The sequence below is a fragment of the Photobacterium sp. WH24 genome (assembly GCF_019204055.1).
Classification (GTDB): Bacteria; Pseudomonadota; Gammaproteobacteria; order Enterobacterales; family Vibrionaceae; genus Photobacterium; species Photobacterium arenosum.
In genome coordinates this window covers 169,780-227,027 of record NZ_JAGSOZ010000006.1, presented here as the reverse complement: position 1 = coordinate 227,027, position 57,248 = coordinate 169,780, and the positions used below count along the sequence as shown (strand labels likewise).

Annotated in this window: 56 protein-coding genes and 2 pseudogenes (2 of these 58 only partly in view); 36 read left to right on the top strand and 22 right to left on the bottom strand. The window is 49.7% G+C overall.

All coding sequences use genetic code 11. The features are described 5' to 3' along the window. The 4 genes and pseudogenes from KCG43_RS09900 to KCG43_RS09885 form a co-directional block, all read left to right on the top strand. Positions 1–672, top strand: partial view of an MFS transporter gene (locus tag KCG43_RS09900; protein ID WP_218384577.1) — the 3' portion only. 570 nt of this gene lie to the left of the window's left edge; the window shows 672 of its 1,242 coding nt (coding positions 571–1,242); its start codon lies off the left edge, out of view; it ends in the stop codon at positions 670–672. A 61-nt stretch (positions 673–733) separates the two neighbouring features. After that, the gene (locus KCG43_RS09895) at positions 734–1,405 is read left to right on the top strand and encodes a hypothetical protein (protein WP_218384574.1); all 672 of its coding nucleotides are present in this window, start codon (positions 734–736) and stop codon (positions 1,403–1,405) included. Positions 1,406–1,413: 8 nt separating this feature from the next. Next, the gene (locus tag KCG43_RS09890; RefSeq protein ID WP_218384572.1) at positions 1,414–2,460 is read left to right on the top strand and encodes a hypothetical protein; all 1,047 of its coding nucleotides are present in this window, start codon (positions 1,414–1,416) and stop codon (positions 2,458–2,460) included. Positions 2,461–2,578: 118 nt separating this feature from the next. Next, a pseudogene (locus tag KCG43_RS09885) lies at positions 2,579–3,989 on the top strand (IS66 family transposase). A gap of 43 nt (positions 3,990–4,032) precedes the next feature. Here the strand turns inward: KCG43_RS09885 and KCG43_RS09880 are convergent. The 3 genes and pseudogenes from KCG43_RS09880 to KCG43_RS09870 form a co-directional block, all read right to left on the bottom strand. Then, positions 4,033–4,146, bottom strand: a pseudogene (locus KCG43_RS09880) (ligand-binding protein SH3); the annotation flags it as partial. Beyond that, a complete protein-coding gene (locus KCG43_RS09875) occupies positions 4,143–4,535 on the bottom strand; it encodes an SMR family transporter (protein WP_218384620.1) in 393 nt (130 codons plus the stop codon). The gene KCG43_RS09875 and the pseudogene KCG43_RS09880, both read right to left, overlap by 4 nt. Positions 4,536–4,729: 194 nt before the next feature. After that, positions 4,730–5,659: a LysR family transcriptional regulator gene (locus KCG43_RS09870; RefSeq protein ID WP_218384570.1), complete on the bottom strand. Its 930-nt coding sequence runs from the start codon at positions 5,657–5,659 to the stop codon at positions 4,730–4,732. A 266-nt stretch (positions 5,660–5,925) separates the two neighbouring features. On the opposite strand from KCG43_RS09870, the gene KCG43_RS09865 reads away from it, so the two are divergent. The 3 genes from KCG43_RS09865 to KCG43_RS09855 are packed head-to-tail and all read left to right on the top strand — an operon-like array spanning position 5,926 to position 11,585. After that, positions 5,926–10,137 carry a toxin VasX gene (locus KCG43_RS09865; RefSeq protein WP_218384567.1) on the top strand — a complete coding sequence of 1,404 codons (4,212 nt, stop codon included), beginning with the start codon at positions 5,926–5,928 and terminating at the stop codon, positions 10,135–10,137. Continuing rightward, positions 10,134–10,859: a hypothetical protein gene (locus tag KCG43_RS09860; RefSeq protein WP_218384565.1), complete on the top strand. Its 726-nt coding sequence runs from the start codon at positions 10,134–10,136 to the stop codon at positions 10,857–10,859. Before KCG43_RS09865 ends, KCG43_RS09860 begins: the two co-directional genes overlap by 4 nt. 12 nt (positions 10,860–10,871) lie before the next feature. After that, the gene (locus KCG43_RS09855) at positions 10,872–11,585 is read left to right on the top strand and encodes a hypothetical protein (protein ID WP_218384563.1); all 714 of its coding nucleotides are present in this window, start codon (positions 10,872–10,874) and stop codon (positions 11,583–11,585) included. A gap of 166 nt (positions 11,586–11,751) precedes the next feature. Here the strand turns inward: KCG43_RS09855 and gorA are convergent, their stop codons facing one another. Further along, positions 11,752–13,107 (bottom strand): glutathione-disulfide reductase, encoded by a 1,356-nt coding sequence (gorA, locus tag KCG43_RS09850; protein WP_218384561.1) that lies wholly within the window; start codon positions 13,105–13,107, stop codon positions 11,752–11,754. Positions 13,108–13,303: 196 nt separating this feature from the next. After that, entirely contained in the window at positions 13,304–14,143 is an 840-nt protein-coding gene (locus KCG43_RS09845) for a 23S rRNA (adenine(2030)-N(6))-methyltransferase RlmJ (RefSeq protein ID WP_192016069.1), read from the bottom strand. Between the two features lie 191 nt (positions 14,144–14,334). Here KCG43_RS09845 and prlC point away from each other — a divergent pair, with 191 nt between their 5' ends. Then, positions 14,335–16,377, top strand: coding sequence for an oligopeptidase A (gene prlC / locus KCG43_RS09840; protein WP_218384559.1), 2,043 nt, complete (start codon positions 14,335–14,337; stop codon positions 16,375–16,377). A gap of 89 nt (positions 16,378–16,466) precedes the next feature. Here the strand turns inward: prlC and gppA are convergent, their stop codons facing one another. Next, complete coding sequence (gene gppA / locus KCG43_RS09835) at positions 16,467–17,960, bottom strand: guanosine-5'-triphosphate,3'-diphosphate diphosphatase (protein ID WP_218384557.1); 1,494 nt, start codon at positions 17,958–17,960, stop codon at positions 16,467–16,469. 14 nt (positions 17,961–17,974) lie between these two features. Then, complete coding sequence (gene rhlB / locus KCG43_RS09830) at positions 17,975–19,285, bottom strand: ATP-dependent RNA helicase RhlB (protein ID WP_027250484.1); 1,311 nt, start codon at positions 19,283–19,285, stop codon at positions 17,975–17,977. 113 nt (positions 19,286–19,398) lie between these two features. On the opposite strand from rhlB, the gene trxA reads away from it, so the two are divergent. The 6 genes from trxA (at position 19,399) to fre (ending at position 25,075) form a co-directional block, all read left to right on the top strand. Further along, a complete protein-coding gene (gene trxA / locus KCG43_RS09825; RefSeq protein ID WP_046220469.1) occupies positions 19,399–19,725 on the top strand; it encodes a thioredoxin TrxA in 327 nt (108 codons plus the stop codon). A 203-nt stretch (positions 19,726–19,928) separates the two neighbouring features. Beyond that, complete coding sequence (gene rho, locus KCG43_RS09820) at positions 19,929–21,194, top strand: transcription termination factor Rho (protein WP_046220468.1); 1,266 nt, start codon at positions 19,929–19,931, stop codon at positions 21,192–21,194. 225 nt (positions 21,195–21,419) lie between these two features. After that, positions 21,420–22,415: a hypothetical protein gene (locus tag KCG43_RS09815; protein WP_218384556.1), complete on the top strand. Its 996-nt coding sequence runs from the start codon at positions 21,420–21,422 to the stop codon at positions 22,413–22,415. A 171-nt stretch (positions 22,416–22,586) separates the two neighbouring features. Further along, a complete protein-coding gene (gene ubiD, locus KCG43_RS09810; RefSeq protein WP_192016065.1) occupies positions 22,587–24,059 on the top strand; it encodes a 4-hydroxy-3-polyprenylbenzoate decarboxylase in 1,473 nt (490 codons plus the stop codon). A gap of 32 nt (positions 24,060–24,091) precedes the next feature. Beyond that, positions 24,092–24,355, top strand: a complete 264-nt coding sequence (locus KCG43_RS09805; RefSeq protein WP_218384555.1) for a 2Fe-2S iron-sulfur cluster-binding protein — start codon at positions 24,092–24,094, stop codon at positions 24,353–24,355. A gap of 9 nt (positions 24,356–24,364) precedes the next feature. Next, positions 24,365–25,075, top strand: coding sequence for an NAD(P)H-flavin reductase (gene fre, locus KCG43_RS09800; RefSeq protein WP_218384554.1), 711 nt, complete (start codon positions 24,365–24,367; stop codon positions 25,073–25,075). A gap of 74 nt (positions 25,076–25,149) precedes the next feature. On the opposite strand, the gene KCG43_RS09795 is transcribed toward fre, so the two are convergent. Next, positions 25,150–26,022, bottom strand: a complete 873-nt coding sequence (locus KCG43_RS09795; protein WP_192016062.1) for a carboxylate/amino acid/amine transporter — start codon at positions 26,020–26,022, stop codon at positions 25,150–25,152. A 137-nt stretch (positions 26,023–26,159) separates the two neighbouring features. Next, entirely contained in the window at positions 26,160–26,582 is a 423-nt protein-coding gene (locus KCG43_RS09790; protein WP_027250492.1) for a universal stress protein, read from the bottom strand. A 241-nt stretch (positions 26,583–26,823) separates the two neighbouring features. Between KCG43_RS09790 and ftnA the strand changes: the two genes are divergently transcribed. The 16 genes from ftnA (at position 26,824) to KCG43_RS09710 (ending at position 41,888) form a co-directional block, all read left to right on the top strand. Continuing rightward, positions 26,824–27,351, top strand: coding sequence for a non-heme ferritin (gene ftnA / locus KCG43_RS09785; protein WP_027250494.1), 528 nt, complete (start codon positions 26,824–26,826; stop codon positions 27,349–27,351). Between the two features lie 114 nt (positions 27,352–27,465). Further along, complete coding sequence (gene uspB, locus KCG43_RS09780; RefSeq protein WP_046220460.1) at positions 27,466–27,804, top strand: universal stress protein UspB; 339 nt, start codon at positions 27,466–27,468, stop codon at positions 27,802–27,804. A 134-nt stretch (positions 27,805–27,938) separates the two neighbouring features. Next, positions 27,939–29,126, top strand: coding sequence for an NAD(P)/FAD-dependent oxidoreductase (locus KCG43_RS09775; RefSeq protein ID WP_192016061.1), 1,188 nt, complete (start codon positions 27,939–27,941; stop codon positions 29,124–29,126). A 659-nt stretch (positions 29,127–29,785) separates the two neighbouring features. Then, positions 29,786–30,217, top strand: a complete 432-nt coding sequence (locus tag KCG43_RS09770) for a hypothetical protein (protein ID WP_192016060.1) — start codon at positions 29,786–29,788, stop codon at positions 30,215–30,217. 25 nt (positions 30,218–30,242) lie between these two features. Next, on the top strand, positions 30,243–37,499 hold the full coding sequence (locus KCG43_RS09765) for an RHS repeat-associated core domain-containing protein (protein WP_218384553.1): 7,257 nt from the start codon (positions 30,243–30,245) through the stop codon (positions 37,497–37,499). Then, positions 37,496–37,726 carry a hypothetical protein gene (locus tag KCG43_RS09760; RefSeq protein ID WP_218384552.1) on the top strand — a complete coding sequence of 77 codons (231 nt, stop codon included), beginning with the start codon at positions 37,496–37,498 and terminating at the stop codon, positions 37,724–37,726. Before KCG43_RS09765 ends, KCG43_RS09760 begins: the two co-directional genes overlap by 4 nt. Positions 37,727–37,988: 262 nt before the next feature. After that, the gene (locus tag KCG43_RS09755) at positions 37,989–38,198 is read left to right on the top strand and encodes a hypothetical protein (protein WP_218384551.1); all 210 of its coding nucleotides are present in this window, start codon (positions 37,989–37,991) and stop codon (positions 38,196–38,198) included. Between the two features lie 30 nt (positions 38,199–38,228). Then, on the top strand, positions 38,229–38,474 hold the full coding sequence (locus KCG43_RS09750) for a hypothetical protein (RefSeq protein WP_218384548.1): 246 nt from the start codon (positions 38,229–38,231) through the stop codon (positions 38,472–38,474). A gap of 221 nt (positions 38,475–38,695) precedes the next feature. Beyond that, positions 38,696–39,028 (top strand): hypothetical protein, encoded by a 333-nt coding sequence (locus KCG43_RS09745; protein WP_218384546.1) that lies wholly within the window; start codon positions 38,696–38,698, stop codon positions 39,026–39,028. 15 nt (positions 39,029–39,043) lie between these two features. Then, positions 39,044–39,376: a hypothetical protein gene (locus tag KCG43_RS09740; RefSeq protein ID WP_218384544.1), complete on the top strand. Its 333-nt coding sequence runs from the start codon at positions 39,044–39,046 to the stop codon at positions 39,374–39,376. A gap of 11 nt (positions 39,377–39,387) precedes the next feature. After that, on the top strand, positions 39,388–39,717 hold the full coding sequence (locus KCG43_RS09735; protein WP_218384542.1) for a hypothetical protein: 330 nt from the start codon (positions 39,388–39,390) through the stop codon (positions 39,715–39,717). Next, a complete protein-coding gene (locus KCG43_RS09730) occupies positions 39,718–40,047 on the top strand; it encodes a hypothetical protein (protein WP_218384540.1) in 330 nt (109 codons plus the stop codon). A gap of 34 nt (positions 40,048–40,081) precedes the next feature. Further along, positions 40,082–40,432 carry a hypothetical protein gene (locus KCG43_RS09725; RefSeq protein WP_255557916.1) on the top strand — a complete coding sequence of 117 codons (351 nt, stop codon included), beginning with the start codon at positions 40,082–40,084 and terminating at the stop codon, positions 40,430–40,432. 83 nt (positions 40,433–40,515) lie between these two features. Further along, the gene (locus KCG43_RS09720) at positions 40,516–40,839 is read left to right on the top strand and encodes a hypothetical protein (RefSeq protein WP_218384538.1); all 324 of its coding nucleotides are present in this window, start codon (positions 40,516–40,518) and stop codon (positions 40,837–40,839) included. Positions 40,840–41,208: 369 nt separating this feature from the next. Continuing rightward, a complete protein-coding gene (locus KCG43_RS09715; protein WP_218384536.1) occupies positions 41,209–41,547 on the top strand; it encodes a hypothetical protein in 339 nt (112 codons plus the stop codon). Further along, a complete protein-coding gene (locus tag KCG43_RS09710; RefSeq protein WP_225445192.1) occupies positions 41,547–41,888 on the top strand; it encodes a hypothetical protein in 342 nt (113 codons plus the stop codon). Before KCG43_RS09715 ends, KCG43_RS09710 begins: the two co-directional genes overlap by 1 nt. 46 nt (positions 41,889–41,934) lie before the next feature. Here KCG43_RS09710 and KCG43_RS09705 read toward each other — a convergent pair whose 3' ends face one another. The 7 genes from KCG43_RS09705 to KCG43_RS09675 all read right to left on the bottom strand — a co-directional run bounded on the left by KCG43_RS09705 (position 41,935) and on the right by KCG43_RS09675 (position 46,616). Continuing rightward, positions 41,935–42,264 (bottom strand): hypothetical protein, encoded by a 330-nt coding sequence (locus KCG43_RS09705; protein ID WP_218384534.1) that lies wholly within the window; start codon positions 42,262–42,264, stop codon positions 41,935–41,937. 32 nt (positions 42,265–42,296) lie between these two features. After that, complete coding sequence (locus tag KCG43_RS09700; protein WP_218384532.1) at positions 42,297–42,599, bottom strand: hypothetical protein; 303 nt, start codon at positions 42,597–42,599, stop codon at positions 42,297–42,299. A 17-nt stretch (positions 42,600–42,616) separates the two neighbouring features. Further along, positions 42,617–42,970, bottom strand: a complete 354-nt coding sequence (locus KCG43_RS09695; RefSeq protein ID WP_218384530.1) for a hypothetical protein — start codon at positions 42,968–42,970, stop codon at positions 42,617–42,619. Positions 42,971–43,177: 207 nt separating this feature from the next. After that, positions 43,178–43,558, bottom strand: a complete 381-nt coding sequence (locus KCG43_RS09690; protein WP_255557915.1) for a NirD/YgiW/YdeI family stress tolerance protein — start codon at positions 43,556–43,558, stop codon at positions 43,178–43,180. Positions 43,559–43,731: 173 nt separating this feature from the next. Then, positions 43,732–44,304 (bottom strand): TetR/AcrR family transcriptional regulator, encoded by a 573-nt coding sequence (locus KCG43_RS09685; RefSeq protein ID WP_218384528.1) that lies wholly within the window; start codon positions 44,302–44,304, stop codon positions 43,732–43,734. 55 nt (positions 44,305–44,359) lie between these two features. Further along, a complete protein-coding gene (locus KCG43_RS09680; RefSeq protein ID WP_218384526.1) occupies positions 44,360–45,802 on the bottom strand; it encodes a coniferyl aldehyde dehydrogenase in 1,443 nt (480 codons plus the stop codon). Between the two features lie 184 nt (positions 45,803–45,986). Continuing rightward, positions 45,987–46,616 (bottom strand): tRNA-uridine aminocarboxypropyltransferase, encoded by a 630-nt coding sequence (locus KCG43_RS09675; protein WP_255557914.1) that lies wholly within the window; start codon positions 46,614–46,616, stop codon positions 45,987–45,989. Between the two features lie 77 nt (positions 46,617–46,693). Here KCG43_RS09675 and KCG43_RS09670 point away from each other — a divergent pair, with 77 nt between their 5' ends. Beyond that, positions 46,694–47,152, top strand: a complete 459-nt coding sequence (locus KCG43_RS09670; RefSeq protein ID WP_218384524.1) for an EVE domain-containing protein — start codon at positions 46,694–46,696, stop codon at positions 47,150–47,152. Between the two features lie 119 nt (positions 47,153–47,271). On the opposite strand, the gene KCG43_RS09665 is transcribed toward KCG43_RS09670, so the two are convergent. Next, positions 47,272–48,069, bottom strand: coding sequence for a Cof-type HAD-IIB family hydrolase (locus KCG43_RS09665; RefSeq protein WP_192016043.1), 798 nt, complete (start codon positions 48,067–48,069; stop codon positions 47,272–47,274). Between the two features lie 141 nt (positions 48,070–48,210). Continuing rightward, positions 48,211–49,275, bottom strand: a complete 1,065-nt coding sequence (locus KCG43_RS09660) for an alpha/beta fold hydrolase (protein WP_370630679.1) — start codon at positions 49,273–49,275, stop codon at positions 48,211–48,213. Positions 49,276–49,423: 148 nt separating this feature from the next. Between KCG43_RS09660 and KCG43_RS09655 the strand changes: the two genes are divergently transcribed. Beyond that, a complete protein-coding gene (locus tag KCG43_RS09655; protein ID WP_192016108.1) occupies positions 49,424–50,644 on the top strand; it encodes an EAL and HDOD domain-containing protein in 1,221 nt (406 codons plus the stop codon). 78 nt (positions 50,645–50,722) lie between these two features. Here KCG43_RS09655 and KCG43_RS09650 read toward each other — a convergent pair whose 3' ends face one another. Beyond that, complete coding sequence (locus tag KCG43_RS09650) at positions 50,723–52,318, bottom strand: AbgT family transporter (protein WP_192016042.1); 1,596 nt, start codon at positions 52,316–52,318, stop codon at positions 50,723–50,725. Between the two features lie 476 nt (positions 52,319–52,794). On the opposite strand from KCG43_RS09650, the gene KCG43_RS09645 reads away from it, so the two are divergent. Continuing rightward, positions 52,795–53,799 carry an acyltransferase gene (locus KCG43_RS09645; protein WP_218384522.1) on the top strand — a complete coding sequence of 335 codons (1,005 nt, stop codon included), beginning with the start codon at positions 52,795–52,797 and terminating at the stop codon, positions 53,797–53,799. 31 nt (positions 53,800–53,830) lie between these two features. Here the strand turns inward: KCG43_RS09645 and KCG43_RS09640 are convergent, their stop codons facing one another. Further along, positions 53,831–54,160 (bottom strand): DUF2500 domain-containing protein, encoded by a 330-nt coding sequence (locus KCG43_RS09640; protein WP_218384520.1) that lies wholly within the window; start codon positions 54,158–54,160, stop codon positions 53,831–53,833. Between the two features lie 156 nt (positions 54,161–54,316). Here KCG43_RS09640 and KCG43_RS09635 point away from each other — a divergent pair, with 156 nt between their 5' ends. The 3 genes from KCG43_RS09635 to KCG43_RS09625 all read left to right on the top strand — a co-directional run bounded on the left by KCG43_RS09635 (position 54,317) and on the right by KCG43_RS09625 (position 56,624). Beyond that, on the top strand, positions 54,317–54,682 hold the full coding sequence (locus KCG43_RS09635) for a DUF4145 domain-containing protein (protein ID WP_192016107.1): 366 nt from the start codon (positions 54,317–54,319) through the stop codon (positions 54,680–54,682). Positions 54,683–55,651: 969 nt separating this feature from the next. Next, complete coding sequence (locus KCG43_RS09630; RefSeq protein WP_192016039.1) at positions 55,652–56,278, top strand: lysoplasmalogenase; 627 nt, start codon at positions 55,652–55,654, stop codon at positions 56,276–56,278. Positions 56,279–56,300: 22 nt separating this feature from the next. After that, positions 56,301–56,624, top strand: coding sequence for a DUF2007 domain-containing protein (locus tag KCG43_RS09625; protein ID WP_218384518.1), 324 nt, complete (start codon positions 56,301–56,303; stop codon positions 56,622–56,624). A 50-nt stretch (positions 56,625–56,674) separates the two neighbouring features. Here the strand turns inward: KCG43_RS09625 and KCG43_RS09620 are convergent, their stop codons facing one another. Together KCG43_RS09620 and rsmD are read right to left on the bottom strand one after the other, a co-directional pair. Next, positions 56,675–56,941, bottom strand: a complete 267-nt coding sequence (locus KCG43_RS09620; RefSeq protein ID WP_027250511.1) for a DUF1145 domain-containing protein — start codon at positions 56,939–56,941, stop codon at positions 56,675–56,677. Beyond that, positions 56,938–57,248: the 3' portion of a 16S rRNA (guanine(966)-N(2))-methyltransferase RsmD gene (gene rsmD / locus KCG43_RS09615; protein ID WP_192016037.1), read on the bottom strand. Its footprint extends 295 nt past the window's final position; the window shows 311 of its 606 coding nt (coding positions 296–606); the start codon falls outside the window, past its right edge — the gene reads right to left on this strand; it ends in the stop codon at positions 56,938–56,940. Before rsmD ends, KCG43_RS09620 begins: the two co-directional genes overlap by 4 nt.

Here is a 57,248-nt window from a genome sequence, read left to right as displayed (position 1 = left end):
GATTATTATTCTGAAAATAAAGAAGATGAAGTAAAACATTCCAAAAGTGAATATATGGGTTTTCTGTTTGATAAAAACTTTATATTTATATTGTTTTTTAATGCCGTTTTAGGTTTTGTATACAGTGGTTATGCAGTGATATGGATGCCGATATTTGAAATTTACATTAATTTAGAATTTGGAGAAGGATTAGTAAATAATACAGTGGTGTATGGCTTATCATATTTAGTTAGTGGTCTATCCTTGATTTACATAATAAATATTTCAGTAAGTATAATTCCAGATTTAACAAAAAGAATATTTTATCTCAGAGCGTTGTTTTCTATTAGTTTTTTGTTGATGGGTATATTTGTTGATAATACATTTCTTTTGGTTTTATTTACTTTTTGTATGTTTATATTTGGTGATTTGGAATATGGTTCACTTAGTGAAATGAATAATTCTTTTTTTAGTGATTCAAATAGAGTGTTTGGGTTATCTGTACTATCAAGTTTTGAAAGATTGCTTTCCAGTATGGGAGCATTTGTTATTACTATTATTTATGAATCATATTCAGCAACTCCTACGTTAATGATAATGGGAATTGTAGCATTTTTTCCATTGTTTTTATTACCTATATTCAGGAAATCAAATAACCAAAACTTAGAGTCTATTGTTAATGAAAAACATTAATTCATTATATTTACAGAATGCCGATCTGTACAATGCAATTTCAAACGATAGGGATTTTTGTTTGCAAACTGAAACGTTAATTAAAACTACGTCGAGTAATTGTAAGAGGGTGGTAGAGTTATTTTCTGGTCAGGGAATGCATGGTTTAGAGCTTAGAAAAATGGGTTTTGATTGTGTTGCTGTTGATAGTTCATTAGATATGAAGCGCAGTGCTATAGATGCTGGAAACTATGATGATAACTCTTATATTATTGGCACTCTACCATTCTTCCAAGTACCCCAGAATTTTAGTAATTTTGATGCTTTCTTTTTACTTCGTTATTCGTGTGGATATTTGAATATACTCGAGTTCAATGAATTAATTTTGCAGTGCAAATCAGCTGCTAATAAAGGTGCATCACTTTTTATTGAGTCTCACTCAATGGATACAATTTACCAGGGGTTTCAGAATTTATCGATAGTGACAAGAACTACGTCTTTGGGTAATGATGATGTTTCTTGCAGTTGGCCAAGTGAGCAACCCGTGTTTGATCCCTATTCACATACAGCAAACTTAAAAGTCAGTATACGTGTTAATAATGACATTGTAAATTACATATCTAGAGAAAACTTTCATTCGTTCGAGTTGATTCAATTTTTGGCTATTAAAAACGGTTTGAAAATTACACACCATAGTTCCCCTGATTATAGTAAAGCTTTCCCTGGCTCTATTATTTCACAAATATTTTTTTAGGAGTTTGTATGCATGATTTTAGTAAGCCGATCTTTGGAAGCACAGTAACCGTTTGTCTTGTTGATGAGTTTCGAGATGAGTTTCTTTTATCTGGCGCTAAAAATGTTGCTGATAAATATGATATTACTTTATTGATATTGGATAGCGTAAATGATATTGATACTGTGTCTATTAATACAGAGATAGTGCATTTTATATTTAGACTAAAGAGTTCTTTTAGCCCAGATATCATTTCTAGTATTTTGTTCACTTTGCCTACAGCGTATAAATCGATTTCTGTAGCCTTTTCTTATGAGGATGAAAGTCATGCTGCTTGCTATCAAGATCTAATTGAGAAAGAGAAAGTAATGCGAGAAGCTAGTTTAGACTGCTTTAATATTATGCGACCTGACACCTATTATCAGGGCCATTTCACTGTCTCGCCGCTTAAGCTGGTGGATAATATAATATGTGACACGATTAGAGTAAAATATACGCCAGTTTGCATTTCATCTGAATCGGTTGCTGACACTTTACCTGATGAAGTTAAGAAGTTTTTTTATAGAGCAGCTGAATTATATGATTCATATAATATGTTTCACAGGTCTTATACTGATGGGTATTTTTCTATAAAGTTTGAAGGGGTTGTTTATATCACGGCTACAAAAACGCGAAAAGATAAGAATCTTTCTTTAGACAGGGTCTCAGTCATCCATAGTTATTGTCAACGGGATAATTTACTTCATTATTCGGGTGCGTTTGTTCCATCATCTGATTCTGTTGAGGCTATGATTGTATATCAAAACTCTAATGCTGTTGAGTTAATTCATACACATGACAGTCGTAGATTTACAAGAAACCCTAATGCAACTATGTTTCCCAGAATTGAGCCAATTGAATATGGAACTGTAGAGCTTGGGTATAAAATAGTCGAATCTATTAGTGACAATGAATCCAATCTTATCATCATGGAAGAGCATGGAGAGGTGTTTATCGGATTTAACCATTCAGATTGTACTTCTGCACAAGCCATTGTAGAGGCAATATCTGTTCTAGAGTTACCTCTTGTAGTCTAGCTAGACAGGGATCGTAACCGTTCACCAGTCCCCCATTGACAGCCTCTGAAGTGTGACCAATAGCACTGGATCTACAATTTTCTGTTGAGTGATCCTTTTGAGGCTTCATGCTGAAAGCATGAAAAAGAAAAAATCCAAATTTGCAGCGCACCCGCCCGTTGCCTCAGATGTCCATGAAGCGAATGCAATCATTAAAGAGTTGTGGGCGCAGCTTCGTGAATATGAAGATAAACTCAAAACCAGTTGCTCTAACTCATCAAAGCCGCCTTCAGCCGATGGACCCAAAGAGCGAGCTGAACGAAAAAAGCTCAAAGCTCTGGTGGTCGCAATCCGAGAGGAGCTAAACCGGGTCACACAGGGCATCAACGACAACGCTCCACACTAAAGGAAACAGACGCAGTTGCGGAGTGCTGGCCTGAGGCGCACTGCCCTTGTAGTGGTGAATCGGAGATGGTTTATCACAAAAGGCCCTTTTATCGTCATCAGGTCCATGAAATACCCAAGCCCAGCGTAGAGATTACGTAATACCAGCTTTACTCAGGGCAGTGCCTACATTGCAAAGAAGTGAGCAGGGCCCGCTTACCTGAAGGAACGCCGCAAGGCATCATGGGCCCAAACCTGCTCAGCTACACCGCCGTTCTGGCCGGGCAGTCTCACCTGAGTGTCCGTAAAATCCAATCGCTGCTCAAAGACCAATTGGGCACCACATTTTCCATCGGAACCATCAGCGAAGCACAAACTAAAGTGGCTTCAATGCTGACACCTCTGCATCAGGCTGTTCGGGACAGTATCCAAAAAGCGCCTCTGGTACATATCGATGAAACCTCTCACCCGAGAAACGATGAGTCCAGCCTGCGTTGGTGTTGATTGGCGACCAGTGATGACCTAGTTTACGAGAAAATCCTGTACTCACGTTCAAGCCACTCAGCATAAGTTATCCTGGGCGATGAATACTCCGGCGTTGTCGTCAGTGACCAGTGCCCGAGTTATAACTGGATACCACAGAGCCGACGCCAGCTCTGCTGGTCTCATATCAAGCGAAACCTGCAGCAAATCGCAGATTACAGTGGCGGTGGGTATACCGCCAGAGTTGGGCGTCATCTGACTCTTGTCACCAGCGCTATCTTTAGAACTCGTCATCACTTCGAACAGAATGCGCTACGTTATGAGCAATACATCCGCCGGATGTAGCGGCTTCAAAAAGGGTGCGACTACTGGCTAGAGAAAGGTCGGTCGATTGTTGTTCAAAGGTATAAAGGTCGCTGCGAAAAACTGGAGCAGTATCGGCAAAGCTTGTGGCTGTTCCTAAAACATGAATCCATCCCGCTTACCAATAATGAAGCTGAACGGCGAATACGTGGCAGCGTTATTCAACGCAAAATCAGCTTTGGTACCACCTCAGATGCCGGTGATAAGTTCAGAGGCCGAATGCACACGTTGGTAGAAACCTGCAAGAAACGTGGGCTATCAAGCCTGTCGTACAGGCGGTCTCGGCTCGTCAACCATACCCAAACGCTCTTGGTCTGTAGGCAAAAGTCAATTACCTACTGGTGAACGGTTACTGGACAAGCCTCCCCAGAGTTTGTGCTTGAAGCCGTTCGAACGGGTCAGTGCCATGTTGGCGGCAATGTCGACCAAAGCCGCGAGCACCACAAAGCCGAAGGACAGGGTAAAGAACTGACTCATGATCGGCTCCTTGCTGAGGTTGAGTGCGGTATTGAAGACTTAGCCTGGGTGGCACGGCAGTCTGGCTGCGCTTCACCCAACGTCACCATTACAATACCTGCCACGGCTAAACCCAGGCCAAGCAGTTCCTGACTGTTCAAATCGGCCTTGAACACCAGCAGTGACACCAGAGTGATCAGGGTAATACCCAGCCCCTCCCATATCGCATACGCTACACCTATGGCAATTCTCTTCGCCGCCAGCGACAGGAAGTAATAAGACACAGTGATCAATAGATACATGACCGCATAACCCCAGAGTGCGTCTTGCTGGCCGAGCAGATTCATGGTGCTGGTACCGGCGACTTCAGAAGCGATAGCCAGTAGCAGAAAGATTCGTGCAAGAAACATCATTCACCTTTAAATGAACTTAATTAAATGCATAACATTGAAGGACATGAAATCCCGCCAGCAGGGAGAAAAACGCTGAAACCGTACTTTTGTTGACTGTGCAGTAAAATGTTATGGAGTAAGGCTAGAGTAGCCCGCGATATTCGGCCTGGACAGGTAATTGAGATATTCATTTTTGAATATCTCTTGGTCGTTCAGAGCGGGTGTTTGAACAGGTTCTTTACAATACGATGTAAATGCTGGTGCATCGGGTGATTTCTGTTGGTCTGCAAAAAACCGCCTGAGATAACAAAGTCGCTGAATTCCCGGTTGACGGCAGGCATAGGGTAAGCCACCAGATCCGGAAAAAGCCGGATGGAGCTTTTGCTGGCGTACATGATGGCATCGGTATTGAGCAGCATCTCGGCTGCGACGCGTAAACTGTAGGTTTTGAGCAGTACGTTCGGCTGATAGCCCATGCGCTGATATTCAGACTCCACGGTACACAAAGGATTGTACGAAGCGGGGGACGGCAGAGACACAATCGGCAATTGCGCGACCGCCTCCCAGTCGTTGCTGTCTTTATCCAGCGACAGGCTCGGGTGGTTATGCCGGGCCAGTATCATCCGCTTTTCCGTAAACAGTGGGCGCATATAGATGTCGTTCGACAGCTCGGTTTCCTGATCCAGAATGCAGTAATCATGCATGCCTTCGAGCATTTCACCCTGGCTGTTATTGTTCCAGCTGGAAAAGGAAAACGTCGCGCGGGGAAAGGCCTGGTAACAGCCGCTCAGCAGGCGCGCTCCCTGCTCGTCGAGCAGATACGGATCGATGACCAGCGAGAGCTGGCCGTCATACGCCAGGGCACTGAAATCCTCAAACTCGTGCAACACCTTGGCAATGGGCGCCAGGATGTTGTCGAACTCTTCGGCTAAGCGCAGCGCCATCGGAGAGGGCTCCACACCGTGCGGCTTGCGCACGAACAGCGGGTCGTTGAACGTGGTCTTTAATCTGGCCACACCACGGCTGGCACTGGGCTGAGAGATCCCGAGCTGTGCCGCCGCGACTTTAATACTCTTATGATCAACCACCGCCTTGAGCAAGCGCATAAGATTGAGATCCAGTGTATCGAGCTGATGGGCCATGCAGACACCTGATAGATCAACAGAAAAAGTGATTTGATGATTGTAATGGGTTGCGGCGTTCTGGTCACGGTGACAATCCGGCTGGCGTTATTTTGGCACCAGAAAGTGCGGTGAGTGGCTGTGATATTGAGCGCAAAACAAGATAAATAGTTGTATTGCCAGCAGCAACTGTGAATTTGCCGGCTGTTTACGACATAATGCCAAATGCGCATAACCGGCGTACTGCTTAAAATAGGGCCATTTTTGATCCCAACGGTGCTTTCTTCATGTCGTCCGATATCAAACCGACCAAACGTTTTGTCAAAGCCGCTTATCAGCCACTGGATGAGCGAATTTACAGCTCTAAACCTGAACCGGTTCCAGAGACAGAGCCTGTACCTGAATATGCCTATTCTGTGGCATTTGCTTGCCGGCCGGCGCTGTACCGACAATACGTCAAACCTTATCTGTCGCTGCAATTAAATCAGTCTGAGCAAGAAGGCCCGCTCACGCAATGGTCAGAGAAAGCGCAGGGCCAGCATACTCATGTGTCGTGCGAAGTCAGGAAGGATGAAGAGAAGTCACTCAGGGTGAAGTGGCGAACCAGTCCTTCGGTAACTCTGGGAGTGGATGCTGTCCTGCCGCACGACAAGTCTGCCGCAGTGATTCAGGAAGCCTTTGTGCCTGTTCGCCCGGCGATTCAGATGGGAGAGCAACTGGGCCTGCCGACCAAAGGCTACCTCTATCACTTTCTGGCAGGCAAACTGATCAGCGAATACCGTTGTATGGGGGAAACCTATCCGCGTTTTCAGGTTACCCAGAGCCGTGCGGAGGCCATGTATCCTGAGCCCGCGATTGATCAACCGCTCGAATTCATCCTTGCCCTCTGGCAGCGAAACGGCCAGACGGTTCAGGATCAATACCTGCTCTATAGTCAGGAAGCACTGACTGACGATGCCATTAACAGTGTCGATACCGCCTTTCTGGATCAACATGGTGTGAAGCTGGACATGCAGCAGATTATCCCGCTGACAGAAAATGGCGGGCAACGTAAAAAGCACACCGTGGTTGAGGGAGAGACCTTATCCGGTATCGCAGACCATTATCAGATGACGCTGGAATCATTGTTGTCACTCAATCCATTCTGGCGTGATAACAAAACACACCTGAGCATTGGCAGTCAGGTTTACCTTGAGTCGGTGGGGATTTACACCCATGGTCAGGACACACGTTACCCGGCTTCTGCAATGATGCTGGGAGACGGCGTTTTCGCCATCAGCAATCAGTCGCAGGGCTGGGTCGACTTTCCTGTGGTGAAAGTGGCTGAAGCGGAAGCAGGTCAGTTTACGGCCCTTTCCCCGGTGCGTTACGCCATTGATGCACGTAACGAAAAAGGACAGGGCTTGCACCCCGTTCAGGACACAGAGGTGTTTTCCGGGGGGATTTTTCAGTCAGCAGAGATACCCTACACCCTGCGTCAGATCCGTGACGGCTGGCTGTATGCGCTGCATCCGCTGCCAGAATCGGAAGCGTGGCAGCTGGAAGAATACAAGATTGAGCAGGGGGAGTTTCGCCGGGTAGAAGGCCACACGGCGCAAGCACGCGCAAAGGCGGAGCCTCAGCAGCCGAAAAGCGATATTCTCTGCGCCACGGCGAGTCCGTATTACCTGGCCTATTCCGTGAAGCGCTGGACAGATCGTATCTGCGATTTTTATCTCACCGATGCACAGGCCCGCGACAACTGGCTGCGCAAAGTCGATCTGAATGAATCGGGTCAGCATACTCATCGCGCTGATGTCGCCACGGTGGAATGTGCTGTTGCCGATGTGAACGTCGAAGGGCTGGATCCTTTTGCCGGAACCTGCGCGCCGCTGACAGGTGAGCCCGGCAAACCGAACGATTTTATTCATGTCCCGCCGAAAAAGACACTGGCCAGTTACACCTATCAGGCACCGTCAGCACACGGACAGCAGATAGTGGCTCTGGACGATCCGCTGGCCGACCTGAGCGATCTCTATCTTGCCCTGCTGGAGCCGGTACTGACCACCACGCCCGATGAGCAAACCCACCGCAAAGTGGTGCTGGCAGAAGCCATTCGCTCCATGGTTCGGGTGTCGATCCCGCAAGATAAAATGCCGGTAATCCAGCCGGAACAGTGGCTTGATTTTGAAAGCGCACTGGATACCTGTCTGGAATATCAGTATCAGATACCCGTACTGCATACGGGACCAGATAATACTTTGTCAGCCAGGCTTGAGCTGCTTAACCAATACAAACAGGCCAGTCTCAAGGCGCAGGCCAAGCTGGAAGCCATGGGCTTTTTCGGGGTTGAAGACTATGTGCAGGAATATACCGAACGTCGAAAAGCCCACTCACAGGTAAACTGGGACGGGCTGGATACCTTTTATAAAGCCTATCTGGCGTCGCAGGCGGGCGCGTATGCGGCGATCCCCGGCGCCTTTGACCGGCTGTTAGCCGCCTTGCCCACACTGGGTACTGAGCCGATGCGTCTCGGGCTGGACATGCTGTACAGCGATCACATGGCTTATCTGATGGAACTCTTCGGGGAGATCCTGCCTGCACTCAACAGCAGCGCCAGCGATGACGCCATGCAGCAGAAGCTGGCCGAGGCGCTGGTGCAGGAGACACCGGATAACCTGATGGCACTGGCCACCTCATTTTTCTCGGCGGAGTTCTATACCAAAGCCGATGAACTGGTGAAAGAAAGCGATGTGCTTGATCTGCAGCGTGAGTCTGTCCCTGTGACAGGTGTGGTCGCCGGTCTTAACAGCGTGCTGGGTTTTGGGCTGGGGACAGAATCGGCACTTTACCAAAAAACCTTATCCATGACGGTGCCGCTGGGCGGTTTGATTGACAGTGCCATTGAAGCGGTGAAAAAAACGGCAGGCATGGGATTCCAGAAGGGGTATTTTACCTATTTAGGGATCACCATGAAAAAAGGCGGCTTTCGCGGTGGCTTCAATGTCGCGGCGATGACCTGGAGTCTGGAACAGATCTCTCAGGGCAAAATCGGTCTGAATCCGGCGTTTGAGCAGACCCGTCAGGCCTTCCGTCAGCGCTTTAGCGGTGCGGTCTCAGAGTGGCAGTCGCTGGATGAACAGCTCAGGCGGATGCCTGCTGACTCACCCAAGCGGGCAGCGCTGGAACTGAAGCAGCAGAAAATGGAAACCCGTGTCGCCCGGATGGTCACCGAGGCACCTGGGGTATACGACAGTTTCAACGGCGCAAAATTGCAGGCGTTCAACAGTATTCTGGACAGGGCCAATCAGGGGTTCAGTCGGCTCGGCCGGCTCGATTTTATTGTGGCGTTTCTTAATGCTATTAACGTGGTCGCCCAACAATACGCAGTGGAAGAGACGCTGGCCTCCACACCCAATGCCGACGTGAATACCCAGCGCCATGTGGTGGGTTTCAGCACCGCCTGGCTGATGCATGCCACCAGTGAGATCTTCCGCGGACTGGCATTTGATAGGGTGAAGCAGCATCCAGATTTACTAAAAAAGAAAATAAATGAACTAGCTCGCAAGGGAGCTAATTCGGAAGCTCAATTACTGGCCAAAAGCTATCTTCAGCGCTCCATGCTGGCTGGCATGCTGGGCGTTGTCGCGGCGGGGTGGGAGGCCTATATAACCTGGCAGGATGCTGAGAAAGCTGATTTCATGTTTGAACAAACATTACTCAAGCTTAAAGCGGCAATTCTTGCCGGACAAGGAATAGCTTGGGGAGGGTTGGCGTTAAATAGTGTGTTGGGCTCAGCGAACAGATTAGCAATCGGAGTGGTGCTGCAAGGCTGGATGGTTACGGCCTGGTTCTGGCTGGGGATCGCTTATCTGGTGGTCTCGGTGATCATCAATGCCCTGCAGAAATCACCGCTGGAAAGCTGGCTGCGCAACAGTGTCTGGGGGGAAGAGCCCAAAGGTGACTGGACTGCAGAAACTGAATATCAGGCGCTGCTGCAAATTCTCAATCAGCCGAAAATTGAGGCGGTTGTCAAAAGTGCTAAGCAACTACCGGGCAAAGTTGCCTCCCCTTATGCGCCTTTGCCGTATACCTTTCAGCAGCAGTTGAGGCTCACTTTTCCGCAGCAACGACCCGGGCAGCGTATTGATGTCGGCGTTACTGTCTCTGGGTTGCGGGAGCGGGAAGTCTACGAAGGGTACTACAAAACCACCAAAGTTGACGCTTTTACCTGTCAGCTGACCGAGCAGGATATCGCCCGGGGCGGCTGGGAATTTGATGAACACAAGGGGCCGACGCTGGTGCTGGATATTCCTATCTGGGTCGAGCGTATTGATACCATCAGGGTGTTTGCCGTGGTGAACAACCACAACCCCTTTGCCGAATCACAACAGACGGCACAGTATTATAAACATCAGGTGCATCCGCAGCTCCAGGCACAATCGGATGTGATGAAAGATGGCCAGGCAAGCGATATGCTAGGCCATCAACTGATTTCAGTAAACATAGAGGACGTATGACTTCAACAGTACCTATACCCGAATACACGGAAGAGTATAAACAACAGCAGCACCAGCAAATACTGGAGGCTGAGGTGGTGCATGAATGGGAGTGTGTCTTGCGAACCAAAGTTAAGCTTTTAAGCACGTTAATACTGGGTGGGCTGGGAGGTGGGTTTGTCGGAGTAACTAACTACTTTCATCCAGATCTCGTCGCGCTGCTTTTATGCGGGGGAATGGTATTAATTTTTCTGCCAATTATTTATTTTTTGTTTAATGCCGACTACGACTACAAAGGCCAAATCACTCCCAAAGGCATCATTGTTCAGCAAACAGAACGGGTGCCGGAGATCTTCTACAAGGCAACGCGGGGAATGGCCTATATCGGCATTGTAGTGTGCGTGATTGCCACCCTGATGGTCGGGCCGCTGGCCTTTGTCGGCGCAGGGGCTTTTGCTTTGATGTCGTTTAAGATGACGGGCTTTCATAAAAAGGTCGAAATTGAGGTTATTCCATTCATTTTAAGCCATCAATATGAATATGAAGGACGAGAACAAGACCCAATCTATCAGTACTCAGTTTTTGCTTACTATTATGATGTGCTCGATTTTGAGAGAAATAATAATCTTGAATATTGGGTGAAGATCTATTGTCAAGTAGAACAATTCCCTGAGGTAGACAAGATTATTCGTCAGTATATTGATGTAACAAAAGAGAGGGAATGCTTTGGTGAAGCACGGTAAGGATATCGAATCATGGTGACAACAGTATCTTTACCCGAATACACGGAAGAGTATAAGCACCAACAACACCAGCAAGTACTGGAGGCTAAGGTGGTGCATGAATGGGAGTGTGTCTTGCGAACCAAAGTTAAGCTTTTAAGCACGTTAATACTGGGTGGGCTGGGAGGTGGGTTTGTCGGAGTAACTAACTACTTTCATCCAGATCTCGTCGCGCTGCTTTTATGCGGGGGAATGGTATTAATTTTTCTGCCAATTATTTATTTTTTGTTTAATGCCGACTACGACTACAAAGGTCAAATCACCCCCAAAGGCATCATTGTTCAGAAAACAGAACGGGTACCGGAAATCTTCTACAAGGCAACGCGGGGCATGGCCTATATCGGCATTGTAGTGTGCGTGATTGCCACCCTGATGGTCGGGCCGCTGGCCTTTGTCGGCGCAGGAGCTTTTGCCTTGCTGTCGTTCAAAATGACGGGGTTTCATAAAAAAGCTCAAACTGAGGTCATTCCATTTGTTCGAGACAAACAATACCGCTACATGGGGTACGAATCATTTTATCAATACACAGTGTGTACCCATGGGTATGGCGTGGAAGAATTTTTAAGAACTCCGATTCATGGTGTCTATGAAGTTGCATTTAGTTGTACTGATGAGCAATTGCCAGAGTTAGACAAAATAATACGCCAGTATATTGATGTGGCGAAAGAAACTGAAAGCTGCGGTTAATACCGGTAAGATTATAGCAATATGACCACAACAGTATCTTTACCCGAATACACGGAAGAGTATAAACAGCGCGACATGTTGTAACAGCGCTGAGGTGACGTGGACATAAAAAGACCAGCAATTCCGCTGGTCTTTTGTATGTTAATGCTGAACGTGATCCTGCAGATCAACGCATGGTAACAAACTCTTCCGAGCCGGTTGGGTGGATGGCAACCACGCTGTCGAAATCGGCTTTGGTGGCGCCCATCTTCATGGCAACGCCGAAGCCCTGGATCATTTCGTCCACGGTATAGCCAATGCCGTGCAGGCCGACCACAGTTTCTTCCGGACCGGCGCAGACCAGTTTCATCTTACAAGGCTGGCGGTGGCTGGTGACGGCTGTGTACATGGCCGTAAAGCCGGACTGGTACACTTTCACATTCTCTTCGCCGTACTGGGCGATGGCTTCCTGCTCTGTCAGGCCAATAGTGCCGATTGGCGGATGGCTGAAGACCACGGTTGGCACCAGTTTGTAGTCCATTTTGGCGTCTGGCTTGTTGTTGAACAGGCGCTCAGACAACTGACGGCCGGCTTTGACGGCCACAGGAGTCAGCTCGATGCCGCCGTCCATGATGTCGCCGACACAGTAGATGCCAGGCACATTGGTCTGCTGAAATTCATCGACCTTGATGTAGCCTTTGCCTGTGGTTTCCACACCGGTCGCGTTCAGGTTGATTTTGTGCGTCACAGGGTTGCGGCCGATGGCCCAGATCAGCAGGTCGGTATTGTGTGATTCGCCGTTTTCAAAATGCAGCGTGGTGGTGCCATCGGCTTCTTTCACCACTTCTTTGGGCACTGAGTGGGTGTGCAGGGTCGGGCCTTCGTTGTTCATGACTTCGACCAGGGTGTCGACAATCATGGGATCGAAGCTGCGCAGCGGCGATTCTTTACGTACGAACAGGTGGGTATCTGTACCCAGCGCGCTCAGCACACCGGCGATTTCGACTGCGATGTAACCGGCGCCGATAACAGCAGTACGCTTAGGCTGCTCGGTCAGCTCGAAGAAACCGTTTGAGTCGATACCGTGCTCTGCACCCGGAATGTCCGGGATGGTTGGCTCACCGCCAACGGCAATCAGAATATGATCGGCAGTGAAATGCTGGCCGTTCACTTCCACGGTTTTGGCATCTACGAATTTGGCAAAGCCGTTGATCACTTCAATCTTGTTCTTGCCCAGCACGTTATCGTAGGCCTGATGGATGCGGCCGATATAGGCTTCGCGACTTTCCACCAGGGTTGCCCAGTTGAAGTTTTTCACGTCCACGTCAAAGCCGTAATCTTTGGCATACAGATGCATGGCTTCTGCAATCTGAGCGCCGTGCCACATCACTTTTTTCGGTACACAACCGACGTTGACACAGGTGCCGCCCAGGGCTTTGGCTTCAATCAGCGCGACTTTTGCGCCGTACATTGCCGCGCGGTTAGCTGATGCAATCCCGCCGCTGCCGCCACCAATACAGATGTAATCAAAATGCGTTGCCATGACTGTTCTCTCTATGCTGTGAAATCTTAGCTGGACGACAGTGTATACCTAAGTCGCCTTCAGATGCTAGGTTCGGCGAAACTGACGTCTTTGCCGTGGAATCTGTGGTGATCTTGATGCCGGGAAGTTAGGGAAGGGCTAATCATTCCGGTGCAGCATGCCTGGCTTTGCACCGGAGATCATTAAACGGCGGGGATTATTCCGGCACCACCCAGCGCAGTGTGGTGTGGCCGCGGGTGGGTGCAATCACAGACTGCAGCCAGGGCAGCAGGGCAGCCATCTGGCTTTCCAGCTTCCACGGCGGGTTGATGACAATCATGCCCGAGGCCGTCATGCCACGCTCTTCGGTATCCGGCTCGACACCCAGTTCAATCTGCAGAATGTTGCGGATCCCCAGGTTCTCCAGCTCTTCCAGCATGGCGTCGATATTGCTGCGGTATACCACAGGGTACCAGATGGCATAAGTGCCGGTCGCCCAGCGTCTGACGCTCTGACCTATGGCTTTCACCACATCCATGTACTCGTGTTTCAGCTCGTAGGGCGGGTCGATCAGCACCAGACCACGCCGTTCTTTGGGCGGCAAGCTGGCTTTGAGGCGGGCAAAACCGTCTTCTTTGTAGATACGTACCTGACGATCGCCGCGAAACTCCTGCAGCAGCAGCGGGAAATCGGTTGGGTGCAGTTCGGTCAGGATCATGCGGTCCTGGTCACGGATCTGGGCGCGGGCCACCTTGGGTGAACCCGGGTAGTAGCGCAGGGTGTCACCCTGGTTCAGAACCCGGATGGCATCCAGGTAAGAGGCCAGTGCTTCCGGCAGATCGTCGCGCTGCCACAGGCGTGCAATGCCTTGCAGGTATTCGCCGGTTTTTTCACTGCGCTCATCCTGCAGATCATAACGCCCCACACCCGAGTGGGTGTCGTGATACACAAAAGGTTTGTCCTTTTGCTTGAGCGCATCAAGGATCAGGCTTTGGACTATGTGTTTGATCACGTCAGCATGGTTGCCGGCGTGAAAACTGTGGCGATAACTCAGCATGGGTTACTCTGTGATGGTCGACGAAGGGCGTTATTATGGCGTAATCCGGCCGATTATGCAGCGGGATTGTGGTCTGTCATCCTCGCGGCCACTAAAATAGAGTGAACTGCGAGCCTAAATTGCGCGAAGGGATTGAAAATCCCCTTATGCAGACGCATTTCCTCAGGAACCTACTTAAAAAGGATACGCTGATGTCGAACCCATTACTGACCATGACAGATCTGCCCCTGTTTTCGCAAATCAAACCCGAACACATCTTTCCTGCGGTTGAGCAGGCCATTAAAGACTGCCGGGCCAAGGTAGAAGACGTCCTGGCCAGCGGCGAGACACCCAGCTGGGACAGCATTTGTGCGCCGCTGGCGGAAACCGATGATCGTCTGAATCGCATCTGGTCACCGGTGGGCCATCTCAACGGGGTGAAAAACAGCCCGGAACTGCGCGAGGCCTATGAAAGCTGTCTGCCAATGCTGTCGGACTACAGCACCTGGCTGGGTCAGCACAAGGGTCTGTATGAAGCCTACAAAAGTATCCGCCACAGCGATGCGTTTGCGACCCTGTCCCAGGCGCAGAAAAAATCCATCACCGATGCACTGAAAGACTTCGAGTTGTCGGGCATCGGCCTGCCCGCGAGTGAACAGCACCGCTATGGCGAAATCAGCAAGCGTCTGTCCGAGCTGTCGTCATCTTTCAGCAACAATGTGCTCGATGCCACTATGGGCTGGAGCAAGCTGATTGCCGATGCCGGCGAGCTGGCAGGTCTGCCGGAGTCGGCATTGCAAGCGGCGGCGGCGGCGGCGGAAGACAAAGGTGAGCAGGGTTATCTGTTTACGTTGGAAATTCCCTCCTACCTGCCTGTCATGAGCTACTGTGATAATCGCGAACTGCGCCGTGAAATGTACGAAGCCTTCGTGACCCGTGCCTCGGATCGCGGCCCGAACGCAGGCAAATGGGATAACAGTGAAATCATTGCTGAAAAACTCAAACTCAGCCATGAACTGGCCCGTTTGCTGGGCTTTAATACCTACAGCGAGAAGTCGCTGGCCACCAAGATGGCGGAATCCACCGATCAGGTGCTGGGTTTCCTCAATGATCTGGCCGCCCGCGCTAAGCCGCAGGGCGAACAGGAAGTGGCAGAGCTGCGTGAGTTTGCCCGCAGCGAGTTCGGTGCCGATGCACTGGAGCCCTGGGATATTCCTTACTATGCCGAGAAACTGAAACAGCACAGATACAGCATTTCCGATGAGCAGCTGCGGCCGTATTTCCCGGAGCAGAAAGTGGTGTCCGGCTTGTTTGAGGTGCTCAAGCGTGTCTTTGGCATGACAGTGACTGAGCGTGAAGGCGTGGATGTCTGGGATCCGAGTGTCCGTTTCTACGATATTTTTGATGCCAGCGGCGAGCTGCGCGGCAGTTTCTATCTGGATCTGTATGCCCGCGAGCACAAGCGCGGTGGTGCCTGGATGGACGAATGTATCGTGCGCCGCGTGCGTCAGGACGGCAGTCTGCAGCCCCCGGTGGCCTACCTGACCTGTAACTTCAACAAACCGGTTGGCGGTAAGCCAGCGCTGTTTACCCACGATGAAGTGGTGACCCTGTTCCACGAAACCGGCCACGGTATTCACCATATGCTGACCAAGGTTGATGAGTCTTCGGTCTCTGGCATCAATGGTGTGCCCTGGGATGCGGTAGAACTGCCGAGTCAGTTCCTGGAAAACTGGTGCTGGGAAGAAGAGGCGCTGGCTTTTATCTCCGGCCATTATGAAACCGGTGAGCCTTTGCCGGCCGAATTGCTGGGGAAAATGCTGGCGGCGAAGAATTTCCATTCTGCACTGGGTATGCTGCGCCAGCTGGAATTCGGTCTGTTCGATTTCTCACTCTACACCAATTACGATCCGGAAACGGGCGCGCAGGTGCTCGATACACTGGCTGCTATCAAGCGTCAGGTGTCTGTGCTGCCAAGCCCGGAATGGGGCCGATTCCCGCACAGTTTCGGCCATATCTTTGCTGGTGGTTACAGCGCGGGCTACTACAGTTACCTGTGGGCTGAAGTGCTGTCATCCGATGCCTATTCCCGCTTCGAGGAAGAAGGTATTTTTAACCCGCAAACCGGGGCGGATTTCCTGGCCTGTATTCTTGAGCGCGGTGGCAGTGAGGAGCCGATGGATTTGTTCAAACGCTTCCGCGGCCGCGAGCCTAAGATCGATGCCCTGCTGCGTCACAGCGGTATCACAGGTTAAAGATACTCGATTCTACGATCAGACAAGGCTCCCGTCGGGAGCCTTTTTTATGAGTATTGGCTTGAGCCACAGTGTTATGTGGCAGGCGTTCAGCTTTCTTCGCTGATCTGCAGTGGCCAGCCGAGATCGCTTTGGCGGTGGGCTTCCTGTTGTAACTCAGCATTAGTCAGCGGATTGGCTGTCAGCCAGGCTTTTGGCAGTATCAGGGTGAGCTGATTGTCATCGACCGTCAGGTGCGCAGGGGGCTGGTGCTGGCTGTCACGCCGGTGGCAGAGAATGACCGCCAGGCGCAGCAGGCGCAAGATACGCACAGCGTTGATTGCGGGGATGGCATGCTGTTCCGGCAGGCTGGTCAGGTTGTCCCTGTGCCTGCGCAGCAGCTCGCCCAGCAGGTGTTTCTGCGCGCGGGTAAAACCGGGCAAGTCCAGATGCTGGACCAGATAGGCGGCATGATCGCCGTTTTGCTTGAAGCCGATACCTGTGCCTATTTCGTGCAAGATGGCGCTGGACTGGAGCAAAGAGCGGGCTTGCTCATCGGTCTGCCAGGCGGGCTGACAGTCCTCCAGTAAAGCCTGCGCGGTGTCGGCCACGGTTTGCGCATGTTCGGTATCAACCTGAAAACGGTATTGCAGGCTGTTCAGGGTTCTGGCTCGCACATCGTCGTGACGCATCTGGCTCATCATGTCATACACCATGCCTTCGCGCAGGGCGCCGCCGGCCAGTGTCATGGTTTGGATGTCCAGCGATTCAAACAAGGCGATGAGAATCGACAGGCCACTCGGAAACACCAGGGCCCGTTCTAATGTCAGCCCTTCAATATCAAGATCTTCCAGGCGTTCGTATTGCATGGCCTGACGCTGCAGACGCTTGAGTTTAGACAGGGTGATCAGCTCGTCCATGCCCTGGGCAACCATGATTTCCTGCAGCGCCTGTACGGTGCCGCTGGCGCCGACACAGTGGTCCCAACCCAGTTTGCGGTAGGGCTCCACGATAGGCGCAATGGCTTGTTTTGCCGCCAGGATTGCCGCGCTGAAATTGTCGGCTGACAAGTGCCTGTCTTTGAAATAGCGTTCCAGCCAGGTGACACAACCCATTTTCAGGCTGGTCAGTGCCTTGGCATCAAAACCTTCACCGATAATGACTTCAGTACTGGCCCCACCGATATCGACGACCAGGCGTTTTCCCTGACCGCCAGAGGTGTGTGCAACGCCCTGGTAGATAATGCGTGCTTCCTCTTCACCAGGAATAATGTCGATGGGGTGACCCAGTATACTGATGGCTCTGGAAAGAAAGTCTTCGGCATTCACGGCGGTTCGCAGTGCCGCGGTACCAACAATGCGGACCCGTTCAGCCGGAATATCCTGCAATCGTTCTGCAAACATTGCCAGGCATTCCCAGCCGCGCTGCATGGCTTCCTGGCTCAGTTCATTCTGGCCGTTAAGGCCGGCTGCCAGCCGTACTTTGCGCTTGATTTTAGCCAGCGTATGCACACTGCCTGCGACTTCACGCACGATCCACATGTGAAAACTGTTAGAGCCAAGGTCAATGGCTGCATACAGCGGGGATACGACACAACTTTCCATAGCGTCTTCTTCAGTTACTGTGTTTTCTGTGGTGAGCGACGGCGGTTATTACTGCGCTGGCGTCCCTGTCCTTGTCCCTGACGGGAACCACTGTTGCGACGACCACCGCTCTGGCGAGGTGCCCGCTGGAATTTTACCGGTGGCGGCAGATCATCCAGCAGCGCTTCGGCATCGTATTTTGATTGCGGAATCGTGTGCTCGATGTAGGTTTCAATCGCCGTCAGATTAATGGCGTATTCTTCACAGGCAAAGCTGATGGAATGACCGCTTTCGCCGGCACGACCGGTACGGCCAATACGGTGAACATAGTCTTCGGCATCGTCAGGCAGATCGTAGTTAAAGACGTGAGTCACCTGAGGAATGTGCAGACCGCGCGCTGCAACGTCGGTTGCCACCAGGATATCAACTTCACCTTGGGTGAACTGCTCCAGAATGCGTACGCGCTTTTTCTGCGGCACGTCGCCGGTCAGCAGGCCAACACGGTGGTTATCGGCTTCCAGGTGCGCCCAGATGTCTTCACAACGGTGTTTGGTGTTGGCAAAAATGATGGCGCGATCCGGCCAGTCTTCTTCGATAAGGGTCTGCAGCAAACGCATTTTGTCCTGATTGGACGGGTAGAACAGCTCTTCCTGGATACGGTGACCGGTTTTTTGCTCAGGCTCAACCACCACGCTTTCCGGGTTGTTCATGTGCTCGAACGCCAGCTCTTTGACCCGGTATGACAGGGTGGCAGAGAACAGCATGTTCAGGCGTCCTTTCGGGCTTGGCATACGTCGGAACAGGAAACGGATATCTTTGATAAAGCCCAGATCGAACATACGGTCGGCTTCATCCAGTACCACAACCTGAATGCTGTGCAGATCTATCACACGCTGCTTGTAGAAATCGATGATACGGCCACAGGTGCCGATCAGAATATCTACACCGTTTTCCAGGTGCTGTTTCTGTTTTTCGTACGCTTCGCCACCATAAGCCAGACCGGCTTTCAGGCCAGTGCTTGCCAGCAACGGTGCGGCATCATTGTAAATCTGAATGGCCAGTTCCCGTGTAGGTGCCATAATAATTGCACGGGGCTGATTGGTTTTTCGCTCCTCGGATGCTGGGTTCAGCATCAAATGGTTAAAGGTCGCTGTCAGGAAAGCCAGGGTCTTACCAGTCCCTGTTTGTGCCTGACCAGCAATGTCACGGCCGGAGAGCAATACCGGCAATGCCAGGGCCTGGATAGGGGTACAGTTATGAAACCCCTTGTCTTCCAGTCCTTGTAAAACCAGGGGGTTTAGTCCCAGGTCGGCAAATTTCTGCTCTGTGATATGAGTCGTCTTCATTCGTATAGAATATCAGCTTAGGGTTGCAATACGAAACGTATTCAATTCAAATAGGGCATCGATTTGCTGGTTAAAATAGAATCAGCGTTGAAAATCAACCATTGGAGTGGAAGATGAGCGACAAGATTGTGCAGCTGACAGACGCAAGTTTTGATAACGATGTGATTAACGCTGCAGGCCCAGTTTTAGTCGATTTTTGGGCTGAGTGGTGCGGACCGTGTAAAATGATCGCGCCAATTCTTGACGAAATCGCAGACGAGTACCAAGACAAGCTGACTATCGGAAAGCTGAACATAGATCACAATGCCGCGACACCACCAAAATTTGGTATCCGTGGTATTCCGACTCTGTTGCTGTTCAAAGACGGCAATGTGGCTGCGACCAAAGTCGGCGCACTGTCTAAGTCACAACTGAAAGAGTTTCTGGACGCCAACCTGTAATTGGCCTACAGTAACGCGAAACCGCGTACAATGATCCTTTTGTACGCGGTGTCTTTTTCAGGCCACTAGACGGATGCTGGCTTTAGTGCTAAGTTATTGCACGTAAATTATACGACAGTTCATTTCTTGACCAGCCCCATTGGTCGAAGCTTTTCTCAATTAACCATAGAACCCCTAATTTGACTGACAAGAAACCCACCACTATGAATCTTACAGAACTGAAGAACCAGCCTATCTCAAAGTTGGTTGCGCTCGGCGAAAGCTTAGGACTCGAAAACCTAGCGCGTTTGAGAAAACAGGACATCATCTTTGCCATTCTCAAACAGCACGCGAAAAGTGGTGAGGACATTTTTGGCGACGGGGTTTTGGAAATTCTGCAGGACGGCTTTGGCTTCCTTCGTAGCGCAGACAGTTCATACCTGGCAGGCCCGGATGATATTTATGTCTCACCAAGCCAGATTCGCCGCTTCAACCTGCGTACCGGTGATACCATTTCAGGTAAAATCCGGCCACCAAAAGACGGTGAACGCTACTTTGCCCTGCTGAAAGTCAACGAAGTAAACCACGACAAACCAGACAACGCCCGCAACAAGATCCTGTTTGAAAACCTTACCCCGCTGCACGCCAATGATCGCATGCGTATGGAACGTGGTAACGGCTCAACCGAAGACATTACTGCTCGTGTACTGGATCTGGCCTCACCTATCGGTAAGGGTCAGCGTGGTCTGATTGTTGCACCGCCAAAAGCGGGTAAGACTATGCTGCTGCAGAACATTGCACAGAGCATTGCTTACAATCACCCAGAGTGTGAGCTGATGGTGCTGCTGATTGACGAGCGTCCTGAAGAAGTGACCGAGATGCAGCGTCTGGTAAAAGGCGAAGTGATCGCTTCTACCTTTGACGAGCCGGCTTCCCGCCACGTTCAGGTTGCCGAAATGGTGATCGAAAAGGCCAAGCGACTGGTTGAGCATAAAAAAGATGTGGTTATCCTGCTGGATTCTATTACCCGTCTGGCCCGTGCGTACAACACAGTGGTGCCATCTTCCGGTAAAGTACTGACCGGTGGTGTCGACGCCAACGCCCTGCACCGTCCGAAGCGTTTCTTCGGTGCGGCCCGTAATGTGGAAGAAGGCGGTAGCCTGACCATCATCGCGACGGCACTGGTTGATACCGGCTCTAAGATGGACGAAGTGATCTACGAAGAGTTTAAAGGTACAGGTAACATGGAACTGCACCTGTCGCGTAAGATTGCTGAGAAGCGCGTATTCCCTGCAATTGACTTCAACCGTTCCGGTACCCGTCGTGAAGAGCTGCTGGCCAAGCCAGATGAGCTGCAGAAGATGTGGATCCTGCGTAAGATCGTTCATCCAATGAATGAGACCGACAGCATGGAATTCCTGATCGACAAGCTGGGCATGACCAAGACCAACGACGAGTTCTTCGAAGCGATGCGTCGTCAGAAGTCCTGATTCCATTGGCTTGATGTCACAGATTGTATAAACGCCACCTTGTGTGGCGTTTTTTTATTGCTGATAATATCGGCATGTTGTTTGAAACAGCATTCAATTGACGACTGAGGTTATCCTCTTTCAGACTTTGCCGGTCTGCCAGGAAGGTGGGCTGAAATGGACCTGATGCTCAGCGGCTCGGGAACCAACAATGAATCAAGTCAGCAATGACATGGAGTATGCAACATGCAACATGGAAGAGGCATGTGGGTCTGGTTGTGGTTACTGCTGGTCGCGCTACCCCTGAGGGCTGATGAAATCAGTCAGCAGGAATACCAGCAGGTCACGCAGGACATCACACCGGCATTAAAGTCGCTCAAAACCCTGTACCGGGAAAGTGATATTGCCCAGCTCAATTATCAGCTGGCTGATTTCTCTGTGCTGGAGCAGGAAGCCCTGCGTTCGGCACTGGTGGACTACGCCCATACCTTGAAAAAGCTGGATGATGAAAAGATCGCCTGGCTTGAAACACAAGCGGCCCGACAATCACGTTTCACCCTGACAGAACAGGGCGATGGCTACCGGGTTACCCGGGCAGCATTTACCTACGGCACCCGGGCACACCAGCTGTTGCAGCGCTGGCAGCGTGAGCAGCTGGCTGAATCCTTTGTCCGTCAGGTTGATGCCGGTGATTTAGTGCTGGCAGACTGGCTGGCCGGTGATCTCAATACCCAGCGCACCCGGCGCGATATTGCCCTGGCGCAGCTTTCTGCGCTGTCCGGCACAGGCGTGAGGTATCTTGCCGATCAGTTTCTGTCCGACAGACAACTGCTTTGGCTGTCTGATAACGGCTTACTGGCCAAGCTGGCCGCGATAACCGGGGATGAAGGTTTGTACCAGCAATTGTGGCGTCGTCGCACCGATCAGTACAGCCGGGCCGAGCTGAACCGGCTGGCAGATGATCTGCCGGGCAAACTGGCTGTGAGCCAACTGATGGCCGCAACTCGTAATCCCTCCCTGAAAGCTCAGGCATACCAGGCACTGGCTACCCTCAAGCCACTGCCGGACGAGGTGGAAATCTTTCTGTTAGCCAAGCTGTCCGAGCCGGAAGATGGTGAGCTGGTGGCCAGTAAACTGGTCAATCAGGGTCATGCTAGCTGGCTCACCACACTCGCCGCAGGCACTAAGAGTTACACGTTAAAGCGTAATCTGGAAACCGCTTTATCGGCATCCATGCCCTGATGCCCGGTACAGTGCGCTGCAGGGGCGGGAAGATTTCTTTTCAGTACCTTGTTTTACCACCAATAAATGCCTGCATCACAAGCATCTTGTCAGGGATTCAGTATATAATGTGTCCTATTTTTATCCCGGCTGTCCGTAAGCCGGGTCGAGCAAAACAGATAGGGTGCAGGAATGAAACTCAATGATTTGCGCGACTTTATCGCCTACCTGGAAGAGCGTGGGCAACTTAAGCGCATCAAGCAGCCAATCGATCCCCGGTATGAAATGACTGAAATCTGCGACCGCACCCTGCGGGCAGGCGGACCGGCATTACTGTTTGAAAATCCGGTGGGTTACGATATCCCTGTGCTGGCGAACCTGTTTGGCACAACCGAGCGGGTTGCTATGGGCATGGGACGTGAGGATGTGCTGGAGCTACGGGAAGTCGGCAAACTGCTGGCGTATCTCAAAGAGCCGGAACCGCCGAAAGGCTTCCGTGATGCCATCGACAAGCTGCCGGTCTTCAAGCAAGTCCTTAATATGCCTGCCAAGCGCCTGAGCAAAGCGCCGTGCCAGCAGATCGTCTGGCAGGGCGATGAGGTTGATCTCGATAAGATTCCGGTCATGAGTTGCTGGCCGGGCGATGTGGCGCCGCTGCTGACCTGGGGGCTGACGATTACCCGCGGCCCGGAAAAGAAACGCCAGAACCTGGGCATTTACCGTCAGCAGAAGCTGAGCAAGAACAAAGTGATCATGCGCTGGCTGGCTCACCGAGGCGGTGCGCTGGACATGCGCGAGTTCATGCAGGCCCATCCCGGCGAGAAATTTCCGGTTTCTGTCGCTTTTGGGGCCGATCCGGCAACGATTCTCGGGGCGGTAACGCCTGTGCCTGATACCTTGTCTGAGTATGCCTTTGCCGGTCTGCTGCGCGGCAGCAAGACCGAGGTGGTCAAAAGCATCAGCAATGATCTGGATGTGCCGGCCAGCGCAGAAATCGTGCTGGAAGGCTATATTGATCCCAATGAATACGCAGACGAAGGCCCGTACGGTGACCATACCGGGTATTACAACGAAGTGGAAAGCCACCACGTTTTTACCGTCACACACGTGACTATGCGCAAAGATCCGATTTACCACAGCACCTATACCGGCCGCCCGCCGGATGAACCGGCTGTGCTGGGCGTGGCGCTCAATGAAGTGTTTGTGCCGATTCTGCAAAAGCAGTTTCCGGAAATTGTCGATTTTTACCTGCCGCCGGAAGGGTGTTCCTACCGTATGGCCGTAGTGACAATGAAGAAACAGTATCCGGGCCATGCCAAGCGGGTGATGATGGGCGTGTGGTCTTTCCTTCGCCAGTTCATGTACACCAAGTTCGTGATAGTCTGTGACGATGATGTTAATGCCCGTGACTGGAATGACGTGATCTGGGCGATTACCACCCGGATGGATCCGGCGCGGGATACTGTGATGATAGAAAACACCCCGATCGATTCGCTGGATTTTGCCTCGCCTGTGGTTGGCCTGGGGTCAAAGATGGGTCTGGATGCCACCAATAAATGGCAGGGTGAAACACAGCGCGAGTGGGGGACACCTATCATTAAAGACCCGGAAGTGGTTGCTAAGGTGGACGCCATTTGGGATGAACTGGGTATTCTGGCGCAATAACGCCGGATAACGCAGCAAGAAGGTTTACCGCAATGTATCAGGTTCGTGTGTTGCCGCAGGACGTCATGTTCAGCGTCGGGGAAGAGGAAACCCTGTTGAGCGCAGCACGCCGGGCAGGACTGGCTTTCCCCCACCGCTGTCAGGTCGGGGTGTGTGCCACTTGTTTATGCCGCAAGCTGGCGGGTGAGGTCACTTACCGGCTGGCACCGGTGCTGACGGAGAAAGAGCAGGCTGAGGGATGGATATTTCCCTGCCTGGCTATGGCCCGCAGCGATCTGGTACTGACTTTGGAATAGAGGAACAGAATGTCGATTCAGTGTGAAGTGAAGTCAGTCGAGTCACTGGCGTGTAATACGTACCGTATCCTGTTGCAACCTAAGCAACAGGTTGATTTTAAAGCCGGGCAGTATTTGCTGGCGGTGATGGGTGAAAAAGACAAGCGTGCATTTTCCATTGCCAGCAGCCCTTGCCGCAGTGGCGAGCTGGAACTGCACATAGGTGCGGCTGACCACAATCCCTATGCTATGGAAGTGGTGGAAGCCATGCGTCAGGCGATGGAAGACGGCAGGGCATTTGATGTCGAAGCCCCGCTGGGTGATGCCTGGTTGCGTGAAGACAGTAATCAGCCTTTGTTGCTGATTGCCGGCGGCACGGGCTTTTCCTACGTGCGCAGTCTGCTGGATAACTGCCTGAGCCGCGGCATGAAGCAGCCGATTTTTGTGTACTGGGGCGGCCGTGATGAATGCCAGCTGTATGCCCATGACGAGCTCGTTGCACTGGCTGCCAAGCACGCTAATCTGACTTATGTCCCTGTGGTAGAAAGTGCGCCACCAGCCTGGCAGGGCAAAGTGGGTAACGTGCTCGAAGCGGTGAATGACGATTTTGTCAGCCTGTCTTCTTATGACATTTATATCTGTGGCCGTTTTGAGATGGCGGGTACTGCCCGTGAACAGTTTACGGCTGAGAAAGGGGCCGATCGCGAGCGGATGTATGCCGACGCTTACGCCTTTATCTGATTGTTGCTGGTAAAAAGAAAAGCCCCTGGTATCGGTGGATGTCAGGGGCTTTTTTATACAGGCGGGAAAAGTTATCAGGCGTGGGCGGCCGCGACGCGGCGCTTGACCCAGGTTTCATTGACCCACAGCGACAGCAGGATAATAGCGCCGCCCACGATCAGACGCGGGTAGTCGACATCCCGGTTCCAGATCACGAGGTTAACGATAAGACCCGCCGGTACCAGGGCGTTGTTCATGATAGCCAGCGCCCCGGCGTTTACCAGGGTTGCTCCCTTATTCCAGATGAAATAGCCCAGACCGGAAGCGACAATACCCAGATACACCAGAATGCCCCATTGGGTGTCGGTGGTCGGCAGTTTTTCTGTGTTGCCGAACAGTAAAAACATCGGCAGGGCCACGCAGACGGCACCGAGATAGAACAGGCCAAATACCGTGTGCTGAGGCAGATCGGCCTGCTCTTTTTCCATGATGACTTTGTAACCCACCTGGCCGATGGCAAAGCACAGGTTAGCCCCCTGCACAATCAGGAAACCGAGCACAAAGTCTTCATTGATGCCTTCGAATTTGATGACGGCGGCGCCTAATACCGCAATGACGGCGGTGATCAGATACCAGGCCGAAAAACGGCGCTGCAGCAAATCATAAATGAGGGTGACATAAATGGGGGTAAAAATGGTGAACAGCAGCACTTCCGGCACCGACAGGTAAAGGAAAGACTGGTAGTAAAAGCAGTACATGATGCCGAGCTGAAAAGCACCCACCACCATGAGTTTCAGTGCCAGCTTGACCGTCAGGTGCTGACGACGCAGAAACGGCAAGAATACCAGGGCGGCCAGTGCCACCCGGGTCAGTACCGAGAACCAGGCATCGACCTGCCCGGCCAGATAAACCCCAATCAGGCTGAAGGAAAACGCCCAGAGCAGCGTAATCGCAGTTAAGTATCCCATTTGACATGTCCTTTGAATTTTGGCCGCCTAGTGTAACCGAAATTCAGTGATAGCCAATGAGAGGCTGGTCTGTCCTGATCAGGCACTGGCTGGCGTTCACAGTGGCCAGCCAGGATAGTTATCTGTACGGGGTGTGATCAGTGCAGCGGCACCATCAGTAAATCCACCGGGGTATGATTAATTAACTGTTTGGTCGAAGACAGAATTTTGCTCCAGAAATCCTGGTGGTGGCCGCAGATCATCAAATCAACATCAGACTGTTTGATGGTATTGCAGATTTCATCGCTCAGATCGCCGCTGCCGACAAAAGTATGAGTTACAGGATAGTTTGCTTTTTTAGCCAGATCCTGCAATTGCTCCTGGGCGTTATCCGCCATGCGGTACTGGGCTTCGGCCATGTTGATATCAATCAGGCCGGTATACAGCTCGGCATAGTTGGTATCTATGTGGATCAGAGACAGCTTGGCCCCCAGTTTCTCTGCCAGCGCAGCCCCTTTGCTGACCAGAATGTGACTGTCTTCAGATAAATCAACCGCAACCAGAATATGTTGATAGGTCATAACCCGCTCTCCTGTAAGGTTTTTTATATGCTAGCATGGCGTATGGGTAAAAAATGCCGTGCTGATCGCATTGCTTACGCTAACGGAAAATTCTGTGACACGTTAGGTAAGCAGTTGGATCGTTTTGGGATTTTTATTGCTTACCGGCAGGTTAAGCATGATACCTTGTCGTATGAGTTGCAAACTCAGTTATGCATAGTGACAATGTGTTTATTACACTTGATTAGGAAGGAGTAGTTCGATGCTTGCTCAAGCAATGGTTGAGAAACTGAATGAACAAATCAATTTGGAGTTCTTTTCATCCAACCTGTACCTGCAGATGAGTGCATGGTGCGAAGATAAGGGCTTTGAAGGAGCGGCAGAGTTCCTGCGCATTCATGCAGCAGAAGAGATGCAGCACATGCAACGTCTGTTTACCTATGTCAGCGAGACGGGTGCATTGCCGATTCTGGGTACGATTGAAGCACCGCAGCATGAGTTCAGTTCACTGGGTGAAGTGTTCCGCGCCACTTACGAACATGAGCGACTGATCACTGAGCGTATTAACAAGCTGGCACATGTGGCGTTTACCACTCAGGACTACTCAACGTTTAACTTCTTACAGTGGTATGTTTCAGAGCAACACGAAGAAGAGAAATTGTTTAAAGGTATTCTGGACAAGATCGAACTGGTGGGTGAAGACGGCAAAGCCTTGTTCTTCATTGACAAAGATCTTGCCGCCATGGCGAAGCAGGAATCCAGCTCTGTCATGGGTCAGCAGGCCGGCTAACAGGCTCTGGGAAATGCACGGCGGCGCCCCTTTCCGAAAGTGCGTCGCTGCTGTTTGCACCCCCCCAACCCTTCCCGGCCAGCAAAGAACCATGGTCGTTGTTCGGAGGGTGTTATGTTTAGTGGTGATGCAATTCTGATGGCCCTGTTTCTGGTGGCTGTAGTCAATATCTCTCGTTATGTCAGCACGCTGAAAACCTTACTGGTGGTGATGCGTGACTGTGACCCGCTGCTGTACCAGCAGGTAGACGGCCGGGGCTTTTTCTCCTCCCAGGGGAATGTGAACAAGCAAATCCGGCTTTTCCATTACATCCGCAGCCAGCAGTACCATAAGCACCACGACGAGCTTTTCATGGCCAAGTGCGACAAGGTACGCAAGCTGTTTGTCCTTGCCAGTACCAGCCTGATGGTGTTCCTGGTTTCTATCTTTGTCGTCGCTTATCTGGGAATTTGATCGATTATTGCTGACAGATTTGGTAATCCGCCCGCAGACGGGTAAAATACGCGCACTTGAAAAGGATGCCAGGTAATGCATGTCATTACCGCATCCTTTTTATTTTGTCGCTGAGTCGGATTGCGGATAAGAGAATGGCAGAAAAGTTTGATGTAGTGATTATCGGTGCTGGTGCCGCCGGGCTGATGTGTGCCGCCGAGGCCGGTAAACGCGGCCGCTCTGTGCTGGTGGTTGAACACGGTAAAAAGCCGGGCCGGAAAATTCTGATCTCCGGCGGCGGCCGCTGTAACTTTACCAACTATGATGTGACGGCCAGCAACTATGTCTGCCGCAACCCGCACTTTGCCAAATCGGCGCTGGCGCAGTACACCCAGTGGGACTTCATCGCCATGATCGCCAAGCACGAAATTGCCTACGAAGAGCGGGATCACGGCCAGCTGTTCTGCCTCGATTCGGCCAAAGACATCGTCGAGATGCTGCTTAAAGAATGCGACTTGCCGACGGTACAACAGCGTTATCGCAGTGATGTCCTGGATATCAGTAAAACCGACAGCGGCTTTAGCCTGAAAATCAACGCAGACACAGTATCCTGTGAATCTTTGGTGATTGCCACCGGCGGTCTGTCGATGCCCAAGCTCGGCGCCACCCCGTTTGGCTATCAGGTTGCCGAGCAGTTCGGCCTGAAAATGATCCCGACCACGGCCGGCCTAGTGCCTTTTACTCTGCATGTCGAAGACAAAGACGCTTTTGCCGATCTGTCCGGTATCGCGGTTCCCGCTGTGGTCACGGCCGCCGACGGCACCAGTTTCAAAGAAAATATTCTGTTCACCCACCGCGGCTTATCCGGCCCGGCAATTTTGCAGATCTCCTCGTACTGGAAGCCGGGGCAGGCGGTTTCTATCGACTTGCTGCCGACCCTCAGCCTCGACGACACCCTGCAGGCGATGCGTGATAAGCACCCGAACCAGAGCCTGAAAAATTCGCTGTCCCGTTTGCTGCCCAAACGCCTGGTGGAAGCCATGATTGAGCGTGGTGATCTCGAAGACAAGCCGCTCAAACAGCTCAACCCGAAAGAGGTTCAGGCACTGCACGACTATTTTCACCAGTGGCAGATCGCCCCCAACGGTACCGAAGGCTACCGCACCGCCGAAGTCACTCTGGGCGGCGTCGATACCGACGGCCTGTCATCAAAGACCCTGGAAGCCAAAACCGTGCCCGGGCTGTATTTCATCGGCGAAGTGATGGACGTCAGCGGCTGGCTTGGCGGCTACAACTTCCAGTGGGCCTGGAGCTCCGGCTTTGTCGCCGGCCAGCATGTGTAAGCTGCGCTGTATTGAATGCCTTGAATGAACAAAGCCCCGCATCGCGGGGCTTTGTTCTATAAGGACATTTTCAGGGTTATATAAATAACCAGGGCATTTCGATAACTAGTATTACTTAAATACAATAAAGCGATTAATACTGGGTTCGCATACCGCACCACTTAAGTTTTCACCGTCAATATTAATTTTGACATGTTTATCTGTCATGAAAGCAGCAATTATTGAGTTAATCATTACTTCCTAATTGTTCTTTGTGCGAGGGATGATAAAACGATTGCTATTATCGCAATTACTTAATTCCTTATTGGAATAGTCTTAGGTTGTGATAACTAACCCATTACCTGCGGATACATCGAGTGTGTATTATCGCAGGGCAGGGGTTAGCTTTAAGGGGGACGAGATGAGATTGTTAGAATTCTACGCCTATTAAGTTTTTATAATGGACTCAACATTCATCTTTTGGTTTTGCGACTTAGCTCACCTTTTGTAACCGAGTGCAAGTAATAAATTGTTTACTGTTTGAATCCGTTTATTATATTGCCTGCCTAAAAAGTAATACACGGATTACCAATCTATCTGTTCTTCTTTATCGAGAGAGTAAGATGAATAACTTGTCTTGGTCATCTGTTTCGTGAACATGTCATAGTGAAGGGAATTGAGTGGTCACTCAAAACAAAGCGTTTTCGGTCAAAGCCATTTCGGTAATAGTCATTATTGTTTTACTCATTATCGTACTCACGGGTGGCTATTTTCTGTTGTTGGCGAAGCCGGAAACCAGTAAGGCTGGGCAAGCTCAGGACATAACAGTTAACGTGAAATCAGAAAATGATCTTTCTGAATCTCCTTTGAGCGAAGATGCGAGCTATCCATCACCCGTACAGCAGTTGCAGCAAACTGTGGCTTTCGGTCTGGTGAATCAGGATGCGCCGGATTTACCTTTATTAAAAGGCGAGTTAGCCCAATTTTCGCAAGATAATATTAAAGATGGCGAAGTGGCTGTAGATATCGGTCAAGCAAGTGAGCTGCACGATTTGAAACAGCGGCTGGAAGCCTTAAATACAGTGCTATCAACTAAAAATTCTAACGAATAAAACTATCAGTTTGCAGGTAATAATAATGAAATACGGACGTTCTCACCGTCTAATGGTCAATTTTTTGACTATCCATGCATGTTTCCTCATGGTGCTGTCGCTGGGTTTAGCGCCAGCTGAGGCTTTGGCGCTCACTTCTGGCCACGGGAAAAGCATCGTACTCAGCGGGGAATATCAAACCGCTGGCGGTGAAGCCACGTATTCATTACCCATCGCTGTAGCGCCAGGGCGCGCCGGGCATCAACCGCAACTCAGCTTTGAATACCGCAGTAATAGTGGTAATGGTCCGCTTGGTGTGGGTTGGCACCTGAAAGGTCTGTCTTCTGTTTATCGTTGTGGTAAGAATCTTGCGATTGATGGTGCCTGGGGAGGTGTTAATCTCGATGCCAGCGATCAATATTGTATTGATGGTGAACGTTTAGTCGCGGTTAACGGTAAGCCTGGTGGCGATCAAACAGAATATCGCACTCACATTAACGATTACCGCAAGATTGTATCGATTGGTAAGCAAGGCAGTGGTCCTCAGTACTTTAAAGTCTGGACGAAATCCGGGCAGGTGTTTGAGTATGGTGTGTCCGGTGACTCAAGAGTGGAATTACCCGGCAAGTCAGATGTCTATAAGTGGTCGTTGAACAAGCTGACAGATAAAACCAGAAGGAATGCGATTACGTATACCTACTCGGAAGATAATGCGGCTGGCACCCATAGACTGAGCACTGTGAATTACGTCGGTGGATCGATTGCGATCAACTATGACTCTCGTACTGATAAAACATTTTCATATCTGAAAGGCAGCAAGCTCAACCAGTCCTACAGAATCAAGTCCGTTACAACCAAAAATAGTTCGGGCAGTGAATTCTCCACTTATAATCTTTCTTATCAACAGTCAGCGGGTACGCAACGTTCATTACTGACTAAGATAGAGCAATGCGTGAGTGGTACCTGTAGTACGCCGGTTTCGTTCTCATGGCAATCTAAAGCGAAACCAAGCTTTCAATCTGAAAAGGCAATCTTTTCTGATAACGTTGCAGGACATAAATTTTATGATGTAGAAAGGGATGGTCATCTAGAAATTGTTGCACTTTCAACCAATAAAAGAAGTGTATATACCAATAACGATGCTAAAGCTAAACTACCCGGGAGTCTGATTACTTACCCTACTCGAGCAGATGCATTATGTCATGATCTAATAGTTGCAGATTGGGCAGGAAATAATAAACCTGAGTATAGGGCATTTTGTGCTTGGCCAAATAAATCAAAAGGTTCAGCTAGCGAACTTGGTACGCTGTACTCTTATCCAATTGGTAGTGGGAAAAGTCAACTATATTTTGATGGTGATATTGGCTCTAGTAATTGGTCTTGGGCTAGTAAGTATAAGTTCCCATCAGATCTAAATGGGGATGGTAAATATAAATTAGAAAGCAAATGCTCTGAATGTAACATTTATGATTTCGATGGAGATAGCCGGAATGTTGAATATATTAAGGCGCCAAGCTCTACAACTAAAATAGAGTATTACAGAAATAATTCTTTAGTACAATCTATAACTAATACGAAGTTGCTTACTATAGGTGACATTAACGGTGATGGCTATCTTGATCTTGTTACTGGCTTAGAAGATTGGGTAAGTCAAAAAAATGAACCAGGAAATGTTGTTTATAGAATAAAAGTTTATACATTCACAGGGAGTTCATTTGTCCTTTCGAGTAGTATTAATATATCGCAGCAAGGAAAGGTCATTGAAAAAACAGAGGAATGGGGAAGTCGTGGGAGAATAAGAAGATATAATGAATATAAATTCACCCCCAAGAAAGTTGCTCTAGCCGACCTCAATAATGATGGTTACCTGGAAATTATTTACCATACTACTGCTTATGGTAATCAGGGCGGATATTTTTCCAGCAACAGACAGGATAGTTCTTATTTTTATGCAATTGCCGACAATAATTCAATTACTGATGTAAACTCAGATGGCTGGCCTGACAACATCGCAAACAAAACAATCAAAAGAAGTATTCCTTTTGCTCAGGATAAAATCAAATCAATCGCAGAATATGGGGTTGATTACGCTATTACATATAAACCAGCATCAGACACTTCTGTCCTTAAGCAAAAGATAGCTCACCAGTACCCGATTCAAAACTCGACACCTCGTCGCTATCTGGTGTCAGATGTTTCCAAGACACCACGCGGCTATGCCAAAACCACCTATAACTATGTGTATGAAGGTGCGAAGTCTCACCGGGAAGGTTACGGATTCTTAGGTTTTGCAAAAGTTACTGAGACGGAAAATGGTGACGTTAAAACAGTACGTGTAACTGAGTTTGAAAATACGGATCCAATAAAAGCCGGTAAAATAAAAAGCATCACCGTACTTAAAGACGGCAAGAAGGTATCCTATTCTAAGAATGATTATAAAAGTGTAGGAAAAAGTAATGTTTATCAGGTTTATGCCAACCGATCAGAATCAGTGCAATATGATTTTCACAACACCTCTTTAATTACTAAAAGAGAAATTATCGAGCGGACGCTTGATGCTTTTGGTAATGTGACCGAAGAGAAAACAACCCTGTCGGGTACTGATGAAAATGCCGGAAGTTTTAATCAGACGATTAAAAATGAATACTTGTCTGTTGGCTCAATACAAAGTCATTTAGTTTACGATGTAAGTACGTTTAGTGGAGTGACTGCAGCGACTTTATCTTCGTTTAAAGCCGGCATGCAAAAATACTGTGGCTCAGACGGTAGGGCTTACTTTAAACCCAGTGATTTTGTCATTCTGATTCATGGTGATGTCTCAACCCCGATTGTACTGGAAAAATACAACAGTTATTACCGTTACGATGGTAGCAGTTCTTCGACCAATGCATTTGGCGTGACAACCTATACCGGTAACCTGTCCGCTATTTCCGCTTCTGATTTTAATAAAGTCTCGCCCAAAGCCTGTGGTGGCACATTTGTATTTAAAAATGTCAACAGTGACAGCGATGCAGAACTTTCCTCCAGTTCCAGAACTGTTTCGCAAATAATCACTGAAGTCGGTGACAGGTACTGGCAAGTCGGCGCACTGAAATCGATAGAAAGCACCTTGCAAGATGTCAAAACGGGTCTGACACGTACGGTTAAGAATGAATTTGAGTACACATCCAATGGATTGATCCGTTCATCAACGACCACAGCGTCAGATTACGAAGCAGGGTCGACAATTGGCCTAGCCAGCAAATTCCTGACCAAAAATTTCAGTTACGATTTCTGGGGGAACCTGACCAAAGAAGCAGTATCTGGCACAAACGTGGCAGAACGCGAAACTGTCACTGTTTACGATAGTGCGGGCTTATTTGTCGATCGCATGATTAATGCCCTGGGCCATGAAACGGATGTGTCATTTAACAGCGATGGTATGCTGGCATCCAGCACGAATCCGCAAGGGCGCAAACAAAGCTACAGTTATGACGCATTGAATCGACTGAAGCTGGAAACACAGCCCGGTGCGGGTAATACAGTGTCTTACACGTACACCCTGAATGGAACCTGCCCTCACACGACATCTAAAACGGTGTCATGTTCTGTGACCAAAGCCGCTGCCGGTGGTGAGGTAGTCATTCAGTACGATTTTGCCGGCCGGGAAATTCGCCGTTTGCATAAAGCCTTCAATGGTCAGTTTGTGGTGGTGGATACGGTATGGGACCGCAATGGCCGCAAAGTGAAGATCACCCGGCCTCAGTTTGTGTCAAAAAATGCTGCTGCGCCTTACGTGACCATTGCCTACGATGCACTGGACCGTGAAATTAAAAAGTCGGAACCTGCCAGCAATGGCGGGCGTGTGGAATTCACAACGGTTTATCATGGCTTAACCACCACAGTCACGGATGCTCGCGGCTTTCAGCACAGCACAGTACAAAACCTGCTGGGTCACATACTGCACAAAAACGAACCGGAAGGTGCCTCGCAGAGTTACACCTATTATCCGGATGGTTTGCTGCGTTTCTCAACCGACTCGGCCGGTAACAGCACCATTGTTCGTTATGACAATCTAGGCCATCGTCGTTCTCTTGATGATCCGGACTTAGGGAGATGGACATACACCTATAACGCCCTGGGTGAGCTGGTTGAAAAGCAAGACGCCAATGGTGTGACGACAACGGTGACTTACGATAACCTCGGCCGTAAAACCAAGCAGGTAGAGGGTGGCAATACTTCTTACTGGGTGTATGACACACGACTGACGGGTGAGTTGTCTTATTTTGAGGGCTATGGTAACCGGACCGACTATTACTACAACGCTGCCGGACTGACTGAAGAAGTTGCCGTCCAGACCGGTGGTGAGAAATTCAGTACTAAATATTTATACGATAACTATGAGCGGGTCAGCCGTGAGGTTCGCCCGAATGGTGTCGACAGCTCTGCTTTGGGCATCATGAATCAACTCAGCGATAAAGAAAATACTCTGGATCGTTTTGCCGTTGAGTATATCTACAATCCACAGGGCTATATGTCGGCGGTCCGCAGTCCGAAAACGTACGCGGATAAAGCCTTCACCGACATCAGTTTCCGTGAAGAAATTAAAACATTACTGGATGAGGCTATAACTCAGGCCATACAGTATGTGGTTACGGCTGAGAAGTATGCCACCCGTGAAGCCTTCTTTAAAAATAAGGCAGCAGAATATCAGCAGAAAACCGTGAATATCCGGAATCTGGATGCTTCTTCGGCAGGGCTGTTAGGTAGCAGTTATCGCTTCAAGCAATGGTGCGACAGTCAGGGGCAGTGTTATCTGCGTCCGGCGACCTGGGTCCTGCTGCATGATGATATTAGTGTTCCCTTAGATATCACATTAGGTGAAGCGGTGTACCAGCTAGAGACATCCTTGGCTGGCACCAGCGGTGGCAAGCGTAATTACAATGCCACGATTCATAAGTTCACGAAAGCGGAGTTTGACAAACTTTCACTAAAGGCTTCTGACGACCTGATTCTGGCGGACTATGATGGCAACGGTCACAAAGATCTGATGAGCAATCGGGATATTTACGCGGCACACGCCGATGGTGAAACCCGTGAAGAATTGCTTTTTACCGCAGAAGATCTGGCTGAAGCTGCGCGTATTTCGGGGCAGCGTTATAAATTTTACACCGATCTGGCGAGTGACTTAGTTGCGTTGTCAGAGCGCGTCGCTGATCTAACGGGTCTCTACTGCGACTACGCCAATCAGCTGGGTGGTCAGCAAATACAGCACGCGACAGGCAGTCGATGTGCGAAGACGCAGCAGGTGGGTCAGGCAGATCACCTCAATACCATTATGACGGAATCAAAGCTAGCAGCAGATTCTGCCGATAATGCAGCTTATGTGTATTACTGGCAACGCCGCGATACTGATGCGTTTGATCATACGCTGGCAGAAACCCTGGGTAACGGGCTGGTGAACACCTACAGTCACAATGCAGCAACCGGCCGGCCGGATTACATCGTAACGCATGATAGTAATGCGCTGTTTAATAATGCTGTACCAAGAATAACAGACAAAGGACGCGCTGAACGATTCTTACATTACAAATACGATAATCACAACAATGTGGTGTACCGTAACGACAGTGAACTGGGTATCACCGACAGGTATGACTATGACGGTCTGGACCGGGTGACGACCAATCGTATCGTGCTGGACACGCCTGATCTGCACGGGCCGGATAACCCTGATTTTGCCGCCCCGTTCCATTTCAGTTACGACAAGCTGGGTAATATCACCGCAAAAACAGGCGTGGGCAGCTACAGCTACAGTCAACACAATGCCGGACCTCACGCAGTGACACAGGCAAATGGTCTGACGTACTACTACGACAGTGCAGGTAACATGGTGCGCGCTTCGGCTGGCAGCACCAGTACGCCAGAACGCGTGATTGTGTGGAGTGCCTTCAACAAACCGGTGAAGATTTCGCGGGACAACCACACTGTCGAATTTGTCTACGACGCCAACCATAACCGGTATCTGAAAAAATCCAGTGATGGTAAGCAAACGGTCTATATAGGCAATCAGTATGAGCGCATAACCGACACCAAAACCGGACAAGTACAGCATCAGCATTATATCTATGCTGATGGCAAACTGATTGCGCTGAACACCCAGACTAAAAATGCAGAAAACCAATTAGAAACAAAAGAGATTCGGTATCTGCATTACGATGCGCTGAATTCCGTCGATATGATCACCGACGGTTACGGTTTACTTGTTGAACGCCGTAGTTTTGATGTTTGGGGTCGCATGCGAGCAGTGCAATGGCGTGATACTAAGCGGCAGTCGCTTTTGCAGGATGCTAAGACAAATCGCGGCTACACCGGACACGAGCATATCGAAGAAGTGGGTCTGATCCACATGAACGGCCGTGTGTATGACCAGGAACTCGGCCGCTTCCTGAGTGCAGATCCGCTGATCCAGTCACCTTATGTGACGGGCAGCTTCAACCGCTATACTTATACGTGGAATAACCCACTGAAGTATATTGATCCGACAGGGTTCGCACATATTGAGGGGGCAGGCACTGAAGGCGTTCATAAAAGGGATAAAGATGGAAACCTCCGTGTGGATTCCGATCCTGATAGGGATAGAAATCGGAATGGTCATGATGATAACTCTTACGATGAATATCGCCATCAGGCGTTAAGCGGCGATGATTCGGCATATGAAAACTTAAAAATTGATCAAGTTGAGAAAGTGCTTCATGGCGCATATGTTGATCAAACCGTAGGTTCTGGTCGAATAGAGCCATTTTATGGCTTTGATTTGGTCGCAGGTGTTTTTACATCTGGTGCAAGAATTGTTGGGTACGGACTGAGCAGAATTGGTCTGAGATCTAGTTTGGGAATCTCTGGGAGTTTCTCTGTTAATGCTGCCATGTCGAGCCTTGCCGCCAGAGCCGCGAATGTATTAAATAGTAAGTTTAATGTTACAAAGGGGGTAGGTAGTGGCGCTGGGAATGTAAATGCGCAGCCTGCTCTTAGGGCGAAACTTTCTGGGTTGGAGAAAGCCCAACAAAATGCAGCTACGACGCGACAGCTTCCTGATGGTCGTATGCGTTATTACACCAAAGAAGTACCTGCGAGAACTGATGGGCCAACGCGTGGTGCCTCGTTTGTGACGGAACATAACCCTAAAACTGGTGGTGTCAGACAATGGATGGAAAGTTATGATCATTCTGGCCAAGTTAATAGGGTTCATCCAAAGTCAATCAATGGCCAAACGGTTAATTCTCAACATTATCCACCAACTGCGAGGGAGTTAGGGTTATGACGCTTACAGCGCAAGAACTAAGTAGTGTAATACATGCAGAGCTTGATAAAGGCTACGACGTTGTAAGAATAGCTCGCGTTGCATTTCAACTTTATCAAGATCATGGAGTTGAACTGACTCCTGATCTTGATGAGAAACTTCTTCAATTGATGGCTATGGAGGAAGGGCCCGAGTTTGAGTTCTCAGAAGATGAGTTAAGGAGACTTGCGGAGGAGTTGGCGGGATAGTTTTTTAATGTAGCAATGCATTAATGTTACATAGAATGTAGACGAAATTGATATAATTACAACTTGTGCAACAAACAACACAACTTGATTAGGCGGTAAGGCAGGGCGAGAGTACGAGTTAATAAATTGTTAAATCACTACTTAAATGGCATGTGAGGAGCTATGAGAAGAGTGATTTTTAGCCATCTACCGCTGGTTCTAAACATATGAGTTGCTCAATAATTGTTCGGGTGATTCGAGAGAATTTATTAGTGAGCAAAAAGTGAGCATACGTGCTCTCACCCTGGGCGGTAAGCCAAGCGAACCTGTTGTGAAGATTTCATATAAAGACGGAAAAGAGTTCGATATGACAAGAACTCGTGTGAAGGAAACGGAAGTCAATCTTTATAAGCCAGATCGTACAAGACCCAAATGGTTTGATGATGCTTTGGATAAAAAGGTATTAAAAGAGCACCGACCCAAGAAGAAATAGATTGGTTTGATAGTATTGATTGGTGAGATTATGATTGATTCAAAAACAGGTGAGAGAATCGTTGTATTAATTAACGATGAGTCAGGCCAATATATTAGAGTGTCAACATGGAACGATGCTGATGAATTGGAAGATTTATTGTCTGGACAATATGATGTTCTCTATGAGATGAAAACTCCGGAAGAATTTAAAGCTGATGGAGGAAAAGAGTTTTACTTTGGTTATGCTGCTGATCCCGATAAGCTTCAAAAAATTCTTGATGATATTAATTTGTAGTTATCAAAGATGAAAAATACAGGGAAGCTTCAAGAAAGTTACAGCGACAATTGTCTTAGATAGAGGCAATCAGCATTTTGCTGAAATGTATTCTTCATTGCTATCTGCTTATCATGCAGGAACTAAAGTGGGTGGCTGGGTTAATGGTTGTGATAACTTACATAAAGCTCCGGTTTTAAGCAGATTAGATTTAATGCCAAAGTGATAATATGGGTTTTATTATGAGATTATTTGTAATTCTTACGTTGTTTTTTGCTTCATCAACATGGGCTGCATGTAATAACATCGCCTGCTACGGTGTAGGTAAAGATGTGTTAACACGCACCTATCTGGCATCCAGTGGTAATATCTACATTGGTGCTCCTGTTGGTAAAGAAAACCTGAAGTGTGATCTTTATTCAGGTGAGTATATGACTCTGAAAATGAATCATTTGTTATACAGAGAGATTTATTCTACGATTCTGACGGGTATTGCAGCACAAAAGCGGTTGCAAATTCGAATTGTGGAAAACTCACCTGAGTGTGAAGTTTCCTATGTGACGATGACCCCTTGATATTGGCTGGAAATAATGCGCAATTTTTTATTTTTGTTAATGGTTTTTAGTCCGACAGTACTGGCGGAGTGTAACCCAACGGGGTGTATAGGTATTGGAAAAGAGGCGCTGTTATCTGTTTATCCTAATCATACCGGGCACATTTACTTACAAGCACCGGCAGGGAAAGAGAAGCTGAATTGTAAACTGGTCGAAGGCCAATTTATGGTTTTAAAAAACACTCACCCTGTGTTTGATGCCATGTACTCGACAGTTCTGACTGCGCTTTCTACTCAAAAGCAATTAACAGTCCGGATTGTTGAAAATTCGGAAGACTGTGAAGTCAGTTATGTCCGAATGTTTATGTAAAGGCGCATAACATGAAAATAAATCAAATGTATAAGCTGACTTTCCTGTGTTTATCTTTGTTTTGGTCAGCTAATTCTACAGCGACAGATGCGATTTATTGTCCCTATACCAAAGTGCTTGAGCTTCAGGTTCAGCCTGAAAATGTGTTGGTGCATTTAGAAGGGCAGGGGTGGAAACAGCTGGGCACTTACCTGGAACCGGCTTTAGATAGCCGAGTCTCTATCGTACTTGCGGCGCATGCGTCGGGTAAACAAGTCATGCTGGCTTTTCCATTGAGCAGTGGCATTGAATGTGAAAAAACCAATTATGGTGTTTCTCCGTATAAAGTAAGGATTCGATAAATGACCAGGTTTCTTAAATCTGCAGGCTTGCTATTGTTTCTGTTTTCAACCCCATTTTCGATAGCCGCAGAACATTACGTGTCAGGTAAAATTACTAACATTACCGCTATCGAAGGCGCATTGTTAGTGAACGTAGAAAATGGAATGATTCCTGAAAACTGTGCTGGCACGTCTAATAACTGGATGAAAATAAAACAGGAAAACACCACTATGATCTCTGTTGTTCTGGCACAGTGGGCTGCCAATAACCGAGCCGCAACTGTGTATACCTCTGGTATTGAAACAGGTGGTAAATACTGTTTAGTCATTCAGGTTGACCCGGCTGGTTAATAGTAATTAGCTAAAGAAATAATGAATTTTGGAGATGATGATGAGGCAACTCTTTGTCTTTTTAATGGTGTTTGTATCTATAAAGACTTATGCCGTAGATATGAATTTCGTCGGTTCAAGTGTTTCAACCATAAAAACCATTCATTCTTATTCAGAGTTTGGTGGTGGGGATGTTTACTTAAAGCTTGCAGAACCAGAGACCACATCTTGCCCAAGTGGATATTGGTTAAGAAAAACGGATCCTGGCTTTGATGCCAATTTGTCGATGGCAATTGCAGCATTTCACGCGAAATCGCGTGTGGTGGTGTATGGATTACCTGATGAAATGTGGCCGGGTTCACCAACAGGTAAGTATTGTCATCTTTATGCGATCCAGTACCAATAGGATATTGGTTAAATTAAATGTTCAGCGGTGATCTTTAGTTGGCTTCAGCGTATTGAATGTTAAAAGTAAAAGTGTTGATTAAGATGAAAAAATTAATTTTAAGTTTCATTGTAATGATTGCATTACCATTCTCAGTGTTTGCAGAGCAAGGTGATCCTGAATTTAACCAGCCATTTACTATTACCCAGGTATTCTCCGAAGGCACGACGACGGCAGGGTTTTATACTGCGGAAGCTTTAACTGGGTGTAAGTGGAATATTATGTATCTGGACCTTTCTACAGAATCGGGCAAAGCCATGTTCTCTCAGGTCCTGGCAGCTAAGAGCGCTGGCTTCAAGGTGGTCAGGGTTTATTATAAGAAAAATGACAGTGAAACCTGTATGGCAACAGGCTTACATATCCGATAGGGACATATGATGAGAAAACACATTTTTATACTGATAGCAGTCTGTTTGTCATCGAATGCTTTTTCATCAGAGTATTGGATTGATACAACAGGGAAAGTATTGAACATTGCCACGTATGCGACTACGGAAACCATTTTGGTCTACTTGGATAACAATGGTAAGGACGTCGCTGAATGTTCTGATAAGCGAGCGTTTGCGATCAGTAATACCTTATCCAGTGAAGGAAGAGCAAGAATGTATTCGATGCTATTAGCGGCAAAAACTGCTGGTACTTCAATTACGGTTTCCTATACCAATGTGGGTAGTTGTGAAGCGTGGGACGGTAATAACAGTGTGTACCGCAGAATCATGAGGCTGAGGTAAGAACGAATGTTAAAAAAGATGGTAGCAGTTTTATCTCTGGTGTTTTCGACAACCGCGTTGGCAGAATTTAGCTGCGAAGTTGAAGTCAATCGCGTGTTGGTTTATGCAAATGGCAGTGTGAATGTCCTGCATTCCGGTCGAAATGAGTACACCTATATTTGTAATTTGAACACAGCAAGACAAGGTGTGGGTATCACCACCTGTGCGATGTGGACCAGCATGTTACAAAACATTCAAAAATCGTACGCCAAAGCGATATTTTACTACCCAGGCTCGGGCGACTGCAGCACATTAGCTACTTATGGTAGTGCGCCTGTACCTGTTTATATAGGATCAATTAAGTAATGAAAAACTCCAGTGCGATGAAGCTGTTCATTTCCGTATTTTTGCTCATTTCTTCTTCATTTGTCTTTGCTGGCTCGGTGACTGGCACGGTATCGCGTATCATCGTCAGGGATGATGGTCTGCATTATGTTTACATTAATGGTGAGATACTTAATCGTGCAGAGTGTGCAAAGGACTATAAGTACTGGATGATAAAAGACGAAAACAGCACATACGGAAAGTCGCAGTACAGCCTGTTATTGGCAGCGAAAGCCAGCGGAAAAGCCGTTTATATTGAAGGTGCTGGTACCTGTATGCGCTGGGGTGATGGTGAAGACATCAAGTATGTCTCCTTTAATTAACCGGCCTGCAAAATCAGCCCGTGAATATTACTCACGGGCTTGATCTTTAGTTAAGGTATATATCTTTTATTTTAAACCAAGGACCTTCGCAGCCTTCAATTGTGATAGTGACAGAGAGGTTGGCGGTTTTAGCTGCCAGAATGGCAGATTTGATGGTGTTATCAGCCATACGGAGCCCGGCCCAGCCATTGTTTTCCGGGCATTGATTATCTGAGGTCGCCCTTGGAAAACCGCCTTTTAGTTGGGCTGCAACTGCGCCTTCGGCACTGACAAAGATCCTGCTTATCACGCCACTATCTTGAGAGTAGCTTGCTGCTTGCAGGTGAAAACTCAGCAGTGGCAAGAGTAAGAGGAGAAATGTCGATAATTTTTTCATTAGAATATAACTCTGACTTTCATATGAAATCTTTATTTGAGGTATACACCAACAATGTTACCTTGTCCCTGAGGTGTACAGTCCTCAAAGCGAATAATTACGGGTTTATTGGAGGCTTGTGCCGTCAATAAAATAGAGACGATCGCATCATATTTAGGATGGTTAGGTGTTAAATAATATCTGGTACCTGAACACCCATGAGTAACCAGATCAACAAATGTATTACCATTCATGTCATACACATGAAGGTTTTTGGGGATACCGGTAGGGGTGTGAATAGGGTCTGCAAATGAACAAAAAGAATAGAACAGTAAAAGTGGGGTTATCTTTTTCATAAAATAGCCTTAAGTCGTTATTTTCTTAGTTGAACGCTTCTTAATTGGCAGTAATTATCGCTAGAACCCTTCCAAAATCTATCTGCATCATTCCAGACCTGAAATCGAACAGTTTGTTTTGCTACGTATGCTGCCATAGCCATGGAAAGTAGCCGGTCTGCATAATCAGAATCTTTAATATATACACCACCGGGGCATTCAGTAAGACCTGTCGGCATAGTAATTAAAGTATCACCGTCTAATGAAGGGACGACTTCGGCAACTCCCCAACTATATATTCCTGTTATTAAGCCTGTGTTGGTTACCACAATTTCAGCTTGAGATAAACTCGGGAAAATAAAAATCGTTAATGTCAGCAATAATTTTTTCAATGTATTTTTCTCTGATTTTTAAAAAAATAATAATATCATCTTTTATTTCTTAGTGAATGAAAATATTAGCTTCATGATCTAAAGCTTGTCTTGATCGGGTTAAACGATCTGAATATAAGGTTATAAATAGAAAATTATTGATGAGTTAATAAAGCAAAGAAACAACAAAGCCCCGCATCGCGGGGCTTTGTTGTTTAGGCTTATCCTTCACTGCCCAATCTGCACGCTGTTGACATCCACTGTGGTGCCGTTGAGGTCTTTGTCGACTTCGCCCATCAGGATTACCTGGGTTTCCGGGCCGATTTGTTTATCGCCCCACAGGTGGTTGTCGATTTCGACGATCATTTCGCCTGTGCTGTCTTTGAAGCGGTAGTCTTCATCGCCGAGTGAGGCGACGATATGGCCGGTCAGGGTGACGCGCGCGTCGTCTTTGGCCTGCATAGCCTGGGCGACGGTTGAGTTGGCACCCTGGGTTTCATTGGGTCCTGTATAACCTCCCTGAGCGGCGGTCGCGGTCAGGGGCAGGGCCAGAGTGGCGAATAAGAAGATCACTTTTTTCATGACTGGGTTCTCCGTTATCGGGCTCATGGGAGCAGCGACTGTTTTCAGTATGACAGCTGAGCAACGATTTGCCGCTGTCATCGTGCTGTCTATGTCGCCAGAATAACGAAGAGAACGTGAAGCAAGCGTGAAATTCCCGTCAGGAATATATGAAAACTAGCGATAAAGAAGATTTTTTTATCGCCAATAGTGGTTCGCTATCAGGCTTGCCGGGCCATGCCGTACCACAGCATATCAAAAGCCGCCTGACGTGAGGCGGGATCGGCTGCCAGTGCCGGTTGCTCGGCAAACAGGCTGACGGTGGATAAAAACAGGCTGTGGCAGGTGTTCAGCATCAGAGGTTGCGGCCAGTCTGCCAGTTCCCCTTGCTGCTGTCCCTGCTCTATCAATTGCGGCAGGAAAGGCAGGGCCTGACTGAGCATGGCATGCTGCTGGCTGAGCAGGTACTGCGGGTCGTTGGCCATCTGGCGCAGGAACTGAAATTGCTGGGGATGGGTAAGCCCCCAGCTGATGGCGGCTTGCCAGATATGCTGCAATTGCGCCTGCACGCTCAGGCTGGTGTCCGGTGGTGTCAGGGCCGTTGCCATGTCTGCTTTTATGCTCAGATACAGGGTTTCGACCAGCACCTGCTTACTGGCAAAGTGATGGAACAACGTGCCATTGGCCACTCCGGCTTCTTTGGCGATCTTGGCAGTGGCAGTGGCCTGAATACCCTGCTGGGTAAAGAGGTTGAGGGCGGCATCTAATAATTGTTGTTTCTTATTCTGGTTCATAGCTCGCTGTCAGTGGAGAAACTGGCTCATCGGGGTGAGCCAGCATAATACAGGTTTAGCGTAAGAAGAAAGCCATCATCAGCTTTTGCACTGTGGCCCGCCAGCCGGTGAAAGGCGGTACGGCCAGTTTGGCGGTATTGATGCGGCCTTTGGTCAGCACGGTTTTGGCTTTGGAGAAGGTAAGAAAGCCTTCCTTGCCGTGATAATGCCCCATGCCAGACGGGCCGATACCGCCGAATGGCGCATCGTCGGCCGCGACATGGAAGACCGAATCATTGATGGCCATGCCACCGGCGTGAACATAAGATTTTACGCGCTCTTGCAGGGCTTTGTCCTGCGTCATCAGGTATAAGGCCAGCGGGCGGGGACGCCGCTGGATGTACTGGATGGCCTCGTCGATGTTGCTGTAGGTGATCACCGGCAGCAAGGGGCCGAAGATCTCTTCTTGCATCAGGGTCAGGCTGTCGCTCGGGTTCACCAGTAAATGCGGCACCATACGGTGCGCACCGGGGTCGATGGCATCCGGGTGGACGGTTTCAATCCAGGTGTTGTTCCGGACAGCTTCTGCCAGCCACTGGCTCAGACGGTCGAACTGGCGCTGGTTGACGACTGAGGTGAAATCCTGGCTGTGCACGCCTTGCGGATACATTTGCGTAAATTGTTTCTTGAACTCGGCAATGAACGCATCTTCTTTGCCTTCCGGCACTAAAATGTAATCCGGTGCCACGCAGATCTGACCCGCATTCAGGCACTTGCCGAAAATCATCCGCTCAACCGCCTGCGGCATATCGGCATCCGGGGCGATCAGAGTTGGCGATTTACCGCCCAGTTCCAGCGTAACCGGGGTGAGGTTATCCGCCGCAGCGCGCATGACATGGCGGCCGACGGCGGTGGAGCCGGTAAACAACAGGTGATCAAACGGCAGTGCCGTAAACGCCGCCGCAATGTCGGCTTCCCCTTCAATGACGGCGACCTCAGTGTCAGCAAAGATATCTGCCAGCAGGGCGGTAATGAGCTGGTTGGTTTGCGGGGTGAATTCACTCAGCTTAATCATGGCACGGTTGCCAGCCGCCAGCGCAGGGATCAGCGGGCCGATGCTCAGCATGACAGGGAAGTTCCAGGGCACCACGATACCGACCACACCGACCGGCTGGTAAATGACTTCCACTTTGGCCGGCATCAATAGCAAGCCGGCGTGACGCCGCGATGGCCGCATCCATTTTTTCAGTCGTTTAATGGTGTAGTTGATCTGCTGGACACAGGGCAGGATGTCGCTCAGCAGGGTATCCTGGTGACTGCGGTGGCCAAAGTCGGCAGACAGTGCTTCACACAGCGCGTCTTTGTGAGCAAGCAATGCGGCTTTCAGCTGTTTGAGTCGGGCAATCCGGCTGGCATAGTCCGGCATGGTCTGCGTCAGGTACTCATTGCGCTGGGTGTGGAACAGTCGCTGCATAGTGAAAATCTGCTGGCTGTCTTGGCTCGCAGTGGCAAAGGTCATCCCTATCTCCTGTTTTGACAGAGTGAACCGCGTACACGCGGTTGAGTATCAGAGAATGCCAGCCGATTTATCCATATACCGACTGACTAGTCGGTTTTAATATAGGGCGGCTCAGCGCTGCGTGCAAGAAATCGGCAAATTTAAATACCGTTCTGTGAGGTGCAGCCCGTGAGGCGCAGCGCGATTATGGCTCAGGCCGACGACGCGGATGCCCGCTTTTTTCCGCCGGGAAGGCCGCCATAAAGGCGTCGAAATACTGCAGTAACGCCTTGGCATCGCTGTGCTCTCCCAGCAACTCCAGCAGGGCAATGCCTGTTTCGCAGGTGCACAGATTACCCGTTTGCTGATTGCGGCGCAGCGAGTAACAGGAGTCGCGATCCAGACTCAGACTGAGCCGGGGCAGCTTAGCCAGCCACGGGCTTTTGCGCATCATCTTGCGTGCTTCCTGCCAGGTGGCATCAAGCAGAATGAATAAAGGGGTCTTGCCTGTCTCGCGTGCAAAGGGTACCGCGGGATGGGCGTCGTCGGCGGGAAACAGCAGCCAGGGCTGGATCTTGTCATCGGCTATCAGCGTCAGCAGCGCCTCGGGCGGCTCGGTACGAGACCAAAGCAGGCGCTGGCAATGCGGCAACGTTCTGGCCATCAGCGCCCCGGTATTGGTGTCTTTGCCAAATTCCTTGCTGTGAGTCAGCAGCACGAAGATCGCCTGAGAGCGCAGGCGCACCTCGGCATGGCAGATACAATTATGAACAAAGCCGCAATTCGGGCAGGGTGTTACCGTTTGTGGAGCAGGTTCGGCGCTCATGGTTGCCATCGCTTATGGTATTCTTGAGTCTGTGACCTCAGATGTTACTGCTCTGGTACCACAAAATCACGACAACAGGATGCGATATGGCTTATTGGTTATTCAAAACGGAACCGGATACTTTCTCTATTGATACTCTCAAGCAGATGAATGTGGCTTGCTGGGAAGGCGTTCGTAACTATCAGGCGCGCAACATGATGCGTGATGACGTCAAAGTGGGTGACCAGGTCTTTATCTATCACTCTTCGTGCAAAGACATTGGGGTGGTGGGGGTTGCCAAAGTGGTGCGCGAGGCCTATCCCGATCATTTTCAGTTTGATCCCGACAGCCCGTATTTCGACCCGAAATCCGATCCCGCCAATCCGCGCTGGGTGATGGTGGACATCGAATATGTGCGCCATCTGCGCCTGGTAACGCTGAAAAGCATCAAAGCCAATGATGCGCTGCATGAAATGCCGCTGGTGCAGCGCGGTAACCGCCTCAGTATCATGCCGGTTACGGAACAGCAGTGGCAGGAAGTGCTGCGCATGACAGGACAGTTTTAACGCACTTGTAATGGTTTATTGTTTGAATATTCCCTCCCCTTGGCAAGGGGAGGGATAGTACTGAGTTTGCTGAAGCGTTGAGTATTCCCTCCCCTTGAATAGGACTAGGGAAAAGTGGCTTACAGCAGATGCTCGGCCAGATAATGCGCCACGGCTTCGTCGGCGCATGAACCAATCACGCCGTTGTCAGGCAGGGCGGCCATCACTTTGTGGTGAGCTGTACCCATCACCAGACCTTTGCCGGCCATGCTCAGCATTTCCACATCATTCATGCCGTCACCGAAGGCGATACAGTCTGTCAGCGCATAGCCTTTCGCTTCGGCAACCGCTGCCAGGGCGTGGCCTTTCGACACCCCGACATCCATCACTTCCAGACACCAGGGCGTGGAAAAGGCGATGCTGGCACGCTCGCCAAACACGGCGCGGAACTTGTCCTCCAGCACAACCAGTTTGTCGTGGTCTTTATCATCACGAGTAAAGAAAACCTTCGCTACGCCATCCAGCGGCGGGTTGTTTACGTCAAACAGTTTGTATGTAAAGGTTTCGTGGAAATCACGCAGATACGCATCTTCGATGTTGAGCAGCCAGTCATCATGCCGGTAGATATGAATACGTAAGTCCGGCTCGTCTTTGGTGAGCTCCATCAATCCCAGAATTACCTCAGGCTGCACGTCCTGCTGGAACAGCACTTCGCCCTGACAAGTGTGCACCCGGGCACCGTTAGAGGTGATCATGAAAGCCGGAATGCCCAGTTGCTCGCGCATTTCGGCCACATCGATATGGTGGCGGCCGGTTGCGAAGACGAAATCTTTGCCTTGCTGGTGCAGCTGCTGGAGCACCTCTTTGGTGAAAGGGGCGATTTTATGATCGGGTGTCAGCAGAGTACCGTCGAGATCAGAAGCAACAATTTTATACATGGCACGTCTCTTTCTTTGATGGCTGCACCGCTTCGGGCCAGCCGGGTGATTGACATACACAGGCAGTGTAAACCAGATTAGATCAAGAAAAGAGGCTAATCTGCGACTCTGGTTTTTTCCGCTATTCCTGTCAGTATGGGTTCAGCTTGGTTGACCGCTGGCCACCAGCGGGGTGGCGACAGTCGCTGGCTGGCTGAACCGGGTGAAGTGTTCCAGCACAGCTGTGACCGCCTGTACCCGCTGCGAATCCTGTTCGAACAGCACTTCATGGCGGGCGCCCTTGATCACCTTCACCTGACACTGGCCGCCGGCCTGTTTGATCTGCTGGTAAAACAGGTTCTGCGCCCGGTTATCGACTATGGTGTCCTGTTCATTTTGCAGCAGCAGTACCGGGCAGCGGATCTGACCGGCCAGTACCACCGATTGGCGGGCGGCGCTCAATGCCTGCCAGACCCATCGGGAGCTGGGCCCGCCCAGTTTGAGTGCCGGCTGGTCTTCATACAGCTTGCGGAACCACTCGTAACGGCACTGGCTCTGGCATAAGGGGCTATCGGCAAAGGGCTTGGGATAATAAGGGGTCTGGCCTGGCGCATAGCCGGGCTGACGCTGGAGCTGCTCGGCCACTCTGGCCAGCGGCGAGGCAATAGGCTTCATCCAGTGGCTGACTTTGATGCCGTGCATCGGGGCGCTCAGCACGGCGGCCGCAATATCATCCGGGTACTGGGCCAGATAGAGGCTGGTCACTGTGCCGCCCATCGAGTGACCGAGCATAAAGAGCTGCTGGTAACCGGCCGGTTTGACTATGGTATCCACAAAGGTATGGAGATCACTGACGTAATCGGCAAATTCTTCCACATGGCCGAGCTGGCTGTCTGGGGTCAAGCGGCCGGAGCAGCCCTGGCCGCGGTGGTCCAGGGCAAAAACATCGTAGCCCTGACGGGTCAGCTCCCAGCAGAGCTCCTGATATTTATGGAAGGTTTCGACCCTGCCATTCACCAGCACTATAGCTCTGTCAGTACTGAAACCGGTCAGGCTCATCCAGGCAATGGGCACGCCTCCGACACCGTCGAACTGGCTTTGCCGGCGCTGAGCCCAGCACTCGGCCACCGGCCCTGCCATGGTGGCCGCGAAATCGGATTCCATGCTGATCGCCCCGGCAGGGAGGGAAAAGGAAAAACCTTGAGTCATGGGAAGCTTGTCCAACATTTGTCAGCTCTTTGTGGCGATATAAAGGAATTAGTAATATGTTCCAGTATAACGTAAAGTGTTGATGGTTTTGGATACGGCATCAAATCTGATGCCATTCTATTATTGTTATTGTCTTCCACCGGACAGGATCATTAATTTCCCCAATATGTACGCCTACGTTGCTCGTCAACCTATCTTGAACCGCCAGCAGAGAACCGTTGGTTATGAATTGCTGTTTCGTGATGGGGAGCAGAATGCCTTTCCGGACATCGAAGCCAACACGGCAACCAGCCGTTTACTGGTGGAAAACTACATGGCTGTCGGTGACGATCTTGCCACCGCAAGCCAGCGTACCTTTATCAATTTCCCCTATGACAGCCTGGTGAGATTGCTACCGTTGTTGCTGCCGCGGCACAAGGTGGTGATAGAAGTGCTGGAAACCTGCACCCCGGATGATGAGCTGTTTGCGGCGATACGTCATCTGAATAAACAGGGTTATACCATAGCGCTGGACGACTTTGATCTGCAACCGGCCTGGCAGCGCTTCATGCCCTATGTGCATGTGATTAAGCTTGATTTCATCAAACTGGGTTGTCAGCGCGCCTGTGCTTTTGTGGCCCAGCATGAAAATCGCCGCCTGAAATTCCTGGCCGAAAAAGTAGAAAGCCGGGAAGAGTTTGAAGCCGCCCGGGCTGCCGGTTTTCATCTGTTTCAGGGCTATTATTTCAGCAAACCTGAGCTGCTGAAAAACCGTCAGGTGACGCCTGAAACCCTGACCACCCTGAGACTGCTGCGTGAAATCAGTCGCACTCCGGTCGATTTTCCCCGTGTCGAGCGCATTATTGCCAGCGACGTTTCCCTGTCTTATCTTTTGCTGCGTTATGTCAATTCCGCCGCCCACCGAACCTTGACGCCAATCGGTAACTTTAAGCAGGCGCTGGTGTATCTGGGTGAAGAGAAAATTAAGCTGTTTGTCTCAGTGGTGGCCGCGGCTCATGCTTCTATCCGCAAACCGCGCGAGCTGTATATTCTGTCGCTGCAGCGGGCGCGCATGTGCGAAGAGCTGGCGAGGGGAAGCGGTATTGCCCTGAACAGTGATCAGGCGTTTCTGGCGGGGATGTTTTCGCTGCTCGATGCCTTGCTTGATAAGCCGCTGCCTAAACTGCTGGAGCTGTTACCTCTGTCTGAGGAAGTCCACCGCGCCTTATTGCTGCGGCAGGGGCCGCTGGGCGATATTCTGAATTTGCTGGATGCCTACGACAATGCCGACTGGGAAAGTACCGCCCGGTATTGCCAGCGGCTGGGAATGAATGAAGCTCAGGTGGCGAATGTGTATCACCAGACGCTGCGCTGGCTGGCCAGCTATCAGATCCCGTATCAGAAATAAGCTGTGTATCCCGTTGGGGAAAAGAGGAAAAACAAAACCGGGCGTTTGCCCGGTTTGTCGTTTCAGGGGGAAGCAGAATTAGCCGCCAATGTTGTAATAGGTCGCGGCGCCCGGACCAACCGGGATACCCAGTACAAACACCCAGACATAGAACATCAGGCTCCAGCCGACCACGAAGACCATGGAATATGGCAGCATAGTGGCAATCAGGGTGCCCAGTCCCAGATTTTTCTGGTAACGGGTCGCCACCGCCAGAATCATACCGAAGTAGCTCATCATAGGGGTGATGATATTGGTGACTGAGTCGCCGATACGGTACGCCGCCTGAATGGTTTCCGGCGCATAGCCGACCAGCATCAGCATAGGCACGAAGATAGGGGCGGTAACTGCCCACTGTGCCGAGGCTGAACCTATCATCAGGTTGATGAAGCCACACATCAGGATAAAGGCGAAGAACAGCATTGGCCCGGTCAGGCCGATGGATTGCAGCATGTCTGCACCCGCCACGGCAAAGACCTGACCAAAGTTAGTCCACTTGAAGAATGCCACGAACTGGGCGGCAAAGAACACCAGTACGATATACATACCCATTGACGACATAGAAGCCGACATCGCACTGATCACGTCGCGATCTGTCTTCATGGTGCCAACGACTTTACCGTACGCAAAGCCAGGGATGGCGAAGAACACAAAGATGAAAGCCACAATGCCTTTCAGGAAAGGCGAGCCTGCCACCAGGCCGGTATCAGGATGACGCAGGATACCGTTTTCCGGCACTATGGTCAGCGCCAGCAGAACAGATACCGCCAGTGCAGCCAGTCCCGCCACTTTCAGACCTTTCTTTTCCAGATCCGTCAGCTTGCCCATTTTGTCTTTGCCCAGATCGTCGCTGGCTTCCTCGACATTGTAAGTGCCCAGTTTTGGCTCAACAATTTTCTCGGTCACGAAGGCACCCATGATGGTGATCGCGAACGTTGAAGCAAACATGAAGTACCAGTTCACTTCCGGGCCAACCTGGTAGGTCGGGTCAATCATTTGCGCTGCCGTCTGGGTAATCCCGGACAGCAGGGGATCAACAGTGCCCAGCAGCAGGTTAGCGCTGTAGCCGCCGGAGACACCGGCAAAAGCCGCGGCCAGACCCGCCAGAGGGTGACGACCCAGCGAGTGGAACAGCATGGCGGCCAGTGGGATCAGCACCACATAACCCAGCTCTGAAGCCGTATTGGAAATGATACCGGCAAACACCACAACCAGAGTTACCATACGGCGGGAAGCGCCCATGACCAGGCCACGCATTGCAGCAGAAAGTAAGCCAGAATATTCTGCAATCGCGACACCCAGCATGGCCACCAGCACAGTACCCAGCGGGGCAAAGCCTGTGAAGTTTTTCACCAGATTCGCCACGATCATTTGCAGACCTTCGGCGTTCATCAGGCTGATAACGTGGATCATGCCGTCAGCGGCACGCCCTGGGGCGCCTTCCGGGCGCGGGTCTGGCACTGAAACGCCAAAGTAGCCGGCAATGCCGGAAGCAATCAGTATTGCCAGGCTGAACAGGGCGAAAAGGGTGATTGGGTGCGGCAGCAGGTTGCCCAGCCACTCAACCGTATCCAGAAAACGCGTAAAGAGCGTTTTTTTGGTATTCAACTGTTTTTGTGAAGCACTCGAATGCATCACGACCTCCATTCTTACGTCATGTACCCGTCAATGGGCATCTAATCGGTGCGGGAGGTTACGCTATTGTTAACGCCATAAACAAGATAAAAATGTGTCTAAATGTTTCTGTTGTGTATTTTATGACTGCATATTGACGTTCAGATTAGTTTTTTGTGTTTATTTTTGTGTTGCCAGTGGACCATTTTACTTTTTTATATGCTTTCTGTTGATTATTTGTGCGAGTGGCTCAGAGAATAAAGGGCTCAGTTTTGCTTGGCCTGCTTGCTATGATGGCCACAAAAATGTGATTAATATCTCGTTTTGGTGTGAATTTAATAAAACATCATTCAAATTATCAATTTGATAACATACTGATAAGCGTCTGCCTTTAGTTTGCTTAGATTGTACGCCAGTGAGGTATGCACAAATTCTGATCAGGCCGCTCATGGCGCTTTAGTATCGAAAGAGGGGCTGTAACAAGTGAAGGAGATCCCATGCGGGAAAAAATAGTCTTTGTCGACTTACTGCGCTGTGTTGCTGCCACCGCTGTGGTTGTGATTCATGTGTTAGGGCCTTACCGTGAACTGCTCGGGCAGATCCCGGACCATGCCTGGATAACTGCGGTGAGTTATAACAGCTTCAGCCGCTGGGCTGTGCCTGTCTTTATCATGATCAGTGGCGCGCTCATGCTGACAGACACCCGGCCGTTTGAGTTTGGCTATTATGTCCGGCGGCGGCTGGGCAAGGTATTGCTCCCTTTTCTGGTGTGGTCGGTGTTTTATGCGTTTTTTTCAGGCCTGACCTTAGATGGCTATCAGAGCAGTACCGCGATGGCGACACTGGCTAACATGCCGGAACACGAAACCTATTATCACCTGGGCTTCTTCTACTATTTTCTGCCTTTGTATCTGGTGATGCCGTTTTTGCAGGCGTGGGTGAAGCGGGCTGATCCGACAGCAGTGAAAGGGGTGACGCTGGTGTGGATGCTGCTGACGGCTTTGTTTTTGTTTTATATCGATGGCCCCTGGAGCCACCAGTTGGTGCTGTACAGTGGGTACTTGCTGCTGGGCTATTGCCTTTATCGCTATTCCTGGCCGACACTGGGCTGGTTACTGCCTTTGGGGATAGCGGCATTGCTGCTGACAGATTATATGGTACTCAGCCGCAGCTTTGCAGCGGGTGAATACACTGTTGGCCGCTGGCTGTCTTACAAAACCCTGAATACTGTGCTCATCGCCGCGATGGTTTTTGTGGTGTGCCGTTATATTGCCGATCGCCTCAGTGAAGGTATGCTTGCCAAACTGGCCTTTGTGAGTCGCTATAGTCTGGGTATTTACTTGCTGCACCCGATTTTTCTGTGGCCGGTCAGAGCGTTTGATTGGTACTTTATTCATCCTGTTGTGATGATCCCGTTCTGGACTCTGGTGGCCGGCGGGCTTGCTTTGCTGGCGAGCTGGCTGCTTAGCCGTCACCGGTTGACGGCCTGGCTGGTGCCCTGATGTATTGTCTTACAGACGATGGCGACATTTGTCAGCGCTTCAGTGCAAAGTGCATAAATCGTCGCCCCCGGTAGGTCAGGGTACCTGAGTCACCGGCATTCAGGGCGTGGAAATAGTGCGGCCCTATCTGGAAATCACGTTTGGGGCCGCCTGTTACCGGCTGGACATAAAGCCAATATTCCTCACTGTCGCCGCCTGGTGGAGTATTGTCGACAGCGACACTCTGTTTATCGAGTATCAGCACCTCTATTGTTTTTTCTATCGCTGCGTTGCCCGACAGATGACGGCGGTAGATGTGAACGAATGAGGCGACAGCAACAACAAGTAACACCAGAAGAATCAGAAAAGGGGTAACGGGCATAGCAGGCTCCTTAGGTAACTGCCCGCTATTATGCTTGAGTGTATATCGGATTGTCTGTGACAGAATGCGGTTATGGTGAGATCGCCGCCGGTAGATTTGCAACTGGCTGATCTCCCTGTAAGGTTAAAGAAGAAGCAGGTAGCAGGAGAGATGTGGGTGTCAGAGATTGAATTAGTGGTGAGCCGGAGCCGGCGACTCGAGCATTTGCTGCGGCACCATTATCATGCGGAAGGAAAAGGGCTGCATCAGTTAATTACCAGTTGTGAAGAGCGTTTGCCTCACGAGATCATCCCCACCTTGCGTTATGTGGCCACCATACGCAATAAAGTGGTGCATGAGGAAGGATTTAGCCTGGATGACAGTCGTGGCTTTCGCCGGGCCTGTCAGGAGTGCGAAAAAGAGCTGACGCCCCGCAGCGCGCGCAGGGTGTGGGCGGTTGCCGTATTGTTAGTGTTAGGCATGACCGCCTTGGCGCTGTGGTTTTACTCTAACAATTGGCACCATATAAAGCTGGATCCGTAACGGATGGCGCATGATAGCGACAAAATAAAAAAGGTGCCTCAGGCACCTTTTTTATTGGTTAATTTTATCTTTTGCTTAATAAAGCACAGGCAGCAACATGAGACCGGCGACGACGGCGATCATGACAAGCCCTTGTTTTTGAGAGGGTGATAACATAGTTATAGGCTCCTGTTATGTTGCTGGAAAATTGGTGTAAGAAAAGAATAGCACTTTTTTTGTCGCTCGATCAAAGGAAGAGTGTGATATTTAGCAATAAATTTACTTTTAGTTGTCATGAAATCCCTTTGTTGATGACATTTGGCTGATGAAAATGGTGAGGTCAAAAAACAATCTGATTGGGTTGTTAAGTTTTAATTTTATTTTAAGTATTTGATTATTTTGTTGTTTTAATATCTTCGTGTTTTTGTTTTTATCCGTGTTTAAGTTCTGCTTATGGTTTTGTGCTCTGGCGGTATCTGGCGTTAGCTATCATTGTTTTTCGTGATAAAACTAAAGAAAACCGGTTAAGGTATACAGCCGGGTTAGGTTTTTGCATACAATTTTCGTTATTTATCGACATTCAACGCTCTGTAACTGTGTAGATGTTAGGTAAAATAACTTAAGGAAGCTCTGAGCTGATTGTGGAGCTGGGTTTTGTTTTATTTGTTTGTTTTTATTCATTTTTATGTTTTATTTTGAACGGGGTTTCTATCTGTTTTCGTTTCTTGATGGCTAAACTAAAGCGGTATTTATCGCATTAGTATGAGCCTGACGCTTTTGACAGCGGAACTGCACTGTTTTTGTGACCAGTCTGGGAGATGCAGCCATAGCATTGAACGAAAAGGAATAAAAGTGGCGGTAAAGGAATAAGTTATATGAAAGTGTGATGGATCACAGAGGTGAGAATTGACCGGGTTTCTGGCCTATCTGAGCTAGACAAACGGCGTTTGCTTTTTACACTGTCACAGCTTTGATAACTCGGGTGAACGTATGTGGGTCTGGTTAGCCGTCTCTTTTTCTGCTTTGTTACATATCAATGCCGCTTATCGCGGTCCACAGTGGCAGTTTTATTTGTTTAAGCCGCTGACGATTTTCTTGCTGCTGGCAACAATCCTGCAGTTTGGCCAGGGTGATGGATACCAGCAATGGATTATTGCCGGTCTGCTGTGTTCCGTCGCCGGGGACATTTTCCTTATGTTGCCCAAAGACAAGTTTGTGCCGGGCCTGACCAGTTTTCTGCTGGCGCACATAGTGTATTCACTGGCCTTCTGGAATGAATTGTCTGGCCCGATAGTGTGGTGGCTGCCTGCCTTGCTGATGGGGGCCGGGATTATCGTTTATCTGTTGTTGCTGCCGTCTCTGGGCCGGTTGGCTCTGCCAGTTGGTGTATATATAGGGGTGATTTTGCAAATGACCTGGGCAGCGGGTGAGTACTGGCTAACCACCCGAACAGGTGCCGGCCTTGCCGCTTTTGCCGGGGCGATGGTTTTTCTGGTATCAGATACTTTGCTGGCCCTGGACCGGTTCAGAGGCAATTTCAGAGCTGCGACAGGCAGTATCATGACCACCTATTATCTTGCCCAGTCGCTCTTAGTGGTCAGTGTGCTGCTACGCTGATGATAAAGAGAAGAGATTGGTAATGGCAGCTAGCTGGCAACAGATCTACCGGGCGGGCAACAGCCTTGAAGCGCATACCCTGAAAGGATTGCTGGAACATGCCGGTTTGGCGGTGCGTCTGACCGGGGAGAATCTCGGTGCGGCTGCCGGTGAATTACCGGCTGATGTGGTACAGGTGACACTCTGGGTATCGGAACAGGATGCGGTAAAGGCACGCCAGTTACTTGCCGGGTACGAGACGGGCAATCAGCGGCGCTGGCGATGTGTGTCCTGCGGCGAAGAGAACGAAGGTCAGTTTGACTGGTGCTGGCAATGTGGCACCGATAAACCTGAGACTGACTGCTGAAGAGCAGGATAAACGAAGGGCACCAGCCGGGCACCCTTGCCGTTAGCTTTTTACACCATGTGCTTGCGGCGAATATCCAGCAAAGCAAAGATGCCGAAAATCAGTATCGACCATTTTTCCCAGCGACTCAGAGACAGTTTGTCACCAAACGCACCGAGGAAAATCAGCATTTGCAGGCCGTGCATCGCCAGCAGAAACGCCGTCATGATATACAGTGCGATTGCCGCCACACCCGGGAAAGGGTGGAACAGGTTCAGCAAAAGTACCGCCCAGACAAATCCGATCGCCACTTTCGCCAGTAAAATCAGCGCTTTCATATTTCCTCTCTTTGATACAGGCGGTAGCAAACTTGTCCCGCCGATTTTTCTTTGATGAGCTGCCAGTGTTCGGGCGTATCAGGCAGTCCCAGTTCTTTTTCTGCTTCCAGATAAATCAGGGCTTGCGGGGTCAGCCAGCCATTGGCTTCCAGCAGGCGAATCACCTCCGGCAGCATGTCGCGCCGAAAAGGCGGATCAATAAACACCAGATCAAAAGCCGACCCCGGTTTATTGAGAAAAGACAGGCTGTCGGTCTGATGCAGCTCAGCTTTATCTGTCTCTAAGGTGTCCAGATTACGCTTCAGCT

What these genes read in the sequence shown, in the direction of transcription:
- KCG43_RS09630 (WP_192016039.1), top strand. Translation starts at nt 55,652, where the DNA reads ATGTGGGTCTGGTTAGCCGTCTCTTTTTCTGCTTTGTTACATATCAAT.
- gorA (WP_218384561.1), bottom strand. Translation starts at nt 13,107, where the DNA reads ATGGCAACGCATTTTGATTACATCTGTATTGGTGGCGGCAGCGGCGGG.
- KCG43_RS09795 (WP_192016062.1), bottom strand. Translation starts at nt 26,022, where the DNA reads ATGGGATACTTAACTGCGATTACGCTGCTCTGGGCGTTTTCCTTCAGC.
- KCG43_RS09790 (WP_027250492.1), bottom strand. Translation starts at nt 26,582, where the DNA reads ATGACCTATCAACATATTCTGGTTGCGGTTGATTTATCTGAAGACAGT.
- KCG43_RS09715 (WP_218384536.1), top strand. Translation starts at nt 41,209, where the DNA reads ATGTTAAAAAAGATGGTAGCAGTTTTATCTCTGGTGTTTTCGACAACC.
- KCG43_RS09805 (WP_218384555.1), top strand. Translation starts at nt 24,092, where the DNA reads ATGTATCAGGTTCGTGTGTTGCCGCAGGACGTCATGTTCAGCGTCGGG.
- KCG43_RS09720 (WP_218384538.1), top strand. Translation starts at nt 40,516, where the DNA reads ATGAAAAAATTAATTTTAAGTTTCATTGTAATGATTGCATTACCATTC.
- KCG43_RS09670 (WP_218384524.1), top strand. Translation starts at nt 46,694, where the DNA reads ATGGCTTATTGGTTATTCAAAACGGAACCGGATACTTTCTCTATTGAT.
- KCG43_RS09650 (WP_192016042.1), bottom strand. Translation starts at nt 52,318, where the DNA reads ATGCATTCGAGTGCTTCACAAAAACAGTTGAATACCAAAAAAACGCTC.
- KCG43_RS09655 (WP_192016108.1), top strand. Translation starts at nt 49,424, where the DNA reads ATGTACGCCTACGTTGCTCGTCAACCTATCTTGAACCGCCAGCAGAGA.
- KCG43_RS09750 (WP_218384548.1), top strand. Translation starts at nt 38,229, where the DNA reads ATGATTGATTCAAAAACAGGTGAGAGAATCGTTGTATTAATTAACGAT.
- KCG43_RS09860 (WP_218384565.1), top strand. Translation starts at nt 10,134, where the DNA reads ATGACTTCAACAGTACCTATACCCGAATACACGGAAGAGTATAAACAA.
- KCG43_RS09700 (WP_218384532.1), bottom strand. Translation starts at nt 42,599, where the DNA reads ATGAAAAAGATAACCCCACTTTTACTGTTCTATTCTTTTTGTTCATTT.
- trxA (WP_046220469.1), top strand. Translation starts at nt 19,399, where the DNA reads ATGAGCGACAAGATTGTGCAGCTGACAGACGCAAGTTTTGATAACGAT.
- KCG43_RS09815 (WP_218384556.1), top strand. Translation starts at nt 21,420, where the DNA reads ATGCAACATGGAAGAGGCATGTGGGTCTGGTTGTGGTTACTGCTGGTC.
- KCG43_RS09875 (WP_218384620.1), bottom strand. Translation starts at nt 4,535, where the DNA reads ATGTTTCTTGCACGAATCTTTCTGCTACTGGCTATCGCTTCTGAAGTC.
- KCG43_RS09845 (WP_192016069.1), bottom strand. Translation starts at nt 14,143, where the DNA reads ATGCTGAGTTATCGCCACAGTTTTCACGCCGGCAACCATGCTGACGTG.
- KCG43_RS09740 (WP_218384544.1), top strand. Translation starts at nt 39,044, where the DNA reads ATGCGCAATTTTTTATTTTTGTTAATGGTTTTTAGTCCGACAGTACTG.
- KCG43_RS09660 (WP_370630679.1), bottom strand. Translation starts at nt 49,275, where the DNA reads ATGTTGGACAAGCTTCCCATGACTCAAGGTTTTTCCTTTTCCCTCCCT.
- KCG43_RS09685 (WP_218384528.1), bottom strand. Translation starts at nt 44,304, where the DNA reads ATGAACCAGAATAAGAAACAACAATTATTAGATGCCGCCCTCAACCTC.
- KCG43_RS09625 (WP_218384518.1), top strand. Translation starts at nt 56,301, where the DNA reads ATGGCAGCTAGCTGGCAACAGATCTACCGGGCGGGCAACAGCCTTGAA.
- KCG43_RS09870 (WP_218384570.1), bottom strand. Translation starts at nt 5,659, where the DNA reads ATGGCCCATCAGCTCGATACACTGGATCTCAATCTTATGCGCTTGCTC.
- KCG43_RS09690 (WP_255557915.1), bottom strand. Translation starts at nt 43,558, where the DNA reads ATGAGCCCGATAACGGAGAACCCAGTCATGAAAAAAGTGATCTTCTTA.
- uspB (WP_046220460.1), top strand. Translation starts at nt 27,466, where the DNA reads ATGTTTAGTGGTGATGCAATTCTGATGGCCCTGTTTCTGGTGGCTGTA.
- KCG43_RS09620 (WP_027250511.1), bottom strand. Translation starts at nt 56,941, where the DNA reads ATGAAAGCGCTGATTTTACTGGCGAAAGTGGCGATCGGATTTGTCTGG.
- KCG43_RS09710 (WP_225445192.1), top strand. Translation starts at nt 41,547, where the DNA reads ATGAAAAACTCCAGTGCGATGAAGCTGTTCATTTCCGTATTTTTGCTC.
- KCG43_RS09775 (WP_192016061.1), top strand. Translation starts at nt 27,939, where the DNA reads ATGGCAGAAAAGTTTGATGTAGTGATTATCGGTGCTGGTGCCGCCGGG.
- ubiD (WP_192016065.1), top strand. Translation starts at nt 22,587, where the DNA reads ATGAAACTCAATGATTTGCGCGACTTTATCGCCTACCTGGAAGAGCGT.
- prlC (WP_218384559.1), top strand. Translation starts at nt 14,335, where the DNA reads ATGTCGAACCCATTACTGACCATGACAGATCTGCCCCTGTTTTCGCAA.
- KCG43_RS09645 (WP_218384522.1), top strand. Translation starts at nt 52,795, where the DNA reads ATGCGGGAAAAAATAGTCTTTGTCGACTTACTGCGCTGTGTTGCTGCC.
- KCG43_RS09730 (WP_218384540.1), top strand. Translation starts at nt 39,718, where the DNA reads ATGACCAGGTTTCTTAAATCTGCAGGCTTGCTATTGTTTCTGTTTTCA.
- gppA (WP_218384557.1), bottom strand. Translation starts at nt 17,960, where the DNA reads ATGGAAAGTTGTGTCGTATCCCCGCTGTATGCAGCCATTGACCTTGGC.
- KCG43_RS09680 (WP_218384526.1), bottom strand. Translation starts at nt 45,802, where the DNA reads ATGACCTTTGCCACTGCGAGCCAAGACAGCCAGCAGATTTTCACTATG.
- KCG43_RS09665 (WP_192016043.1), bottom strand. Translation starts at nt 48,069, where the DNA reads ATGTATAAAATTGTTGCTTCTGATCTCGACGGTACTCTGCTGACACCC.
- fre (WP_218384554.1), top strand. Translation starts at nt 24,365, where the DNA reads ATGTCGATTCAGTGTGAAGTGAAGTCAGTCGAGTCACTGGCGTGTAAT.
- KCG43_RS09745 (WP_218384546.1), top strand. Translation starts at nt 38,696, where the DNA reads ATGAGATTATTTGTAATTCTTACGTTGTTTTTTGCTTCATCAACATGG.
- KCG43_RS09675 (WP_255557914.1), bottom strand. Translation starts at nt 46,616, where the DNA reads ATGGCAACCATGAGCGCCGAACCTGCTCCACAAACGGTAACACCCTGC.
- KCG43_RS09760 (WP_218384552.1), top strand. Translation starts at nt 37,496, where the DNA reads ATGACGCTTACAGCGCAAGAACTAAGTAGTGTAATACATGCAGAGCTT.
- KCG43_RS09735 (WP_218384542.1), top strand. Translation starts at nt 39,388, where the DNA reads ATGAAAATAAATCAAATGTATAAGCTGACTTTCCTGTGTTTATCTTTG.
- KCG43_RS09705 (WP_218384534.1), bottom strand. Translation starts at nt 42,264, where the DNA reads ATGAAAAAATTATCGACATTTCTCCTCTTACTCTTGCCACTGCTGAGT.
- ftnA (WP_027250494.1), top strand. Translation starts at nt 26,824, where the DNA reads ATGCTTGCTCAAGCAATGGTTGAGAAACTGAATGAACAAATCAATTTG.
- KCG43_RS09855 (WP_218384563.1), top strand. Translation starts at nt 10,872, where the DNA reads ATGGTGACAACAGTATCTTTACCCGAATACACGGAAGAGTATAAGCAC.
- KCG43_RS09865 (WP_218384567.1), top strand. Translation starts at nt 5,926, where the DNA reads ATGTCGTCCGATATCAAACCGACCAAACGTTTTGTCAAAGCCGCTTAT.
- rho (WP_046220468.1), top strand. Translation starts at nt 19,929, where the DNA reads ATGAATCTTACAGAACTGAAGAACCAGCCTATCTCAAAGTTGGTTGCG.
- rhlB (WP_027250484.1), bottom strand. Translation starts at nt 19,285, where the DNA reads ATGAAGACGACTCATATCACAGAGCAGAAATTTGCCGACCTGGGACTA.
- KCG43_RS09640 (WP_218384520.1), bottom strand. Translation starts at nt 54,160, where the DNA reads ATGCCCGTTACCCCTTTTCTGATTCTTCTGGTGTTACTTGTTGTTGCT.
- KCG43_RS09765 (WP_218384553.1), top strand. Translation starts at nt 30,243, where the DNA reads ATGAAATACGGACGTTCTCACCGTCTAATGGTCAATTTTTTGACTATC.
- KCG43_RS09725 (WP_255557916.1), top strand. Translation starts at nt 40,082, where the DNA reads ATGATGATGAGGCAACTCTTTGTCTTTTTAATGGTGTTTGTATCTATA.
- KCG43_RS09890 (WP_218384572.1), top strand. Translation starts at nt 1,414, where the DNA reads ATGCATGATTTTAGTAAGCCGATCTTTGGAAGCACAGTAACCGTTTGT.